Genomic DNA, 54,540 nt, shown 5'->3' with positions numbered 1-54,540 from the left:
ACGGCGATCAATCGCTGTTGTCCATCGGATGCTTGGCCTTGTACTCGGGGGCGCTGCCGCCGCTGCCCATGCCTGAGAACAGCCCTTCCTCTTGCTCCTTGGGTACGACGCGCGGTGTGTAATCGCCGGCGAGGTGGCGTCCGAGATCGGCCTTGATGGTTTTCGTCTTCGTTTCGCTGCAGTACTCGCCTTCGCCCGCGACTGCCTTGGCGACGCCGTTGAACGAGACATCGTAAATGCGCTCGATCTTGGCCGTGTCCTGGCCGCTGGGCTGCTGCTTTTCGTAAGCGAGGTAGTTGGTCTTCAGCTTGGCGGGATCGAAATTGAAGCCGCATTTAACGGCGCGCGCGGAGGCGGTTCCGACCTGGAAGGCGCGAGCGGGGGCGTCATTGACGGGGGCGGCGGGCTTGTCATCGCCCAGGAGCGCACCGGTTGTCAGACCCGAGCCGGCAGAGCAGCCGGCAAGCAGCAATGCAAGCAGCGCGAGCGAGCCTGCGGGCTTCATGGCGTGCCCCTCATCCCCATCCATCCGGCGCGTCCAGTTCGGCGGACCTTAGCGCCAATTGCGGTAGCGTCAATCGCCGTGCGGCCGGCAACGAACGCCTTCAAGCAAGCGGTCTAGACAACTCGGCCTCAGCCGAGGCTAGCGCATCAGCTCCCCCATCGCCCCGTCGAGGCCCTCGAGCGTCAGGGGGTACATGCGCCCCTCCATTATGTCGCGGATCATGGCAATTGATGGTGTGTAGCCCCAGTGGCGCTCCGCGGTCGGATTGAGCCAGACGCAATGGCGCCAAGTTTCGGCCACCCGCCGCAGCCAAAGGGCGCCGGGCTCGGGGTTCATGTGCTCGACGGCTCCCCCTACATGGGTGACCTCGTAGGGGCTCATCGCCGCGTCACCGATGAAGATGACCTTGTAGTCGGCCGGGTAGGTATGGAGCAGGTCCCAGGTGGAGATGAGCTCGGTTCGCCGCCGCGCATTGCTCTTCCAGACGTTCTCATAGAGGCAGTTGTGAAAGTAGAAGTACTCGAGGTGCTTGAACTCGGTGCGCGCTGCAGAGAACAGCTCCTCCGCGCCCTTGATGTGCCAGTCCATCGAGCCGCCCACGTCGAAGAACATCAGGACCTTCACCGCGTTGTGGCGCTCGGGGACCATGCGGATGTCGAGGTAGCCTTTCTCGGCCGTGCCGCGGATCGTCCCGGAGAGATCCAGCTCCTCGGCGGCGCCTGAGCGCGCGAATGAGCGCAACCGGCGCAGCGCGACCTTGATATTGCGGGTGCCGATTTCGACTGTCTGATCGAGGTCCTTGAACTCGCGCTTGTCCCACACCTTGATCGCGCGACGGTGGCGGCTTTCCTTCTGTCCGATGCGCACGCCGGCAGGATTGTAGCCGTAGGCGCCGAACGGCGAGGTGCCGCCGGTGCCGATCCACTTGTTGCCGCCGGCATGGCGGCCCTTCTGTTCCTCGAGACGCTTCTTCAGCGTCTCCATGATCTTCTCCCAGCCGCCGAGCTCCTCGATGCGCCGTTTGTCCTCCTCGGAGAGATGCAGCGCCGAGACCAGCCGCAGCCATTCCTCCGGGATCTCGGCCTCGATCGCATCGGGCAGCGCGGCGATGCCCTTGAACACCTCGCCGAAGACGCGGTCGAAGCGATCGAGGTTGCGCTCGTCTTTGACGAGGCAGGCGCGCGACAAGAAATAGAAGTCCTCGACCTGGCGACCGGTGACGCCGGCCTCAAGGCCTTCGAGCAGCGTGAGGTACTCTTTCAGAGTGACCGGCAAGCCGGCCCGCTTCAGGGCATGGAAGAACGTGACGAACATCTGACTTCTGAATCCACCGGGCCCGCGGAAGCGCGACGGGACAGCATAGGGAATTGCGCATGTCGCTGCCAATCGGCGTGCGGAGGCGTCAATTTCCCGCAGTGGCCGTGGGCTTCATGGAGGCCACCGGGGCGCCCTTGGCGCCGAACAGGAGATCGCTGTCGTCGATATACCAGCGCTCGACCTCGACGATCTCCGGCGGCTTGCCGCTGGCCAAGAGCCAGCCGTCGACGGCGAACTTCTGCTTCGACTTGTTGTCGATCAGGATGCCGGCGTAGTGCGTCCAGCCATCCCAGCCTCGCCGTATGTCCTCTTTGACATAGATCGATCCGACGGTGTGATGGCGGAGCAGCTTGTTGCGCTCCATGACCAACATGTAGCTCGTCAGGTTCGTGGCGACGTCCACGCAGTCCATCTGTCCCGGGTCGCCGTTGCCGGCGAGGTCGTCGCCCGGCCGGTCGTTAGACGTGCCGACCGCCTTGTCGGCGCGGCTCCCCATCCAGCCGACCGCCACTTTCGCGGCGTCGCGCTCGGCCGCGGGCGTGGCGGCGCCCTTGGCCATGATCTTCTTGACCTCGGCGATATCCGCGGCCGTAAACCTGAACGGGGTCTGGGTGCGGCAGCCGTAGGAGCTGCACACGAAAACGCGATCGCCTTCGGGCATCCGCGCCTTGTATTTCTGGTAATGGACTTCGACCAGACCGCTGCCCTGATAAGCGCAGCCAACGAGCGCGCACGTCAGCGCGAGCGCCGACAGGACGCGACAGAATCTTCCCGCAATCGGCGCACGCCGTCGCGCATCATCGCTAAGTCCGTTGGTCACGATGCCCGCTGATCCCATCCCGGCAGAGATTCGTCGCTATCACGCGCGTTGAGTCGGGTCATCGCGCCGGTAGGCGCCAAGCGCAATCCCTGTGCAGAGCAGAAAACTGATGCGCGGGAGCATCGAGCACCGATGCGTGTCAAAAAAAAACCGCCCCGGGGGTACCGGGGCGGTTCAGTCTTTGAGAGAGATAGAAGAGCGGCGATCAGAAGTTGATCAGAGCGCCGGCCTTCACGTACTGGAAGTCATCGGTAGCGCAGCCAACGTCGAGGCCGACGGCACCGGTCTGGACAGCGCTGGCGCAACCCACGCCGCTGAAGTCAGCAGAGATATGGCGGTAGGAAACCCACAGCGACATGGCAGCCGCGTCGATCTCCTGCACCACACCAAGACCCCAGAGCGTGCTGCTGGCCGAGATCAAAGCGTTGGCCAGGAAGTCGGAGTTGGCGCCGTCAAACTTCTCGTACTCGCCGTAGAGAACCGTGTGACCCAGGGGATGCCAGCGCTCGCGCAGACCGCCCTTGATGTAGTACGTGTCGCCACCAGCCCGGTCGAGACCACCTGCCGCGACGGCACCGTTGATGCCGAGCGACGGAGCAGTTACACCGTCCGGATCGACGTGACCGTAGGCGCCGTACAGCCAGAGGCCAGTCGGGACGTGCTCGACGTAGGCACCAACCTGGAAGTAGTCGATCCAGCGGCCGTCGCCAGCCTGGATGAAGCCTGGTCCAGTGTTACCAAACACACCGGGAGGAACTGCAGTCGACCCAGTGAAGAAGTCCTGGCTCCACTGCGAGTAGGCAGCAGCGGCGGCAAGCTTGAAGCCGTTGTACTCACCCGAGTAGCGAGCCGCGACGTCCCAGAAGTCGTCCTCACCCCAAGAGGCCGAGACCGAGAAGCCACCGAAGGTCGGCGAGTCGTAGCGGATAGAGTCGCGCGGAGCGCCGAAGCAGTCGCCGCCGGCGCCGCCACCACCGAAGCAGAAGCCGCCGACCTGCTGCCAGTTGAGCGCAGAGATCGTCTGGCTACCAGAGTTGCGGAGCAGGAAGCCGTTGTAGTCGAACATCACCCAGTTCGCCGGAACGAGCGAGCCAGAGCCGTCAACCAGGATCGCCGCGTTATCCGAAGCGGACGACTGGAGGCCGACGCCGAGCTTGCCAAGGTGGTCGCTCTTGATGAACCAGTAGGACTGCAAGAGCTGCACGGCATAAGCGCCGTTGGCGCCCAGGGCCGAAGCATTGTGCTGCGAGAACTGGTTGATCGTGAGCGAGTCGGAGTCCATCGCTTCCACGTGGATCACGTAGCCCGCCGACCAGCCCGGAGAGATCGTGGCCTGACCGGTGAACTTGAAGTGCGAGGCGAGCGTCGAACCGAGGCCCGTCACGTAGGTGTTCGTCTCGACGCCGTCGTCCCAGTACATGACCTGCTCACCGACCCAACCGGATACGGTCAGCGAAACCTTGCGGTTGCCCTTGCGGGCGGTCGTCGCTTCGAGTTCAGCGATACGCTCTTCGAGATCAGCGCAGCAATTCCCCCCAAGGTCGGCTGCGGAGGCGCTACCGGCGGAGAGACCGCCCGCTAGCAGGCCCGCTGCCACCAGGGCGCTAAGGCTGGATTTCTTCATATTTAGTCTCCCGTCTTCGTCTCAGCTGATGGCGGACGCTGAACAAAACGAACGCGAGACAAGAAAACCGCCCTAGCAATGCGCAATGCGTATCCCTCAAGGATCGCTGCGTGCCAGGCCGGACACTGCTGTGATTCGTGGGAGTGCAACAATTAGGCAGTGCCGAATTCGTGGTGACGAGTCCACGAGTGTGGCGGTGGGGCCACGAGCGCCTTGCCGGTAACACCATTCAAGACGGCGAATTTTCCGGCCATCTGCGAGGCGGGGCACTGCTCCAGCGGTAGGGGTAAAGAGCGGAGCGGTCAACGACTTGCGCGATAATGGCGGTTGGTCGCGGCTGCACGTTGGGGAGCGTGCGCCAGGTGTGGCCGCTCATGTCGCCTATCGCCAGCCAATCGCGCGGCGTCGCCCGTCATATTCGGCTGGGGATGGGATGTGGATATCCCGGTGCGTGGGAACATTCCTGCCTGTGATCGGGAGCGACGGGCGGTGCCCCGCGGCGCGCCGGTCGATACAACCCGATCCTGGGTGCGCATGGCGCACTACACTATAGAGGTCGTCGCGGCGCCCGAACGCAAGAAGCCGCCCTTGGGGGGCGGCTTCCGCGCATTCGTAGGAGGCTAGTGCGATCAGAAGTTGATACGGCCGCCGGCTGTTGCAGCCCACCAGTCGTCGATCGCGAGCGGCGCGACAACGCCACCGGAGGTCGCCGTGATATCGGCCTCATAGTGATTGAAGACGGCATAGATGTCCATCTCGGCCGCCTTGAGGTTCTGCGTGGCGCCGAATCCCCAACGCGTCACCTCGCTGGAGACAATGGTGTGGGTGCTGCCAGCAGGATTGACGCCCGCAGCGATGTTGGCCGCCTGTCCAATATCAAAGCCCGTTCCGGCGCCCCAATCGTCATACCGGCCGTAGTCGACGTGGAAGTTGGTGCTGCCGAGGTCGATGAGCTTCCGGTTGATGCCGACCTGACCGTAGTAATAAGTGGCCTCGTCGGTGAATGCTACTGGCTGGTCGTCGAACTCGCGGCGGCCGGCGGCACCGTAGAAGTAGAGTCCGGTCTCCGCCTCGGAGATGCCGAACGAGCCCACGAGATCGTTTGGCTCGTCGCGCGGCGGGTTCCCGAGGCCGGCCTGGTTGTCGTCCGTGTAGGAGATGCCGGCTTTGACGTGGATATTTTCGGTCGAACCGAACTTATGGTCAAAGCGGACGCCTACGTCCCAGATGTCGTCCTCGCCCCAGGAGGCCGTGGCGACGAGGACCTTGAAGATCTTGGGGGTGTCGTAGCGCACGGCGTTAACGCGCTGATTGTCGAGGTTGTTGGCGACGTTGTCCCAGATGAGGTTGGTGTAGTTGTTGACGCCACCCTGCTTCAGGAAGAACCTGCCGTTGTAATGCAGCTCGGCGTCCGAGTAGGCCTTGCCGACGTTGCCCCACTTGTACATGTCGTCTTGCGCGCCGGACAAGAGACCGACGGACACCTTGCCGTAATCCTCGCTCTCGATGAACCAGTGCGACTGGCGAAGCTCGAAGAAGCTCGGGGCACCGCCGGTACCGGCAAACACGCCGAGAGCGGCACCGTTGTGTTGGAACTGGCTGACGCTGTCGGACGAGGCGTTATCAAGACCGATCTCGATCCTGTAGCCTGCCGTCCAACCCGTGGCGATCGTTGCCTTGCCGGTGAACCAGAAGCGCGTCTGGGCGAAATCGTTGTCGACGACGTAGGCGTTGCTCTCCCCGCCATCGTCCCAGTACATCACGGCCTTGTCGACGTAGCCGCTGATCGTGAGGCTCACCTTGCGGTTGCCCTTGCGAGCAGTGGTGGCCTCGAGCTCGGCGATCCGCTCCTCAAGATCCGCGCAGCAATCGCCGCCCAGATCAGCTGCCTGGGCGGAGACGCTGGTTCCCAGCATCAGGCCGCCCGCCACGAGGATGGTTGCCCACCCCGCCTTACCTACTCCCCCGAACATATACTCAACTCCCACGAAGGTACGCCTCAACTCGGCCTTCGATCGACGCAACTGCACCTACGCAACACGCACGCAACGCACACTCACGCGACCACGCCGCTCAGCCACGCCGCCGCTACATCGCTGGCGGGCCTCGCTGGGACCAAGGATTACGGGAGGGCTTCGTCACAATAAACCCGAAAGGACATTGTGACAGTTCATGACAAAACCGCTGTGGCACCGCGGTTAACACGGTGCTGCAAGGGGGCCACGCCTCCGGCTGAATGGTCCCGGGCAGATATCTGCAGAGCGGTAAGGTCGATTTCGACTCTGCTTCCTGTGGCGCGGCGGATACGCGGAAACCACAAAGCGGGGTTGGCGATGGCTAATCCACAGCCGCGCGGCTAACGTCGCTTCCGTAACTGCGTAGCAGGACCGGCGTTGTGGCGCGTAACCCCCGCCTGATCGGACTTGGGTTTGTGGCTGTTCTGGCCCTGCCGGGCTGTGCGTATCAGCCGAAGGGCCTGATCGACGAGCACTACGCGACGTACAAAGCCCGCCTGCCAGAGAAGGACAAGGTGTTCGTCTGCAGCTCGTACGGCTGCCGGACCCAAACGGCCTTCAAGTTTACCGCGGCCGACCTGGCGGAGGTGCGCAAGTTCATGACGCCAAAGCGCACCGTGACGGCTGCCGGCGAGCGCGAAGCGACCCGCGAGGCGCTCGCCTGGATGGGCCGGCGTGCGGACAAGGCAGTGGGGACGCACAATGACCGGCCGGGCGACGATGCGCTCGGCAACGGCGATCCCGGGCAGATGGATTGCGTCGACGTGGCGACGAACCTGTCGAGCTACCTTCTGGTGATGGAGCGCCACAAACTATTCAAGCATCATCAGGTCGGCTCGGTGATGATCAAAGAGGACCTCCGGCGCGGCTTCTCCGGCTGGACCCACTACGCGGCAATCCTCAAGGAGACGTCGTCGGGCCAGCAGTTCGCCGTCGACGGGTGGTTGCTCGCCAGCGGCCAGCCGCCGGAGATCGTCGAGACCGAGCGCTGGTACATCGACGACAAGGATCTGCTGTTCGGCACCAAGTCGGCGGTTGGCGCCAACGGCACCTGAGCCGACTGTCATCCTCGCATTTCGGCCGAGGACCCAGCTCGACGCTGGCTCCGGACCCGAAGTCGTTGCGCGCCGCGAGATCAGGGGTAGAGATCGACCCACCGCAGGCGGTCATTCCAGCGCGGGCGGGAACCCAGTCACGGTTGATCCAGCCTTAGTGCTTGCCGCTCAAGGCATGGCCCATGTCGATGTCGAACGGACTCGATCACGAACCGCCCGCGCTCGCCGTGCTCTGGGTCCCGCCGTCCCTGCGGAGCATGGCTTCGCCATGACGCGGGGATGATAAGGCAAGAGCGCGAGCGATTCGCCCGGCATCGAACGAAAGGAACATCGCATGCCTTCGGCATGGCCCGAGAATGACACTTGGGGGGAGCGTCGGAGTTAGCTCCCATTGTCATCCCGGCACGTGTTGCCGGGATCCAGGCACCGGCTGGTGTTGGCCAAGCGGAGGAATGGATCCCGGGGGTCATGCTGAAAGCGTGCTTCGCCCCGCCCCCCGGGACGACACCCAGGTCGAACGTCGCGCGCGGTTCTTGCGGGCCCGAAAAAGGAAGAAGCCGCCCCTTGCGAGGGCGGCTTCCATTTACTGTTAGCTGAGGTGCCGGGCTCAGAAGTTGATGAGCGCGCCAGCCTTGATGTACTGGAAGTCCTCGTAGTTGACGGCCGTGCTGTCATCATATTCCAGATGACGGTAGGACACCCACACGGACATGGCAGCCGCATCGATCTCCTGCACGATACCTACGCCCCAGAGGTCGAAGTCGCTGGCGGTGGTGACTGCACCGAAGGCGCTCTGCACGAAGGCACCAGTGGCCGAGCTACCGGTAGACTGGTTGTTCTCGTACTCACCGTAGAGAACCGTGTGGCCCAGCGGCGTCCACCGCTCACGCAGACCAGTCTTGACGTAGTACGTCTCGGACTCACCTGCACGGACGTCGTATTCGGCATTGCCGTAGGCGCCGTAGAGGAACAGGCCGGTCGGAACGTGCTCGATGTAGGCACCAACCTGGAAGTACTTGAAGGTGTCGCCGAGCGGCACGCCGAAGGCTTCGTCGCTCAGCTCGTTATAAGCCGCAGCAGCAGCAACCTTGATGCCGTTCCACTCACCCGCGTAGCGAGCGGCGACGTCCCACATGTCGTCTTCGCCCCACGAGGACGAAACCGAGAAGCCGCCGAAGGTCGGCGAGTCGTAACGGATGACGTTCTGCGTGAGGCCGTTGCAGTCGCCGATGGCGCCGCCGCCGTGGCAGCCGCCGATGCCACCCCAAGAGGCAACAGCCGAAAGCGCGCCGGTCGACGAGCGAAGGAAGAAGGAGTTGTAGTCGAAGGCCACCCAGTTGGCGGGAACGAGCGAGCCCGAGCCGTCAACGAGGATCGCGGTGTTGTCCGAAGCCTGCGACTGCAGACCAACGCTCAACTTGCCGAGGTGGTCGCTCTTGATGAACCAGAACGACTGCAGCAGGCCGAGGGCGTTAAGGCCAGGTCCAGCCTGGGTGATGCCCAAGGAGTTTTCGTTGCGGGCTTCGACGTGGATCACGTAGCCAGCATACCAACCGGGCGAGATGGTCGCCTGACCGGTGAACTTGAAGTGGCTCGACAGCGTGGCGCCGATGTCACCGACGTACACGTTCGATTCAAAGCCGTCATCCCAGCCGACAACCTGCTGAGCGACCCAGCCGGAAACCGTGAGCGAGACTTTGCGGTTGCCCTTGCGAGCGGTAGTCGCTTCGAGCTCTGCGATGCGCTCCTCGAGATCGGCGCAGCAGTTGCCCCCCAAATCGGCGGCCGAGGCGCTGCCAGCGGATAGACCGCCAGCCAGCAGGCCTGCTGCCACCAGGGCACCTAGACTAGACTTTCTCATTGACCTACTCCCGTCTGCTTACTTTTGATGGCGACGCCACGCACAAGTGCCGCCTACTCCCTACAAAACCCAACGCAACGTTCGTTCACTTGCACCGCGGCGGTCGCGAGACCGAATCACCGCTCGGGGTGAAAGATTAAGCAGAGATTGACGCACCGGGAAACGGTAGACGCGTCCAAAGCGGCCGAATCCCCCTCCGTTGTGTCCATTGAGCAACGTCGCACTTTTCGGCCACAACGCTCGGCATTCGCACGATTTTCCTTCAACCGGCCCGCTGCCTCGATGTGGGGTTATCCCCAAAACGGAGCGCACTATGTGAGTTGAGACACGCTTTCCACAGATCGACTCGAGCACCGATCAGCCGGGAGCGCCCTGCCGCCGATTGCGGCGCGACTGGATGAACTCCCGCGACACCAGCGCGAGAAGGATGACGACGAAAGCCATGCTGTGGGTCACCAGAACCATCGCGGGCCGGTCGGCGAAGCTCTGATTGACGAAGTGCTCGAAAAACGCCGGCTGGAAGCGGCTCGCCTCTCCATAGAGGGCCCGGTACTGGTCGATCGTCGCGTCGAGCAGGAGATAAGTCTTGGCCAGAGCGTTGCCATTGATCCACTCGAACAAGGCAATGCCGCAAAGGGCCAGGAAACGGGCGATGATGTTCAGGTTCTCGACCGCGTCGTCGTAGATGAAGAGCAGCGCGAAGATCGCGATGTGGGCGGTGACGAAGAACTGCCAGAGGAAGTCGACCTGCGACCGAATGGACAGGATCGCCTCGATAAGCGTCGCTTCCTGGATCATTTCGGCTTTCCCCCACGACGCCGGGCCAAGCCGGGCATCGTCACGCAAATGGTTACCGTCACTCGCTCGGCGCCCCGTCGATTCCCACGGCGTTTCCCCTCGCCGGGGTGGGTCGCAGCGCCAACATTAGCGGCCGGAATATGCAGGGATTGTGACCGACCCCCGAATGCGCTGTGGCGTCGCATGGGTATTGCTGCGGCCGTCGCCGTTAGTCATCCGCTTGCCCAAATCATGAGGCTAACGTACTCTGCTGCAGCGCAACAAGCCGCGCCAATCGATCGCGTAGCGTTGCTCCGGGGGACACGGCATCGTCGGCCGTGCGGAGCGGCACAGCGGTTGAAAGACCGTCGGAAGGAAACGCCGTACCGGGCTGTTAAGCCGCTGCAAAGCAGGCTCGCACCAAGGAGTTTTTTCTTGGCGGGAGGTGTGGCAGAGGCGAACGCCGGGGGTGTGGTGTGCGTTGATGCCGACGAGGGGCGCCCACGGGCACGGAAAGCAGAAGAAATAGATGGAAGCGACGCGGTTGGACCGGCGCTCGGTCCTCATGACGGCCGGTGCCTTCGCGATGCTTGGTATGAGCGCGCGGCTGGGAGATCTTTCGCGCGCGCTGGCCGAGCCCGTGGCCGACGCGACCACCGCTTTCAATCCGACGCTGGTCCAGAGCATCGCCCAGCAATTGTCGACCAGCGAATTCGCCAGCCCGTCTCTGTCGCTGCCCGACAGCTTCAAGCATCTTGGCTACGACCAATTCCGCGACGTGCGCTTCCGCACCGACCAGGCGATCTGGCGCGGCGACAAGATCGACTTCGAGCTGCAGCTGCTGCCCATGGGCTGGCTTTACAATACGCCGGTTGAGCTCTGGCTCGTCGACGGTGGCCAGGCGCAGCGGCTCAAGGCCGACAGCAACCTGTTCTCGATCGGTCCGCTCATCAAGGATGCGGAACCGGGGGCGCCATATGGCTTCTCCGGCTTTCGTGTGCACGGGCCAATCAATCGACCCGAGTACTTCGACGAATACATCGTCTATCAAGGCGCGAGCTATTTCCGCGCCGTCGGCCGCGACCAGCTCTATGGCCTCTCGGCGCGCGGCCTCGCCATCAACACGGCGCGCCCCGGCGGCGAGGAGTTTCCGCTGTTCCGCGCCTTCTGGATCGAGAAGCCGAAGCAGGGCGACCGGTCGATCGTCATCCACGCCCTGCTCGATTCCGAATCGACCACCGGCGCATATCGCTTCCAAGTCGAGCCCGGAGAGGCGACGACCGTCGACGTCGACGCCACGCTCTATCCGCGCCGGCCGCTCACTCACGTCGGCTTCGGGCCGCTCACCAGCATGTACCTGCACGGGCCTGGGCATCACCGCATCGACGACGACTTTCGCCCGGCGGTGCACGACAGCGACGGGCTCGCCATCTTCAATGGCAACAGCGAGTGCATCTGGCGGCCGCTCACCAACCCGCGAACGCTGCAGACCAGCGCTTTCCTCGACAAGAACGTCAAAGGCTTCGGCCTGTGCCAGCGCGCCCGCTCGTTCCAAGCCTTCGAGGACCTCGAAGCCCGCTACGAGAAGCGCCCGACCTTGTGGATCGAGCCCAAGGCGACGTGGGGCTCGGGCTACGTCGAGCTGATCGAGATCCCGACCGGCGAGGAGATCCACGACAACGTCGTCGCCTACTGGAAGCCCGCCAAGGGCCCGGAGGCCGGGACGGCGTTCCCCTTCGGCTACAAGATGTACTGGACTAAGGAGCTGCCGATCGCCTGGAGCGGCGCCTCGACCTTGGCGACGCGCGTCGGCCGCGGCAAGCTGGAGACGACGACCAAATTCGTCGTCGATTTCGCTGGCCCGGCCCTGGCGGGTCAGCGGCAGATGCCGGTTGCGGTGGTTACCGCTAATCCGGGAACGGTTACCGACATCTCCGTCCACGACAATCCGGAAACCGGGGGTGTCAGGGTGAGCTTCGAGCTCGACCCTGGTGGAACCGAACTTTGCGAACTTCGTTTGGCGTTGAGGCTCGGCGATCAGCAGATCTCCGAGACCTGGCTCTATCGATGGACCAAATCATGAGCGACCTCCCCGCGGCTGGGCAGAAAATCGGCCGCATCGCCGATGCGAGCAGCCCCGACCTGCTGCCGTCTGAGGTTCCCCTCGAAATGCCCGATCAGGACTTCAAGGCGCGCGGAGCGAAACCGCGGCGCCGGCGGGGCTATTGGGTGCCGCGCGCTGCCGTGTTCACCGGCGCGGGCCTGCTGACGGCAGCGTTCTGCTACGAGCTCTACGGCGTGCTGGCGGTCGAGCAGGCGACGCCGCTGCAGTTCCTCTTCCTCATCTTGTCGACCATCGCCTTCGGTTGGATTGCGCTCGGCTCGCTCAACGCGGCGCTGGGCTTCATCCCGCTGTTCGGCGGCGAGAAGGCCGACACCATCGACCTACCGCAGCCGGGCGCACCGCTGACTGCGCGCACGGCGCTGCTGTTCCCGGTCTACCACGAGGACCCCGCGCGCATCGCCGGCACGGTGCAGGCGATTGCGCTCGAGCTCGAGTCGATGGGCAACGCCGCCTCGTTCGATGTCTTCATTCTCTCCGACACGCGCGATGGCGCCGACGTCGCCACCGAGGAGAGCGCCTATCGCGCCCTGCGCCAGCGGCTGCACGGTATCGTTCCCGTCTTCTACCGCCGCCGCCGCGAGAACCGCGGGCGCAAGGCCGGCAACATCAAGGATTGGGTGCGCCGCTTCGGCGGTGCCTACGAGAACTTCGTCATCCTCGACGGCGACAGCGTCATGTCGGGAACGACGCTCGTGCGCCTCGCGCTCGCCATGGAGCGCGATCAGACGGCCGGTCTCATCCAGACCGTCCCCCGCCTCACCGGCGCGACGACGCTGCTGCAGTACCTCACCCAGTTCGCCTCCAACGTTTATGGGCCCCTCGTTGCCGCCGGTCTCGCCTTCTGGCACCGCGACCAGGGCAACTACTGGGGCCACAACGCGATCATCCGCACCCTGGCGTTCGCCTCCGCGGCCGGCTTGCCGACGCTGCCGGGCCGTGCGCCGTTCGGCGGCGACATCCAGAGCCACGACTTCGTCGAGGCGGTGCTGCTCGCCCGCGCCGACTGGGGCGTGCACATGGTGCCGACGGTTGAAGGATCTTACGAGGGCCAGCCGCCGACGCTGCCTGATGTCGTGGCGCGCGACCGACGCTGGGCGCAGGGCAACCTGCAGCACCTCGGCATCGTGTTCACGTCCAACATCACCACGATGGGCCGTCTGCATCTGTTGATGGGCGCCACATCATACCTGATGTCGCTGGTGTGGGCGTCGTCGCTCATCGTCGGCATCGTGCTCGCCCTGCAGGGCCAGCAGATGATCCCGAGCTACTTCATCGACGAGAAGACGCTGTTCCCCGTGTGGCCGGTGACCGATCCGGGCGCCGCCCTGCGGCTGTTCTTCGCCACCATGCTGATCGTGCTGATGCCGAAGTTCTTAGGCCTCGCGCTGGAGATCAAGCGCGTGCGCCATGCGCGCGAAACTCTCGGTACGGCCCGCGCCGTCCTCGGCGTGCTCACCGAGACGTTCTTCTCGATCCTGCTGTCGCCGATCCTCATGGTGACGCAGACGGCGGCCGTGTTCCAGGTGATTTTCGGGCTCGACTCGGGCTGGCGCTCGCAGAGCCGCAACGCCGCCGGCATCTCCTTCACCGAGGCCGTGCGCTACCACCGCTGGCACATGCTGATCGGCGTGGTGACGGCGGTGGCCTGCTATGAGGCGTCCGCCCTGGTGCTGGCGTGGATGTCGCCGGTCATCGTCGGCCTGGTACTATCGGCGCCGCTGAGCTGGCTGACGTCGCGCCGGGCGGCGGTTCCCTTCCAGACGTTGTTGTCGACGCGCGACGGGCGCAGCCCGCCGGCGATCGTCGAGAGCGCACGGCGCGCCACCGGCGAGTGGGCCGACCATATCGCTATGCGCTCGCTCGAGGCGGGCGCCGTCGTCGAGATCACCCGCGCCGCTTAGGCGTTTCCTCGCCCATCGCGATGGTGGCGTTGCGCCGGAAGGCTTCCGCCAGCATGTCGCGTGCGCGCACGGGTGGCGCCGTAATGAACGGCAGGGGCCGGCAGACGTCCACGGCCGCAGCGCCGACACGGGCGGTCAGCGCACCGTTGAAGGCGCCTTCGCCGAGCCGCCGCGAGAGCCGCCGCAGCAGGTCTTGCCCGAGGAACTGTCCCAGCAGATCGTCGGTGAGCGCCACGCCGCCGGTGGCGATGATGTGGCCGATGACGAGCTTGCCGAGGCGCAGTGCCCCGAGCGGCCCGGGGCGGCCGCCATACAACCCGGCAATGGCGCGCAGCATGCGCAGATTCTCGACCAGCACGTAGAGCATGGCGATCCACGCCAGCGGACTGATGGCGGTGACCATGCCGATGCGTTTCGCCGACGCCAGCACGGTGCGGCGCACTTCCTGATCGAGAGGCATGATCAGCTCGCGGTCGGCGAGCGCCAGGAGATCGCCCGGGTTCATCACCGCGCGCTCGTGCTCGGCGAAACGGGCGAGCGGCCACTGCATATCGGCGCGGCCCCCGAGCACGCGCTTCAATTGGCGAACGGCGCGGCGTTCGGCGGGGCCGTCGTTGGTATCGAGCGCCTGGGTAACATCTTTGCGCAGCGTGCCGAGGCGAGCGAGCCGGAACAGGCCGTAGATCTCGCGCAGGATGAGCACGAACGCCGAGAAGCCGACCAGGCACAGCAGCCCGAAGGCGATCCAGCCCACCCAATCCTGGCGGGCCAGCGCGACATCGACGTAGCGCGCGAACCACATGGTCGTGGCGAGCACGATGAGACCGAGCATGCCCGACAGCAGCAGCGCGCCCCAGCGGATGCCGTGGCGGATGTCGGCAACCGTCGGGCGCACGGTTGGGCGCGCCGCCTGCCGCTGACGCCGCGCCGCGAGCGGATCGAGATCGGCGGGCGGCTCGACCGCCTCGGCGGCAGCGCGCAGCGCCGGATCGTCGGGGGCGAAGGCGCGGGGGCGCCGGATGTCGCCATCACTGGTCATGCGAGCCAATCCGCTAGGAGAAAATCGAGGGCGCGGTCGAGCCGGATGTGCGGCAACGGCGGCGACTCTCCGTCGATGCCCGGCGGCAGCACGCGCGGCGGCCGGAAGCGGACGAATTGCAGGCCGGCCGGCGCCGCGTTGGGACGCAACGCGTCGCGCGGATTGGCTGGCAGATCGCCGGGGAACACGGCGGCTTCGGTCTTGCCGTCGAACACCTTGCCACCGACACGCTGGCCGGGCATCGGCACGCCGACGATACACGGCAGCAGCTCGTTGCCGACCTTCGCCTCGGCCTCGCGCGTCGCTCGCAAAGCGGCGAGCGCCTGCACGCCGACCTCGGCGCCGGTGTCGGACGCACGCCCCATGGCGCGATCGGTGATGACCCGCAAGATCGCCTCCAGCCGGTCGTGGCTCGACGAATGTATATGGTCGGCCTTGGTGGCCGCGAACAGCAGCTTGTCGATGCGGCGGGTGAAAAGCGCGGTGAGCCAGTTGCCGGCGCCGATGCGGAACACGCGCAGGACGGCGTCGAGCGCCTTTTGCAGATCGACGACCGCGTCGCCGCCTTCGTTGAGGGGGCCGAGCACGTCGACAAGCACGATCTGCCGGTCGAGGCGGCTGAAGTGATCGCGGAAGAACGGGCGCACGACGTGCGTCTTATAGCTCTCGAAGCGGCGCGCCATCATCGCGGCGAGGGAGTTGCGGCCATAGCTTTGCTTGGCGTCGCGGGCGAGCGGGCAGAACGTCAGCAGCGGCGAGCCTTCGAGGTCGCCCGGCAACAGGAAGCGGCCGGGGCCCGTCGTATGCAGCACGTGGTCGTCGGCGCGTGCCGCTTTCAGGTAGGCGGCGAACAGGTTGGCGCCGCGCAGCGCGGTTTGCTCGTCCTTGGGTGCGGACGGATCGGTTGCGGACAGAAATTCGAGCCATCCCTTGGCGTGCGCCTGGCGGCGAGGCGAGCGGGCCTGCGCCAATGCCTCCGCGCACCATTGCTCGTACGTCATTTCCAGCAACGGCAGATCGATCAGCCACTCGCCGGGATAGTCGACGACGTCGAGGTTGAGACGCGAGATGCCGAACGCGCGACGCAGGGCGCTCCCCGACTTGAACTCGATCGTGACGCGCAACTGGCTCAGGCGCCGCGTGCTCTCCGGCCACTCGGGCGGGTTGCGCGACAGCATCTCGAGGTGCCCTTCGTAGTCGAAGCGGGGCACCTCGTCGTCCGGCTGCGGCTCGAGGTAGGCGCGCTCGATGCGGCCCTCGGCCTCCGGCATGAAGAACGGCAGGCGGCCGCCGGACACGAGGTTGCGGATGAGGGCGGTGATGAAGATCGTCTTGCCCGAGCGCGACAGGCCGGTGACGCCCAAGCGGAGCGTCGGCGTCATCATGTCGGTCAACGCCGCGCCGGCGCGATTCCACGCCTGGCGCGCTGGGTCATCCGGTTCGGGTTGGGGCTCGGAGGTGGACAAGGAAGGGGACCTCGTAAAGGTCCCCTTAGCTAGTGCCTAGCGGGCGCCGCGGCAAGTTGCGGGCGGCGCATGTGTGGCGTCAGCCGTAGAAGATGACCAGGACGCCGGCAGCCATGACCGTCATTCCCATGAGGACGATCAAGCCGCTGCGAATGAACTCTGCCATGAAAACTCTCCACCTGGCTTTGATACTGGCAGCTTAGTCGCAAGCCATTGAACGATCGCTGAAGCGAGCCGTCAGGCTACGTTCATCTCGTCGAGCAAGCGGTCCCGCCTTTTGGCGCGGACCCGTACTCAATTTGGAGCAGCCGGTGCTCCCACTTCTGCCGCCGGCACGGCCGTCCATCCCTTCTCGGGCATGGAGATCGTGATGCGGCGCGAGCCGAGCTGCTGGTCGGAGACCCACGGCAGCGTGCGCTCGAAGACGACGGGTGCAGGCTTCGTGCCGAGCAGGCTGTCGATGACGTCGGGTCGCGCCGGCGCCGCGGTGACGAGGCTCAGCGTGAACCGGTAGTCGCCGGCCTCCTCCGCCAGCTTGGGGAGGGGATTGCCGACCGGATAGAAGCGCACGGTGTCGCTGAACGTGCCTTTGCCGGGAATCGACAATGGCGCGAACGAGCGGTTGGGCGCATCGGGGTCAACCTGATGCTCGCCGAGGAAGGCGCTGTAGTAGCGCTTCGTCCGCTTGCTCTTCAGGTCTTGGACTTCGAGTTCCATCGACAGAACCGTCCCCGTGCGGGCGCCCGAGTTCGTGACGGTAATCGGCACGACGAACACTTCCGTATCGCCGCCCCCGTCGCGAGCGTACTGAATGACCGGCGGCACGTAGATCTCGATGTCCGCCGTCTTGAAGCTGGCCTCGTAGAGCGAGAATGCGGACAAAACGAGTGCGACTGCGGACAAGATCGTGGCGTGTAACCCGCCGTAACCACTGTTGACGATGACGCTGGAGAGCGCTGGGTCGCGGACGCCGGGCATGCCTGGCGGCGGCGGATTGATCGATGGCATTTGAAATCCCCGTACGAAGTATCGCGGGGACACTACGCGCCCTTGTGGCGCGCCATGAAGGCAATCCACTCGGAAAGGTCAAAATCGCGAGGTGCTAGCGCGGCGCCGGGGCCGATGACGCGTTGGTGTTTTATGCCGGCGGGTACGCCGATGGCCTCGCCGTTACTTTTTGGCGCGGGCGGGGCGCGCGGCCGCCGGCTTCGACGTGTTGAGCGCCACGGCGGCGCGGATGAGCGCCTTGAACGCCGTCGCGTCGATCTTGTCACCCGCGTGGAGGTCGATGCAGCCCGTACGGCCATTTGCGGCTTGGTCAGTCGGCGCAAGACGCTTCGCTATTACACGCTACGGGCTCACCGGTTCTCGACGACCGGAAATGTTCTGGCCGATGCGCCACAAGACGCCGGTGGGATCAACGAGCACGAAGTCGCGCATACTCCCATGGTCTTCAGGTGGCTGGGGCTTCGCACCATATTTGGTCGCAATACCTTGAGCCTGGACGTGATGCCACCATGCATCAACATCATTCACCAGCAGATGCATCATGAAGTTGCCAGCATGCTCCTCGTTATAGAAATTCTGAAGCAGAAATGACGAATCTCCGTGCCGCAGCTCCGCCAGATGATCATCTGACCACGCGAGGTCGAAGCCGAGGTCCTGATAGAACTGCTTGGACAAAGCGAAATCTTGTGCTGGCACGAAAGCCTTGACCTCTACGGTCGTCAAGCTGCTCACGGTCGAGCTCCACGGTTAGGTCTCTCTTCATTCTCGCCACTCCACCTGCGCTAATAGCGCAGCGTAATTCGCCAAATCAGTGACGACGAAACAGATGGCGCTGCACTACCATGTCAAAGTCGATCGCGGACATGATGCCGTCGCCGCATTCTTGGCGACCGGTCGCGCCACGCAAGCGGCTCGCGAGCGAGTTCACATGCGTTCGCCGGGGAGCTTGCTCGCTTGCTTGATCCAGCGAGCGAGCTGCGCTTCGTCGAACCGATCGTCCTCGTGGATGTCGAGGTAGCGCACGTCCTTCTGCTTGGACGGGCCGGGCGGCTCGGGACGCAGCGCCGCGCCGCGGAAGAAAGCCACCTTGATGTACTTCGCGAAGACGTGGACGCCGAGGAACCAGACGTTGTCCTCGACGCCATACAACGGCGAGTTCCACTTGACTGCCTTGCGCACGCCGGGGACGGTGCGGACGATGAGCGCGTCGAGGCGGCGTCCGACGTCGCTCTTCCAGCCCGGCATGGCGGCGATATAGGCCTGCACGGGCGCGTCGCCGTAGCCCTTGGCGATCTGCGGGTTGCCGCCTGAAAGGAGACGCGGCTTCGCCACCTTCGTTGCCGACTTGCGCGGCTTCGCCTTCGCCACCGTCTTGCGCGGCTTCGCCGCGACCTTCGCCGGCTTCCTGGGCTTCTTGACGGCCATTGTCGTCGCTCCGTCGGATGAACCTACTCGCCGCGGCGGCGCGCCATGAAGGCGATGCGCTCGAACAGGTGCAGGTCCTGCTCGTTCTTGAGCAGCGCGCCGGCGAGCGGCGGGATGAGCTTGCGGCTGTCGGTCTCGCGCAGCGTCTCCGGCTGTACGTCCTCGTTCAACAAGAGCTTCAGCCAGTCGAGCAGCTCCGACGTCGACGGCTTCTTCTTGAGGCCGGGCACGTCGCGGATCTCGTAGAAGATGCGCATGGCCTCCGAAACCAGCCGCCCCTTGAGGCCGGGGAAATGCACCTCGACGATCTGGCGCATCGTCTCGTCGTCGGGGAACTTGATGTAGTGGAAGAAGCAGCGGCGCAGGAAGGCGTCGGGCAGCTCCTTCTCGTTGTTCGAGGTGATGATGACGATGGGGCGGTTCACCGCCTTTACCGTCTCGCCGGTCTCGTAGACGAAGAACTCCATGCGATCGAGCTCCTGCAACAGGTCGTTGGGGAACTCGATGTCGGCCTTGTCGATCTCGTCGATCAGCAGCACCGGGCGCACGTCCATGACGAACCCTTCCCAGAGCTTGCCGCGCTTGATGTAGTTCTTGATGTCGTGGACCTTGGCGTCGCCGAGCTGGCTGTCGCGCAGGCGGGAGACCGCGTCATATTCGTAGAGGCCCTGGTGGGCCTTGGTCGTCGATTTTATATGCCACTCGATGATCGGCACCTTGAGCGCGTCGGCTACCTCGAGCGCCAGGGCGGTCTTGCCGGTGCCGGGCTCGCCCTTGATGAGCAGCGGGCGGGACAGGGTGATGGCTGCATTCACAGCCACCTTGAGGTCGTCCGTCGCCACGTAGCGGCGCGTTCCATCGAACTTCATGCGGGGGGAGAGGTCCTCTAGTCTGTGACGGGCTAATCGACTGTAGAGGCGGGCGGCTTACGAAGAAAGCCGCGCCTGGACGGAGCGGTTGCCGCAAGGGCGGATGACCCCCGGGTAGGCCAATACTTCCCGAATGACCGATTCGGTCCCTAGGCCTTTTTCTTTTCCCTGGCGCAACTTAACTCCGTGCAGGGAACGCCTTGACAGCCGCCCGCCGGGTCGTCATTAGGAGGCGCCTAAATTAGCTTGTTACCGCCGGTTGAGGGACCGGCCGTCTCTTCAAGCCTTCCGAAGGCCAGGATGAGCAAGCGAAACGTCAAGCAGCCCGCCAAGGCGAAGGCCTCCTCATCGGCCCGCGCTGCACCCTCACGCGCGGCAAAGAGCAACGGTGGTGCCGTGCTCAAATCGAAACCGGTCGCAAACAAGAAGGCTGTCGAGAAGAAGCCTGCCGACAAGCAGGCAGTTGTGAAGCAGAAGGTTGCGGGGAAAAAGATGACGGCGCGAGCCAAGTCTTCGTCGATTGTACTGCCGCCCGACTATCGTCCGAGTGAGGACGAGCCGTTCATGAACGAGCGCCAGCGGATGTATTTCCGCAACAAGCTGCTTGCCTGGAAAGACGAAATCATCCGCCAGACCCGCGAGACGCTGGTCGGGCTGCACGAGGAATCGACGCAGCACGCCGACCTAGCCGACCGCGCCACCTCCGAGACCGACCGGGCGCTGGAGCTGCGCGCGCGCGACCGCCAGCGCAAGCTCGTCGGCAAGATTGACGCGGCTCTGGCCCGCATCGATGACGGCTCGTACGGGTTCTGCGAGGAGACGGGCGAGCCGATCGGCTTGAAGCGCCTCGATGCGCGCCCGATCGCGACCTTGTCGGTCGAGGCGCAGGAGCGCCACGAGCGCCGCGAGCGCGTCTACCGCGAGGACTGATCGCAGCGCTGGGGCCGCGATCCTTCCATCCATCCATCGCCGTTGGGTACCGCGCGGAATTTTATTCGGCCGCCTGGCCGAGCGCGTGCGGCGGCAGCGTGTGCGGTGACGCGGCTTTTCGCGTGTCGCCGGAAGTTGATTGCGCGCCGATGCCGCTTTCGATCACGATGTCTACCGGTCCACCCGTCATCACCAAATGCTCGACGTCGTCGCGGCGCACGAGGATGAGCTTGCGCTTGGCGTCGATCGAAACCTGCTCGACGATGTGGATGCGCTTCGCCGGCTTTGGCGCGAACATCTTGGCGAGACCCGGACCTCGGCGCGCATTTCGCACGATAACGGCGACCGCCACGATGACTGCGGCAACGAACGCAACGACGAGCACGCGCAGCAGAACTTCCGTCATTTCTCACCCGTCGTGCGTAAGTCGCACAGATCGCTCGCGGTTTCCGATTCGCCATCGGGACGTCTCGCGCCCGCCTCCGGGTATAGCGAGCAATTCATGCGATTTTAACTCTAATGATCGAACTCTTGACGGGTAAAGCGACGCAACCCGACACGCCGCAACGCCCGAAAAATCAGGGCTCCTTGAGATCCGCGGCCAACATCCAGTGCGAAGCTTTTTTGTGTGTAATGCGTAAGAGTATAGCGGCCATGCCGGCGTTCCACGCCCCCCCCTCCCAGAATCAGATAGCCTCTTTGCGTATGCGCGAGCACGACGCAATCGAGCTGCCGTCCGCTCCCTTCGATGCCATTTCACCGATGCAGGGGCTGGGCAGCTACCTGCCGACCGTCGGCGCCATCGTCGCCGGCGCGATCATCGCGCTGGGCGTGGTGGCGAGCGGCGCGGGAACGCCCGTGCTCATCGCCGCGCTGGTGGCGCTGGCGACGGCCGGTGTGTTCTTCCTGCTCGCCTACTCCGCCGGCTACATCCGCTTCGGACAGCGCCTGCCGCTCGCCGAAGTGGTGAAGGCCGCCACCGACGGTCTCGATGTCGGCGTGATGATCGCGCGGCGCGAGGGCGAGCCGGTCTACGCCAACACGGCGTTCGAGGGCTTCATCGGGCGCGGCGAGCGCGATGCCGTCGTCGGCCTGCAGCAGTTTCTTGCCAGCGACGCGGCAGGGAGCGCCGCGCTGTTCCGCCTGACGCGCGCCGCCGAGCACGGCGAGGCGCTGTCTGAAGAATTTTCCATCGGCCGCATGGTCGTGGGCGGGCGCCCCCGCCGCACGCTGCAGCTCGCGGTCAATCCGCTTGCCGGCGATGGCGCGCAGGAACTCGTTCTCTGGCGCCTCACCGACGTCACCGCCGACCGCCAGCGCGAAGCGAACCGCGTCGCCGGCGTCGAGGTCCAGCTCGCGCAATTCGACAACGCTCCGATCGGCCTGGCGTCGGTTGCGGCCGACGGAACGCTGCTGCACGTCAACGGCACGCTCGGCCGCTGGATCGGTCGCACGCCGCGCGCCGTACTCGACGAGAGGCTGACGCTTGCCGATATCGCCTCGGGCGACGGCGCGGCGCTCGTCTCGCGCCTTACCGGCTCGGAGAGCCAGGAAGCGGCGACGCTCGACTTCGATCTCGCGCGTGAGGACGGCCGCGTCATGCCGGCTCGCCTCTTGGCGCGGGCGGTGCCGAGCGGCAAGGGCCTGACGGTGGCGATCGTCGATCTTGCCGGCGACGGCGCGGCGGAATTCGAAGAGGACGCGTCGGGCGCCCGCTTTGCCCGCTTTTTCCAGTCGGCGCCGTTTGGCATCGCGATGCTCGGCTCCGACGGGCGCATCGTGTCGGCGAACTCGTCGTTCTGCCGCATGCTGCTCGACGGTGCGGCCGGCACCGGCATCGCCGCTGCCGATGCGCTGGGCCGCGCCGCCGACGCCGAGACGCGCAAAGCGGTCGACGAGGCCCTGCAGCGGGTCATTTCGGGCCGCGTGCATACCGTGCCGATCGAGATCGCCGCCGGCGCCAAGCGCGATCACGTCACGCGCGTCTACATGAGCCCGTTCGCGGCGGGCGGTGCGCGCGAGGCGGCGATCCTCTATGTCGTCGACGCGACCGAGCAGAAGGCGCTGGAAGCGCGGTTTGCGCAGAGCCAGAAGATGGAAGTGGTCGGCAAGCTCGCGGGCGGCATCGCCCACGACTTCAACAACATGCTGACCGCGATCCTCGGCTTCTCCGACATGCTGCTCGCCCAGCATCGGCCGAAGGATGTTGCCTACAAGGACCTTACTAACATCAAGGCCAGCGCCAACCGCGCCGCCGAGCTGGTGCGCAAGTTGCTGGCCCTGGCCCGTCAGCAGACGCTGCAGAACGAGGTGATAAATCTCGGTGAGGTTCTCACCGATCAGTTCAACATGTTGAAGGGCTTCGTCAGCGAGAAGAGCGAGCTGAAGATCTCCACCTCGCCTGACCTGTGGACGGTGATGGTCGACAAGCACGAGTTCGAGCAGGCGCTGTACAACCTCGTCACCAACGCCAAGGACGCGATGCCGGATGGCGGCACGGTTGCCATCCGTGCCCGCAATGTTCCCGAGCGCGAGACACAGAAGTTCGAGAACCGCGAGTTCGTGCCGGGCGAGTACGTGCTGATCGAGGTCGGCGATACCGGCCACGGCATGAGCCGCGAGGTGATGGACAAGATCTTCGAGCCGTTCTTCACCACCAAGGCGATCGGCAAGGGCACAGGTCTCGGCCTCGCCTCGGTCTACGGCATGGTCAAGCAGTCGGGCGGCTACATCTACCCGGAGAGCGAGGTCGGCAAGGGCACGACCTTCCGCATCTACCTGCCGCGCTACCAGGCCGACAAGGACGAGGAAGTCGTCGCCCCGAAGGAGAAGAAGAGGGAGCAGCGCGCCGCCGATCTCACCGGCACCGGCCGCGTGCTCCTCGTCGAGGATGAGGAGGTCGTACGCAACTTCGCCGCCCGCGCCTTGAAGCGCCAGGGCTACAAGGTTCTCGAGGCCTCGACCGGCGTCGAGGCGCTCGAGGTCATGGAGAAGCACAAGGGCAAGATCGACATCGTCGTCTCCGACGTGGTCATGCCGGAGATGGACGGCCCGACGCTTCTCAAGGAGCTGCGCAAGACCAATCCCAACCTGAAGATCATCTTCGTCTCAGGTTATCCGAACGACGCCTTCAAGTCGGCGCTGGGTGACGAGGACTTCGCGTTCCTGCCCAAGCCCTTCTCGCTGCCGCAGCTCGCCGCCAAGGTGAAAGAGGAGCTTAGCCGCGAGTAATCGGCTAAGCTCGGGGCATGACCCACCTCCGCCTCCTCGTGCTCGCCGTCGCCTTTCTCGGCACTCCTGCCGCGATGGCGCAGTCGCTCCTGCCGAATTCGGGAGCGGCCTTCGCGCCGCTGCCGACCGACGAGCCGGTGCGGAATGGGATGCTGGCGATCCGGGACCTCGTGCGCACCAACCATTCGCTCGTCACGCATCGGCGCATGCCGCCCGACCACGCGCAGCGGTTCGCCAGTCAGGTGAAGGCGGAATCAGAAAAAATTCTCTCCACCACCAAGCTGTCGGGTGACGGACGCGAGAAGCTTCGCGGGCTGCTGGATGAGATCGTTGCGGGGATCGAAGCCGTGGCGAAGCCGGCGGCGGGCGCCGATCCGTTGGACGGTCTGGTGCGGGCCGACGAGGCCCTGGCGCGCTACGGCAAGGAGTTCGACCACCCGGATTGGGCGCCGCTGCAGGCGCTCGATTGAGAGATCAGAACTCGCCGGTGATGCCGACGACGGGACCGTGCTGGATCACGTCGAACTCGTAGCGGCCCGTGCCGACGCCCTGATCGTAGTCGACGGACAGCGCCTTGTAGCCGAGGTAGCCGTCGAAATCGATGCCGCCACGGCTGCCGAGGTAGGACGAGTAAGTGCCGATGAGCTGCCAGGTGAACTGGCTGCCGGCGCCAAAGCCGCCGAAGTCGCCGCGCAACATCAGCTCCTCGCCCGGATGCAGCGTGTGCGTGAGCCGCGCGCCGATGAACGGATCGACCCAGTCGACGCCGCCCGAGCGCGCCAGGGCGGTGGCTCCCGATACGATCAGGCCGTCGACGTTGAGCGTGCCGGCCAGCGCGACGTTGACGTCGAGCTCCTGGTGCCAATAGCGCAGGCCCGCGAGCAGATCGAGCGTGGTGTCGGTCTCGGCCGCCGAGTGCCCCCACTTGAAGCGGTTGGTCTCGTACATGAAGCCGGCTTCGACGATCCAAAAGCGGTAGTCGGCCGACAGGGCGGTACCGAGCGTGCCGGCAACGTGCGGCGAGAAGGTTTTCGAGGTGACGAGGTCGGTGGAGTCCGCGACGTCGGCATAAATGACGTCGGAGAACAGCGTGATCGCCCCGCGCCGCATCTGCTGATAGCTCATCCAGGCGAAGTTGAGGTCGGACAAGACCTGCGCCGGATTTTGGCTCATCGAGAACTCGCGGCCCTTAATGACCGCGTCGCCCTCGACCCAGGTGAGCCAAGCATAAGGGGTGAACTGGTAGTGCCAACCGGTGGGACCCGGCTTGATCGGCGTCACCGTGGTTTGAAATCCATCGGCGAGCGCCGCCGATGAGAGCACGAGCAACGCGGCGGTCGCAACGATCAGCACGCGCATAGTCCACCCTTCCTCGGCGGGATTTCCACAGGTTTCGCACACTGGCTGATTCGTTGGCTGGAGGTTGTGGCGATGTAGCCACGTCGGGCGCGCTTGCAGGTCTCTTGCGGCTAGGGGGCCGCTCAGCCGAAGACGTAGTCGATGATGTAGGTGCGCGCCTCGGCCGAAAGGCCTTCCGGTGGCTTCGCGAACTTGGCGCGATGGATGGCGTTGACGGCCGCGTCGTCCATCGCCTTGTTGCCGCTCGAGTGCAGCACGCGGACGTACAACAGGTCGCCCTGCTGGGTGATCTGGAAGGTGACGAGTACTCGGCCCCACAGTGCCAGGGGGCCGGGGCGCGTCTTTATCAGGGCGTCGATGACGCTCTTGTTGAAGGCATCGGACTTCCCGCCGGCGCCTGTGCCGCGCACCTGCATGCCGCCACCGGAGAACATCGCCTGCTGCTGGCGCTGCGGGCGGCGCTGCTGCATCTGCTTGCGGTCGTAATGCGCCTTGACCTGGTCCTGCAGGTCGCTGGCGGCGGCATCGACGAGGGCTTCGAGGGAGGGCATCGAGGATTGCTCCTTCTCTTGCTCCTTCTCGCTCTCCTGCTCCTTCTCCGCGCTCTCCTGCTGCTCCTGCGGCTCATCCTTCGCCGGCTCCTCGCTCGGCTTCTCCGTCGGTTGTGGTTGCTCGACCGGCGGCTGCGGCAGCGCCGCCTGCTGCTGCGGTTGCGGCGGCGCGGGGTTGGGCGGCTGGTTGGCGCCGTCGCGCCACTTCTCCGTCTTGGCTTTGAAGTCGGGCTCGGGGACGAGCTCGACGCTGACCGAGTCCCCGCCTTGCCCCATGCGCTCTTTGCGCTGGCGCTCCAGCTCCCGCTCGATGCCGCTGAAGCCGCCGAGGTTCATCAGCTGCGCGGCGATGACCGCTACATAGAGCAGCGTGACGAACACCGCGCTCGCCCACAGCGTCCGCTCGTTCTGCTCGGCGTTGGCGCGAATGCGCTGGTCGGCGTCGAGCACGCCGATGAGGGTCGCCGCCTCGGCGGAGGCGGCGGCATCGGAGGGCGCAGATGTGGGCGCGATGGCTGCGGCTTTCTCAGCCGCCAGCTCCTGCGCCACGGTTGCGATATCGGCCATCACGGCTCGCGAATCGGCTCTCGATTGATCAATGACTTTAGCGCGTTAACGGCGATCCGCTTGCGGCCAATTGGCAACGCTGCCCACGCGAATGCCTCTCACCTTTCACCACCGGAAATCCCCGGTGTTCATCTAAGCCGGAAAATCGCTTTGACAACCTCGGGTGGAATGCCGCTATCTCTTGCCCTTCGGCGGGGTTCACAAAAAATGACAAGCAAGCCTGCGTATATCGCGGTCTACGGACCGCCTAAATCCGATTTGCCTCACATCGCTGTCGTCATCTATCCGGACGGAGAGGTGACAGGGCTTGCCGCAGTATCGGCTACGGCGGCCGAAACGCTCGTCACTGAGCTGGCCCTCCAGATGGGCGCGCACATGGGCGACAACGACGGCTAGTAGCGAATTTCCTGCAAGCGCCGCAATGCCAGCCGTCATCGTCCTGGCCAGGCAACGCCAGAAACCCAATGCTTACGGGTAAACGCCGGTGCGAGACGGCACCCGACTAGCACTCGTCGCAGTCGGGTTCGACGAGTTCGAGCAGCGTGTCGATCAGAACGAGAGCCGTGCCGATGACTGCGGCGTTCGCGCGGTAGGCGAGCTCGACCTCTGCCAGGGTGGTGATGTTCTCGATGGCATCGCCAAGAGGGAGGGCGCCGATGCGGACGGGCGTGCCCGGAGCGCCCGGCGCGGGACCAACGGTTGGCCGTGTGGAGGCGATGGCTTGGGCAACCGCCTCAAGTCTCTGGCTTTGCACCGCCATGGCGTTGGCGGCAGTGGAGATGATGTTGTTCAACATGGGACGCACGCTACGCAACAAACAGAATGCGCTCAGCGTTGCCGGGGAAGTATTTCGGTGCCCTTAACGCGGTCTGGACCAACAAGAACAAAAAGGGTACAGTTGAGTCGAAATTGAGAACGTAGGGCGCTTGCCATATAGGTGAACGACATGACGAACCGGCCGGAATTAAAGGTCGTCGAGGGGGGTGCGATGGACAAGATGAAGGCGCTGGAGGCGGCGCTCTCCCAGATCGAGAAGATGCACGGCAAGGGCTCGGTCATGCGGCTGGGCGCCAGCGACCAGAGCATGGACGTGGAGGCGATCTCCACGGGCTCGCTGGGCCTCGACATCGCGCTCGGTATCGGCGGCCTGCCGCGCGGCCGCGTCGTCGAGATCTACGGGCCTGAATCCTCTGGCAAAACGACTCTATCGCTGCAGGTGGTGGCGGAAGCCCAGAAGACCGGCGGCATCTGCGCCTTCGTCGACGCCGAGCACGCGCTCGATCCGGTTTACGCGAGGAAGCTCGGCGTCAAGGTCGAGGACCTCTTGATCTCGCAACCCGACAGTGGCGAGCAAGCGCTGGAGATTGCCGACACGCTGGTGCGCTCCGGCGCCGTCGATGTGCTGGTGGTGGACTCCGTTGCCGCATTGACGCCCAAGGCCGAGCTCGAGGGCGAGATGGGCGACATGCAACCCGGCATGCAGGCGCGCCTGATGAGCAAGGCGCTGCGCAAGCTTACCGCCTCCATCTCCAAGTCGGGGACAATGGTGATCTTCATCAATCAGATCCGCATGAAGATCGGCATCATGTTCGGCAACCCGGAGACGACGACCGGCGGCAACGCCCTGAAGTTCTATGCCTCTGTGCGCCTCGACATCCGCCGCATCGGCCAGATCAAGGACCGCGAGGAGGTCGTCGGCAACCAGACGCGCGTCAAGGTCGTCAAGAACAAGGTGGCGCCGCCGTTCAAACAGGTCGAGTTCGACATCATGTACGGCGAGGGCATCTCCAAGAACGGCGAGCTGATCGACCTCGGCTCGAAGGTGGGCGTGGTCGAGAAGTCCGGCGCCTGGTTCTCCTACGACGGCAACCGCATCGGCCAGGGGCGCGAGAACGCCAAGGCGTTCCTGAAGGAGAACCCGAAGGTGGCTACGGCCATCGAGAAGGCGATCCGCCAGAATGCCGGCCTCATCGTCGACAAGCTCCTCATCGAGGAGCAGACAGGCGAGGAGGGCGAGGAGCCGGACGAGGATGGCGTGCTGCCTGACGAGGACGACAGCGGCAAGAAACCCGCCCGCGCCAAGCGGTAGTCCTGCCTTTGTATCCCATGTCATCCTCGGCTTTAGGCCGAGGATCCAGGTCGCAGCATATTCCCATTGTCGGGCGTACGCGGTGGCGTGGTCCTCGGGACAAGCCCGAGGATGACACTCATACCGGCGTAGGCGGTAGAAAGCGCCGCAGGCGCTTGACACAAAGGCTTCTGATCCGCGACGGATAGGCCCGAACACGCGGGCGCCGGACCCCGATGGTCCCGGCGCTCCTGGCGCCTATTCCCGAAAGCGATCCATGGCCTCCGTCAACGACATCCGCCGCACGTTTCTCGACTTCTTCAAGAAGAACGGCCACGCGGTCGTGCCGTCGTCGCCGCTGGTGCCGCGCAACGACCCGACGTTGATGTTCACCAACGCCGGCATGGTGCAGTTCAAGAACGTGTTCACGGGCCAGGAGACCCGCCCCTACGTGCGGGCGGCGTCCTCGCAGAAGTGCGTGCGCGCCGGCGGCAAGCACAACGACCTCGACAACGTCGGCTACACCTCCCGCCACCACACTTTCTTCGAGATGCTCGGCAACTTCTCCTTCGGCGACTACTTCAAGGAGCAAGCGATCCCGCTCGCCTGGGATCTGCTGACCAAGGAGTACGGCCTCGACAGGAAGCGGCTGACGATCACCGTCTATCATACCGACGACGAGGCCTATCGGATCTGGAAGAAGCTGACCGGCTTCGGCGACGACAAGATCATCCGCATCGCCTCGAGCGACAACTTTTGGCAGATGGGCGACACCGGCCCCTGCGGCCCATGCTCGGAAGTCTTCTTCGACCATGGCGACAAGATCTTCGGCGGCCCGCCCGGCTCCAAGGACGCCGACGGCGACCGCTTCGTCGAGATCTGGAATCTCGTGTTCATGCAGTTCGAGCAGCTGCCGGGTGGCGAGCGCGTCGACCTGCCGAAGCATTCGGTCGACACCGGCATGGGGCTGGAGCGCGTCGCCGCCGTGCTGCAGGGCGTGCACGACAACTACGACATCGATCTGTTCAAGGCGCTGATCGCCGCTTCCGTGCAGGCGACAGGTATCGCCGCGACGGGCGAGCACAAGGCCTCGCACCGTGTCATCGCCGATCACCTGCGCGCGACGAGCTTCTTGATTGCCGACGGCGTGCTGCCGTCGAACGAAGGGCGCGGCTACGTGCTCCGCCGTATCATGCGCCGCGCCATGCGCCACGCGCACCTGCTCGGCGCCGAGGAGCCGCTGATGTATCGCCTGGTGCCGTCGCTCGTGCACGAGATGGGCGACACCTACCACGAGCTGCAGCGCGCCCAGCCGCTCATCACCGAGACGCTGCACCTGGAAGAGACGCGCTTCCGCAAGACGCTCGCCAAGGGCCTCGGCCTGCTCGGCGACGCGACGGCAAAACTGAAGAAGGGCGACGTGCTGCCCGGCGAGACCGCGTTCAAGCTCTACGACACCTACGGCTTCCCGCTCGACCTCACCGAGGATGCGCTGCGCGCCCGGGGCGTCGCCGTCGACACCAAGGGTTTCGATGCCGCGATGGAGCGGCAGAAGGCGGAAGCGCGCAAAGCCTGGAAGGGCTCGGGCGAGGCGGCGACGGAATCGGTCTGGTTCGAGGTGAAGGAAAAGACCGGCGCCACCGAGTTCATCGGCTACGACACCGAGACGCTGAGCGCCGAGATCGTCACGCTCGTGAAGGACGGCAAGGAGACGAAGGCGCTCAAAGCCGGTGACGAGGCGGCGATCGTCGTCAACCAGACGCCGTTCTACGGCGAATCCGGCGGCCAGGTTGGCGACACGGGCGTTATCCGCGGCGCCAAGGGCGAGCTGTTCCGCGTCGCCGACACGCAGAAGAAGGCGGGCGGCCTCTTCGTGCACTTCGGCAAGGTGGAGAAGGGCGGCTTCAAGCCGGGCGACGCGGTCGATCTGGAGGTTGATCACGCGGCGCGCTCGTCGATCCGCGCCAACCACTCGGCGACCCACTTGCTGCACGAGGCGCTGCGCCAGGTCCTGGGCGACCACGTCGCGCAGCGCGGCTCGCTCGTCGCGCCCGATCGCTTGCGCTTCGACTTCGTGCACACCAAGCCGATGACGCCGGAAGAGATCGCCAAGGTCGAAGACATCGCCAACGCGGTGATCGTCGAGAACGCGCCGGTCGAGACGCGGCTGATGGGCGTCGAGGAAGCGAAGCAATCCGGCGCCCGCGCGCTGTTCGGCGAGAAGTACGGTGACGAGGTGCGCGTCGTGTCGATGGGTGCTGCTCCGGGTGCGAATACGCTCGGCTGGTCGGTCGAATTGTGCGGCGGCACGCACGTGAAGCGCACCGGCGACATCGGCCTCGTCAAGGTTCTGGCCGAAGGGGCGAGCGCGTCCGGCGTGCGCCGCATTGAGGCGCTGACCGGCGATGCCGCACGCGCCTACCTCTCCGAGCAGGAGACGCGCCTCAAGGAGATCGCCTCGGCGCTGCACGTGCGGCCCGAGGATGCGGCCGAGCGCGTCAAGGCGCTGATCGAGGAGCGCAAGCAGCTCGAGCGTCAGCTCGCGGAGGCCAAGAAGCAGATCGCCATGGGCGGCGGCGGCAAGGACGCAGGTCCCGCCATCGTCGAGGTCGGCGGACGCAAGTTCCTCAAGCTGTCCGTCACCGGCGTCGAGATGAAGGACCTGAAGGCGATGGCCGACGACGGCCGCGCCAAGATCGGCTCCGGTATCGTCGCCATCGCCAACAACTCCGTCGACGGCAAGCTCGGCATCGTCGTCGCCGTCACCACCGATCTCACCGGCGAGGTGAGCGCCGTCGATCTCGTGCGCGCCGGCTCGGAGGCGGTCGGCGGCAAGGGCGGCGGCGGGCGGCCGGACATGGCGCAGGCGGGGGGCCCCGACGGCTCGCGCGCCGATGCGGCGCTGCAAGCGATCGAAGACCGTCTCAACGCCGCCTGAACTTCTCAACGATCAGCAAATCTACCCCGCCTCAATTGCGGGACGATTCTGCTATTGATCGACGAGATGACCTCGCATGTGATGCGTGGCGGGGCATCGCGCGGGGAACGAGATGACGGCGGAAGGCACCGATTTCACCATCTATCGCGAGGCGATGATCGTCCTCGCCACCGCGGCTGTGCTCGTGCCGCTCGGTCAACGCTTCCGCCTCAGCCCCATCCTCGGCTTTTTGATCGCTGGTGCCGTGCTCGGTCCGCATGGGCTGGGTGCGCTCCAGGGCGTGCTCCCCCCGCTGCAATGGATAACGGTCTCCGAGGAGCGCGGCCTCGGCGCTATGGCCGAGCTCGGCGTCGTCTTCCTGCTGTTCATCATCGGCCTCGAACTATCACTGACGCGCCTCATTACCATGCGGCGGCTGGTGTTCGGGCTCGGCACGCTGCAGGTGTCGATCTCGGCGGTCATCATCGGCTCAATAGCGGCGCTTTATGGAGCCGGCGCCGGAGCGGCGACGCTCATCGGTTTCTCGCTGGCGCTATCGTCGACGGCGGTCGTCATCGAGGTGCTGTCGCGCGGTGGACGGCTGAGCAGCAGCACCGGCAGAACCTCTTTCGCGATCCTGCTTCTGCAGGATCTCGCAGTCGTTCCGCTGCTGTTCCTCGTCAACATTCTGGGTCCCGAAAGTGAAGGCAACCTGCTTGCCGGCCTGGCGCAGGCATTCGGGCAGGCGGTGCTTGTCATCGGGCTGATTGCGCTGGTCGGCAAAGCGTTGCTTCGCCCGCTGTTCCGCTCCGTCGCCGCGGCGGGCTCCACCGAGCTGTTCGTCGCCGCAGCGCTGTTCGTCGCCGTCGGCAGCGGCCTCGTCACCGCGGCGGCCGGGCTGTCGATGGCTTTGGGCGCGTTCGTCGCCGGCCTACTGCTCGCGGAAACCGAGTATCACCGCGCCATCGAGGCAACCATCGACCCCTTCAAGGGGCTGCTGCTTGGCGTGTTCTTCTTCTCCGTCGGCATGAGCCTCGACATCGCCTACCTGTGGAACAACCCGCTGCCGATCATGCTCGGCCTTCTCTGCCTCATCGCCATAAAGTCCGGCGTCCTCGTCGTACTGCTGCGCTGGTTCCGGGTGTCTTGGCCGGCGACGATCGAAACCTCGGCGCTCTTGGGTCCGGGCGGCGAGTTCGCGTTCATCGTCATCGGGCTCGCGATGGCAAAGAAGATCGTCGAGCCGGGTATGGGTGAGCTGGTGCTGGCGCTCACGTCGTTCTCGATGGCGCTGGTGCCGGCGCTCGATTACGTAGCCCGCCGCTGGTCGCGCTCTCTCACCACCAAGAGGGAGGCTGCCGACCCGGCGCTGAGTGTGCCGCCACCGAAGGAGCACTTCGACGCCATCGTCATCGGATGCGGGCGCGTGGGCGCGCTGGTTTCGGAGATGCTCAAGCGACATGGCGTAAAGCACATCATCGTCGAGCGCGACCCCGCCGTGGTGTCTCGCTGCCGTGAGGAGGGCTACCCCGTATATTTCGGCGATGCCAAGAACCCGCAGTTCCTGAAGCGCTGCGGCCTCGACGAAGCCAGGGGCGTGGTTATCACCATCAACAAGCCATCGGCCGTCAGTGAAATCGTTACGGCGCTGCGCGAGCTGCGCGACGACATCATCATCGTTGCCCGCGCCCGCGACGCGGAGCACGCCCGCCAGCTCTACAAGCAGAAGGTTTCCGATGCGGTTCCCGAGACGATCGAGGCGAGCCTTCAGCTCTCCGAGGCGACGCTCGTAGGTCTCGGCGTCCCGACCGGCCCGGTCATCGCTTCGATCCACGAGAAGCGCGACGAGTTCCGCGAGCAGCTGCAGGGCGCCGCCGGCCGGCCGACGCGCGGGCTGCGCGCCAGCCAAAAGAAGCGGTCGCCGTAGGGTCTCGCTATTGCGGCGCAGTTGTCGTCGGCGTCGGGGCGACCGGGGCATTGTCCGGGGCCCGGATATTTCCGCCAAAGAATACATATGCGCAGGTTGCAGCAAAGGCGATCAAGATGATGATTGCCAGCGGTGATGTGCGCGTGTGCTGGGGGATGACCTTTCGCTCGACCACCACACCGTCGTGATCGAGGTCGTCGTTGATGACCTGGGCCATGGCATTTTACTCCCGACATTTCGCCGTTGGTTAACTGTCGCGAAAAACCGGTGAGCCGACTGCTTCGTTCCATATCGGCGGCATGGAACGAGCAGCCCGCGACCGCGTTTGGGGCGCATGGAAATGCCGATGCGCGATGTCTTGGCAGGATTGCCCTTCAAAATAAAGCTCATGCTCCTGCATGTGCAAAGGGCGGAGCGAGAACGCCGGGCCGCGCCCGCCGCCGTGACGGTTCCGCCGGAGGCGCAGGCTCCGATCGTCATCGAGCCGATCGCCCACCGCCGCGTCTCGTAGCGAACCTCAGTTCGCGGCGCCGCGGACCTTGGGTCCGATGCGGTCGATGCGATTTGTCCAGATTCCGCCGGCGTATCCGTTCGGTAGAGCCGCCAGCTGTCCCAAATCGTCGACGCCGCTCGTGCCGAAGCTCCCGTCGTAAGGGCCGAGCACGAACACATCGACGCCCGCGCTTTGCATGCGCTGCTGGAATTTGTGCGGCCATCCCCACAGCCACGGCGCGAAGTTGAGTGGCACCAGCATCATGCCCTTGCGGCACGCGGCCGGCACATAGCCCGACCAGCCGAGCGCGGCGTAACCTAACAGGCAGCACTGCAGCGACTTCTTTGAGCCGATGGCGACGTCGGCCAGCTTCTCGTGCACAAGCTCGGTCGGCAGCGTGCCGCCGTACGCCATCAGACGGGCGCGCGCATCGGGTGCGAGCTTGGCGAGATACGCAGCGAGCTTCTCGCCTTCGCTGAGGTCGTTGCTCTTGATGTTGATGAGGAAGCGCTTGTCGGGAAACCTGGCGAGCACCTCATCGAGCGTCGGCATCAAGCCGACGCCCTTGCCGCGCAACGGAAACGTCTTGCCGCCGTCCGCGGTGTAGCCATAGCCGACATCAAGCCGCTTCAAGTCCGACATGGCGTGGTCGCGCGTCCTGCCCTTGCCCTCGGTGCGGCAGTCGAGCGTCCAGTCATGGAAGACGGCGAACTGGCCGTCGGTCGTCGGGTGAATGTCGAACTCGACCACGTCCGCGCCGGCGGCAAACGCCGCCTCCACAGAGGGCAGCGTGTTCTCGATGAACTCGTGCTCGGGTGGATTGATGCGCGTCGCCGTGCAGGTGTCGCGCTCGAGGTCTTCGCGCGAGTACGTCTGGGCTAGACCGCGATGGGCGAGCAGCACCGGCTTACCGCTCGGCGGGGCGGAGAGGAGCGAGGTGTTGTTGTGCCAGGCAAAGGCGGCGAACACAGTGATGGCGAGGAGCAGGTAACGCAGGAACTTCTTCATTTGGTCCGATGTCTCTGGTGCGTTGCGGCGGGCACCAGAGGAGGCCAAGACGGCGCTGCAAGGGCGGCCGTGCGGCACGGCGGTGTTTACCTTGTCGGTGTGGCGACGGCGCAGCGCGGCCAGCTCTGATTGCCCCCCGCCGCCGCCGTGCTATGGAATTGCAGCCATCAACGTCCAGCCACGGGGAACCATCCAATGCGTCTGGCTCAATTTGCGCGACTGTCTGGCATCGGCCTCTGCTCCGCCGCGTTCGCCTTGGCGATGCCGGCGCGTGCCGCGCACATCGAAATCGGGTTCCTGAACTGCAAGGTCTCAGGCGGGATCGGTTTCGTCTTCGGCTCCAGCAAGGAGCTCGAGTGCGTGTTCAAGGGACCGCACGGCAGCGAGGACTATCACGGGTCGATCGACCGCTTCGGCATCGACCTCGGGTTTACCGATGGCGGCAAGATCGTATGGACCGTCTTCGCGCCGTCCAAGGATGTGCCCGCCGGCGCCCTCGCCGGCGGCTATGCGGGTGTTTCCGCTGAGGCGACCGCGGGTCTCGGCATCGGCGCCAATGCGTTGCTTGGCGGCTCCAACAAATCGATCGCGCTGCAGCCGCTGAGCGTGCAGGGCCAGGAAGGCCTCAACGTTGCCGTCGGCGTCGCGGAGCTGCGCCTGCGCCCCGGGGCCTAGGAACTCCGAGTGAGCCGCCTTGAGCGTAGCGGAACCCGACGTCTTCCTGCAGACGCATCATACCGATACGACTCTGGGCCGGGAGCGATGCTCGTATGGCAAAGAAATTTTGGTACTTTCCGCTTATCGCGTGTTTGGCCTTGCCAATCTACAGCGTGCTTGGTGCTGACACCTCATTCGAGAGGCACTTCTGCGATCGAATTAAGAGCGAACCGGAATTCAGTCTTGGGGATATGCTGCCCAGCGATATGTATTGCGTGCTGCCAGGCGGGGAATTTCCGCATCCGTTTGTGCGCGCAAGGTTTGATGGCTACGCGTACCAACAAGCGCGAGCTGGAGACAGCCAAGATAACTGGTTCGTTTTGCTAGTCTCTGAGTACAATAAAACTGTCGAGGTTCTGCCTATCGCCTATCGGCAGGCAAACTTGAAAAACACTACGTCAATCTGTTCAGCAAGACTTAGAATCTATGCCTCGCCTGACAAATCCGTGCTCGCTGTCGAGCGGTAAGGACGCGGCGCCCGGCGGACGGCTCCCGAGAGAGGAGTCGCCACGCAAACTCATCAGGCCGCCTTGGTCATCTCGGCTTTGAGGTTCTGGTCGACCTTGTCGAGGAAGCCGGTAGTCGACAGCCACTTCTGCTTGTCGCCGACCAGCAGCGCCAGATCCTTGGTCATGAACCCCGACTCGACCGTGCGGATGCACACGCGCTCAATCGAAGCGGCGAACTGCGCCAGGGCCTCGTTGCCGTCGAGCTTGGCCCGGTGCGCCAGGGCGCGCGACCAGGCGAAGATCGACGCGATGGCGTTGGTTGACGTCTCCTTGCCCTTCTGGTGCTCGCGGTAGTGGCGTGTGACGGTGCCGTGCGCAGCCTCGGCCTCGACGGTCTTGCCGTCCGGCGTCATCAACACGCTGGTCATCAGGCCGAGTGAGCCGAAGCCCTGCGCGACGGTGTCGGACTGCACGTCGCCGTCGTAGTTCTTTAGCGCCCACACGTAGCCGCCCGACCACTTCAGGGCCGAGGCGACCATGTCGTCGATCAGGCGGTGCTCGTAAGTGAGCTTGCGCTTCTTGAACTCCTCGGCGAATTCGGCGTCGAACACCTCCTGGAACAGATCCTTGAAGCGACCGTCGTAGGCCTTGAGGATGGTGTTCTTGGTCGACAGGTAGGCCGGATAGTTGCGATTGAGCGCGTAATTGAAGGTGGCGCGCGCGAACTCGCGGATGCTGTCGTCGAGATTGTACATGGCGAGCGCGACGCCGCTGGAGGGCGCCTTGAACACCTCGCGCTCGATCGTCTCGCCGTTCTCGCCCACAAACTTGATGGTTAGCGTGCCCTTGCCGGGGAAACGGAAATCGGTGGCGCGGTACTGGTCGCCGTAGGCGTGGCGGCCGATGACGATGGGCTGCGTCCAGCCGGGCACCAGGCGGGGCACGTTGCGGCAGATGATGGGCTCGCGGAAGATGACGCCGCCGAGGATGTTGCGGATCGTCCCGTTGGGGCTCTTCCACATCTCCTTCAAATTGAACTCTTTGACGCGCGCCTCGTCCGGCGTGATGGTCGCGCACTTGACGCCGACGCCGTGCTTCTTGATGGCATTGGCGGCGTCGATGGTGACCTGATCGTTGGTGGCGTCGCGGTTCTCGATCGACAGGTCGTAGTATTCGAGCGGCACGTCGAGATAGGGGAGGATCAGCTTGTCCTTGATCAGCTTCCAGATGATGCGGGTCATCTCGTCGCCGTCGAGCTCGACGACGGTTCCGGTCACCTTGATCTTCTGCATGAGCGCGCCTTCGCGGGTCGATATGACGTTGGGAACAGGACCGGCGATGGCCCCGGCTTAATCTCGGACGTTTGATTCAATCGCGAGTGAAATCATGTTCGAGAACAGAGCCGATATCCAACCATTTCTTGCCGAGACGGAACTTGGGCTTTTTGCCGCGGAGATCGCGGGGCTGTGCAAACCGAGCCTCTGCTTTGAGCCGAGCGCAGCGCAGGTTGGCGGCACGCGCTTCGGCGGCGAGCCGGACGTGCCACCCGACTTCTCGTGGCCGGCGCGCGAGGCGTACGTCCACGGTGCGGCGCTGGCGGCGCGGCTGGCCGGTCGCGGCGAACGCTTCGCCAGCCGCTTCACGATGCCAGCACCGCTCGATTTCGTCTGCCAGATCGATTTGACGGATCACGCAGTGAAACGGGCACTTGGCTCTTGGCTTCCCAGCGAGGGACGGCTTCTGTTCTTCTGGGATGCCGGTTGCGGTCCGTGGATCGAGGACACTCGATCGGCGCGGGTGATCTGGGACCCAAGTCCGGCCGCGGGCTTGAAGCGGCAAGCACGGCCGCCTGCACTTCTCGAGTATCTCGGCCGCGACGAGCGTGAAGGCTGCAAGCGGGCGACCGCTGCCGCCGCGCTGCCGGCGTGGTCGCTGCCCGATCGCTTCCTGGTGCAGGAGATTGCCGAATCCGATGGTCTGCGAGAAGCGGCCGTCGCCGACGAAAGCGACGACTTCTGGGGCGACGTGATGGACAGGGGGCTGACGACGCTCACCTCCGGTCGCAAGGTGCTCGCCCATCGCCTCGGCGGGTGGCCGATCCCCGAGCAGGGAGATCCCCGTTTCACCGCCGCCGCCTCGGCCAATGGCTTCTTAAGGCTCTTCGACCGCTCCCCCACCGAGGCCGAGGCCGAAGCGTGCGGCCGCGAGGTGCCGGCATGGACGATGTTGCTGCAAGTCGATATGGCTTCGCTCGGCACGGATTTCGCCGAAGGGACCGTATACTTCGTCATGCGTGCCGATGACCTGGAGCGGCGCGACTTCAGCCGTGTCCATGCCGTCTATCAGCAGACTTGAGAAGAAGGAGCCGAGGTGACGCTGGAGGCGCAAGCAGGATTGCCGGTCGAGGCGATCGGCGGCGTGCCAGTCTTCGGTCCGCGCGCCACGCCCGTTGCCGAGGTCGTGCACGCCTGTCATGAGCGCACCATCGACGTGGCGCTGGCCGAGCTGGCGATCCCCGGACTCGACCGCACGACGCTCGGTTCGGTTCTGGCCTATTGCGCGGAGCTGCGCTGCGAGGCGGATGCCGTCACCTGTCCCGGATGCAAGCGGCGCACGGAGATTGAAGGCATCCGTAGCCTCGACGACTTCATCGCCCGCCACAAGGAGATCGTCGTCGGTGACGGTGCCGTGCGCCTCATGGGCCGGGGCGAGGGCACGCTACACACCCCGGCGCTCGCGGCGCTTGAGAAAACGTGGTCGGGCGAAAACTACTGGTTCTGGGCCCGGCGCGTAATGCGCAAGCTGCGTCACGGCATCCGCCGCGCCAACGTCCAGGGCACCGCATTTGCCGCGCCGGGAGAGTCGCCCTCGGTCATGCTGATGGAGCCGCAGCTCCCCGACAACATAGGCATGGTGGCGCGCGCCATGGCCAATTTTGGTCTCGACGACCTGCGCCTCATTGCGCCGCGTGACGGCTGGCCGAACGAGAAGGCGCGCATCGCGGCATCGGGCGCCAACTATATCATCGACGACGCCGGCGCCTTTCCGACGCTCGAGGCGGCGATCGCAGACTGCAACTGGCTGGCCGCGACGACGGCGCGCCAGCGCGACTTGCGCAAGCCAGTGATGACGCCCATCGAGGCCGTGGCCGAGATGCGCCGGCGTATAGCGGCCGGCGAGCGCTGCGGGGTGCTGTTCGGCCGCGAGCGCTCGGGCCTAGAGACCGATGAGGTCGCCCATGCCGATGCACTCGTCATGATCCCGGTAAATTCTCGTTTCGCTTCTCTCAACCTGGCGCAGGCCGTGCTCATCCTCGGGTACGAGTGGATGCGGGGCAGTGATGCACAAAGTCTCGGGCGGGTAACCACGTACGAGAAGCCGTTGGAGGCGGGTCTCTACATGGGGGACGACCGGCCGGCGACGAAGGAGGAACTCCTCGGATTTCTTAAGCATCTCGAAGACGAGCTGGATCGGCTGGGGTTCTTCAACCCGGGGCACAAGCGCGCCACCGTGATTAGAAATCTGCGGACGATGTATGCCCGGATGGGGGCCACCGAGCAGGAAGTCCGCACCCTGCGTGGTATTGTTGCAACGCTCGCAAAGGGCAAGGGACATGCCCGCAAGCCGCCTACTTAGCCGCCATGATCTGGCCAAGTTTTCAGCCGAGCGATGCCGCTCCCACGGGCAGCAATTTGTGCTCTTCATCGCGCGGCACATGCGCCGAGAAGCAACAGTAACAATATAACGCAGGGACAGTTTCAGGAGATGCGGATCATGAAATGGGCGGGGAGGGGTTGGGCGTGCGCCATGGCGGCTGTCGCCGTGGTGGCGGCAACGCCGGTCGGCGCGCAAGAGCTCAGCGAGAAGGCGACGCGCACCTTCATGGAATATGCGTGGACCTTGACACCGGAGCGCTTCACCAAGCCCAACGGTGAGACGATCCTTATCGATAAGACGAACCGCGACGCAGTGCTCGTGCCCCTCGACGTTGCGCGCGAGGTCATTCGCGCCGGCCGGCTGTCGGCCCACGCCCAGGTGTGCGGCCTTGCGCAGGAGCAGGGCGAAAATCACGAGTCGCTGATGCGCCGCCAGGTGCAGAGCAAGAAGTGGTCGCCGCAGCAGATGGTTTACATCAACCAGCTCCACTTGACGGTGGTGATGCTCCTCACGGGCCGCATCAAGCTGGTCGAGAGGCCCGACAATCCCGAAGCCGCCAAGGCCGCCGGCGCCGATGCGGCAAAGGAGGTCGTGGTCGCCGAGGAGGCCCAGAAGGCAGCGCAGACCTGCTCGGCCGAGCAGAAGACCAAGGTCAAGGAGATGATCGCCGCATACGTGAAGACCGGTCCGGCGCTCGCCTCCAACGGAGCCGCAGCGGCCGCCCCGGCAGCCGCTCCTGCGGCGGCGCCAGCGGCGACCAAGTAGGCCAGGCAGGCCGCATTTTAGGGCGCCCGGACCCGCGGCGGTTGACGGCGCCCCTGCCAATCGGTATCTAGCCATCCACGCGGGCCATCGTTTTGGCCCGCGTTTTAATTGCGCACCTGCGGCAGCGTCCATTCGTGGCGCGGCCTGTCGGCTCCCGAGGGTCAACCCCGGCGGGCAGAGGAGGGGGCGCTCCAAACCGATGCAACCATTGGAGTGCTGTTGCCATGACCAAGCGCATTCGCGCCAAGCACAAGATCGATCGCCGCCTCGGCGAGAACATTTGGGGCCGTCCGAAGAGCCCGCTCAACCGCCGCGAGTCGCGGCCGGGCCAGCACGGCGAGCGCCGCGTGCAGAAGCTGTCCGACTACGGCCAGCAGCTCAAGGCGAAGCAGAAGCTCAAGGGCTACTACGCCAACCTCAACGAGCGGCAGTTCCACCGCATCTACGTCGAGGCCTCGCGTCTCAAGGGCTCGACCTCCGAGCACGTGATCGGCCTGCTCGAGCGCCGTCTCGACGCCATCGTCTACCGCGCCAAGTTCGTGCCGACCGTGTTCGCCGCGCGCCAGTTCGTCAGCCACGGCCACGTGACGGTCAACGGCCGCCGCGTCACCGTGCCGAGCTATCGCTGCAAGGTCGGCGACGTGGTCGAGGTGAAGGAGAAGTCGCGCCAGCTGCCGCTCGTGCTCGAGGCGATCAAGAGCGCCGAGCGCGACGTGCCCGACTACGTCGAGGCGGATCACAATCGCATGGCGGCGAAGTTCCTGCGCGTGCCGGCGCTGTCGGACGTGCCCTATCCGGTGCACATGGAGCCGAACCTGGTGGTCGAGTTCTACTCGCGCTAACCGGCAATCCGCAGAACCGAATTTGCAAAGGCCTCCGTACCCCGGGGGCCTTTGTCGTATTGTGACGCCTCACAGCGGCCCGGGATCGGCGACGGGGCTCAAGGGGCGGTGGCGGCGCGCCGGGTTGCTGGGCAGCGTCACGAGCTCGGCCCCCGCCGGCGGCGTGGCGACGTCGGCTGTGCCGCGCGCGGCCACGGCCCGGCTCGGGGGCACGGTGTTGGCCCAGCCGTAGGCCAGCATGGTGATGATCGCCGAGGCGGCGAAGAAGTAGACGCCGGGCATCACCGCCGCTTCCGTATAGCCCGACGAGTTCACGTAGAAGATCATCAGCGCCAGCACCATGACGTCGGTCATCGAGTAGCGGCCGAGCCACTCCATGGTCGAGAAGGAGCGGCGGCGGAACTCCGGCGACAGATCCGGCGAGGTGACGAGCGTCAGCAGATAGAACAGCTTCAGGAACGGGAAGAAGATCGAGACGGCGAACACCACCGTGCAGAGGAAGTACTCGTCGCTCTCGTACAGCGCCCAGATGATGGTCGCGATCGAGTGCTCGTTGGTCCACACGTAGACGGTGGTGAAGCGGATCACCGGCAGGATGACGCCGAGCGCGAAGAACACCGTCGCTAGGATGATGAGGAAGCTCAGGAAGAAATTGCGGACGACCGATAGCTGCTTCGGCACCTGCGGCTCGCTTCCCATGCTACCGGCCGCGGCAATGCCGGTCTTGAGCCAGGCGTAGGAGAGGATCATCAGCACCACGGCGGCGGTGAAGAGGTAGACCGCCGGCAGGCTCGCCGCGTCGTACACGCCCTGGCTCTTCAGGAAGAAGATCATCAGCGCCAGCACCAGCACGTCGTGCATCGACCATTTGCCGATCCACTCGATGGCCTTGAGGCGCTTGGCGTGGCGGCGTAGCTCGGCCGCCGGCAGGGTCGAGACGAGCAGCAGGTAGAGCAGCTTCACGATGGGGAAGACGATCGAGAAGACGAGCACGACGAGGCCGAGAAACGTCTGCCCCTGTTTCAGCAGCACTTCCACGGTCGAGATCAGCGAGTACTCGCTCGACCAGAACATGAACTTCGTGAGCTTGAGGATCGGCAGGCTGATGCCGAGCGCCAGGCACACGGCGGCGCCGATGATCGCGAAGCTCAACAGAAAGCGACGGCCGCCGAGCCGCATGGATGCGTATCCCCAAAGTACCGGCGGCTATGATAGTGGCGGGCCGCCCGCCCGTCACTCAAGGCAGGCCGCGCGGCAAAACTAGGGCCGGGGGCGCCGTCCCTGCCCCGCGTCAGACGCTCAGCAGCTGCGTCCCTCTGATGGGCAAGGTGGGGTGAGTATGGGGCTAGTGGAGAGGGCGGGGCTAAGATTCACTTCGACCAATATCAGCCCAATTGGTCCGCTCGCCACTCAATAAGCCGCCGAGACGTCCTTGTCAGCGTTGGGCAGCTGACTTCTTCGCTCGGACAGCGCCGCGACCGCTATGGGCCAATTCCGGACCTAGCATCGTGGGGCGAAGTCGAGCTGAAGCTCTTCACCGACTTGTCCGACACCGGGACTGATGAAGACTACAACTCGACCTCGCAACTCATCGAACTCGATACCCGCGCGTCAGGCGCAACCCTCGTGTCTTACTTCTCCGGGGCGGCCATCGGGGTGAGCTCGGCAGCCGCCTTCGCTGCCTTCTCGATGTCTTCCTTGGGCATAGAGATCATGCCCTTGCCGACGAGGTAGCCGTCCTCACCGATCGTCTTGTCCGAGACGTACTCGGCAAGGAACTCCTTCATACCCGGGATCAAGGCGACATGGGCCTTCTTCACGTAGATGAAGAGCGCACGCGAGCCGGGGTACTTGCCGTTCGCGATGTCCTCGTAGGTGGCTTCAACGCCGCCAACCTGGACGCTCTTGATCTTTGACTTGTTCTCCTCGAGGAACGAGAAGCCAAAGATGCCGACGGCGTCCGGATTGCCCTCAAGCTTCTGCACGATCAGGTTGTCGTTCTCGCCGGCGTCGATGTAGGCGCCGTCCTCGCGGAGGGATTTCCAGACCTTCTCGTAGTCCTTGGTGCCGTTCTTCTCGTCAGCGTCCTTCAGCTCCCTGAGCGCGCCGAACCCCTTGGCGCCCTTTTCCATGATGAGTTCAAGGAACGCGTCGCGCGTGCCGGAGGTCGGCGGGGGACCGAGAACCTCGATCTTGGTCGCGGGGAGCAGCGGATCGATGTCTTGCCAGACCTTGTGAGGGTTCGGGATGAACTTCAAATTCTCGTCGTGAATTTCCTTGGCGAGGGCCAAGAAGAGCTCCTCCTGCTGCAGGCTGAAGTCGGGGCTGCTCTTGGAGTGGGCGATCACAATGCCATCAAGGCCGAACTTGATCTCGACGATGTCCGTGACGCCGTTCTTCTGGCAGTCCTCGAATTCGGCCTTCTTCATCGGACGCGAGGCGTTTGCGATGTCGGGAGTTGCCTCCCCGATACCGGCGCAGAACAGCTTGAGGCCGCCGCCCGTGCCGGTCGATTCCACGACCGGCGTTTTGCCGCTCGCCTTGCCGAAATGCTCGGCGACTGCGGTCGTAAAGGGGTAGACTGTCGACGAGCCAACGGCGCGGATTTGGTCGCGCGCGAACGCCGTGGTCGAGAGAGCCGAAGTGGCCGCGAATGCGATCGCAGCCAAGGTCAGACCATTCTTGAAATTGGGTGTCATGTGGCCTCGAAGACTCCAACAGGTTGTGGCCGGGCAGCGCTTTATTTCCAGCCATTTTGGGCGCTCGGCGTTTCTAGCCAACCCAAACAAAGCTTTTGCGACGGTTTAGCATATTGATCGGGTTGCCGATCCTTGACGCGATCTCGAGATCGCTCTGGAGCCGCGTCGACGGTCGTGCCCGAGAACGCGATCTTCACGGCCTTGACGGCAACCGGAGCACTCGATGTTCGTCATCGGTGCAGCCGCCCGCCGTCGATGCCAACTTGGGTCCAACACCGACCCACGGCCCGTTTCGAAACGAGCGCCCTGGATCGTCAGTATCTAAGTAAGTGAAGCGGCTGCGCGCACATCGAGGAGCTGATGCACCCGGCCCGTGATGACGGCGAGCGAGTAGTCTGCCCAGCCGCGGGCTTGCCAATCCGGCCGGGTGCCAATGCATCAGACTTCGGCGCGCGGGGTCTAGTCCGAACCGTCCGCCCATCGTGTCATATGTTTGTAATGTTAGTTTCGCAGAAGCTTGCGCGTGTTTGCGGGGAGGCAGGCGGAACCAGCGGCTCTCCCGTAGTGGTATGTATAGGGGAAAAATCATGAACAAAACTATTGTGCTCGCACTCGCAGCCTCCTTCGGCCTGTTGCTGGCATCGAACGCATTCGCCCAATGCGTCGTCAACGTCAACCGCACGGCCTGCGCGGGCAAGGAATCGGAGTCCTACAGCAAGTGCGGTGGCTCGAAGTCGTGCGACAAGGACTATTCCGCGAGCACCGAAGCGGCTTGCATCGCAGCCGCAAAGGAAAACTGCCCGAATTCGCGCCTGGACATCACCAAGTCCAAGATCGTCAAGGCGCGGCTCAATGGTAAGGTGCTGAAGGGCCCCTACGGCGGGAACTTCTGCTCACAGAGCCGCCCCGACTTCAACAAGTGCAAGTCATAATTGGCGACGGGTTCTGCAAAGAACTCGAAAAAGCGGAGGCCGGGCTTATCCCGGTCTCCGTTCGCGTTTTCGGTTACGTTGCAGCATTTGCCGGACGGCTATTGATCGTCGAAATGCCCTCGCGCACCGCGACCGCAACCGGGTCGCCGTCCTTCACGCCGCCTGCCTCATGCCGCTGGGATTCACGGCGCGCGAGGCGCAGGCAGATAGCGTAAGCGTAGGAGGAGCGGCAGGTAGCGCTAAGCCAGCAGCTGCGTCTCGTCGTAGACGACGCACTTCCCGTCGAGCATCGCCGTCAGCTCACCCGCTTCCAGCATCTCGCGGCCGATGTCGCCGCCGCCGACGAACTCGTCCTGTCGACGTTCGCCTCATGGGAGCCGTTCCTTGCGGAACAGCGCGCGCGCATTCTTTCGCTAAGTTGGGGCTCCCCTTAGGCGTAATGAGGATCCGAGTAGCCCCAATGATCACGACATCAAAACAGATAACGCTGGCCGCCGCAGGCGGCTTGGTCAGCCTTGTCCTTCTCGCCACCCAGGTGTTCGCCTACAGCGAAGCCGTAATCAATGCCTGCACCGACGACTACCTGGCTCACTGCAGCGCCTATGACGAAAACAGCGCGCAGGGCGAGCGCTGCATGCGCGCCGTCGGCGGCAAACTCTCGCAGGGCTGTGTCAACGCACTTGTTGCCTCCGGCGAGGTCTCCAAGACCGCAGTTGGGCGCCGAACCAAGCGCTAAGAGACTGCCTAACGCGCGCGGGCGCTCGAGGCCGACAGGGCGAGGCGCTAAGCCAGCGTCGGCTCGCCCGCCTGCAGCATCCGGCCCGCACGCCTCTCTGGCATGAAGGCGGGCCGTGAAGCTCGGGCAATGTGCCCGGAACTTCGGGCTAGCGCCGAACGGTACCGGGGCGATACATAATCGCTAGCGAGAGCGACGCAGGAACCGCGCCCAATGCTGAGCATCATCCTTACGGCGTGTCTGATCGCCGATCCCGGGCAGTGCCGGGAGTTCAAGATCCAGACCGACTTCCAGATGCCCACCAAGTACTGCACGATGAAGGCGCAGCCGGTTGTCGCGCAGTGGTCCGGGGAGCATCCGCAGTGGGAGATCAAGGGGTGGAGCTGCCAGCCGTCGACGTTGAACGACACGTGAGACGCGCAATGCGTGATGCCGCGGCCTAAGCCAGCAGCTGCGTCTTGTCGTAGGCGACGCCCTTTTCGTCGAACATGGCCGTCAGCTCGCCCGCTTCCAGCATTTCGCGGACGATGTCGCAGCCGCCGACGAACTCGCCCTTCACGTAGAGCTGCGGGATGGTCGGCCAGTTGGAGAACGCCTTGATCCCCTCGCGCACGCCCATGTCCTGCAGGACGTTGATGTCTTTGTAGTCGATGCCGAGGGCGCGCAGGATGTGGTCCACCTGGGCCGAGAACCCGCACTGCGGCATGTTCTTGTTGCCCTTCATGAACAGGACGACGTCGTTCGACGCGATCGTCTTGCGGATCCAGTCCTGGACGTCCTGTTGCGGGTCGCTCATTTCGGGCCTCTCGAATGCGTGGCTATCGGCGGGCATCATCCCCCGCCTCTAGGCGGCAATGTGTGGATTGGCGCCGCGAAGTCAACTTCTGCCCCTCGCGGCGGAGCCGCGGCAGGGATCGAGGGCGGAGCCGCGGCAGGGATCGAGGGCGGAGCCGCGGCAGGGATCGAGGGCGGAGCCGCGGCAGGGATCAGGGGGCCGCGGTGGTCAGCGCCAGCGCGTGCAGGACCCCGCCCATACGGCCGCCCAACGCCTCGTAGACCATCTGGTGCTGCTGCACCCGCGATTTGCCCTTGAATTCCTGCGCCACGACGTGCGCCGCGTAGTGGTCGCCGTCGCCGGCGAGGTCGCGGATCTCCACCAGTGCGTCGGGGAATTTGGCCTTGATCAGCCGTTCGATTTCGCCGGCGTCCATGGCCATGCTGCGCGTCTCCTCGAGAAGTTCGGTCCAGGGGCTGAGCATAAGCCGATTTGCCAGCAATCCCAACGGGCTCCCGGCCGAATATCTGGAACGAAAAGCGCGCATGCGCGTTGCGCCGGAGCAAGGGAGCGCGGAGATTTATGACCGACCAGACTAACGCGCCGGAAAATCTCACAAAATTGGCCGAAGAGGCGAAGCTGGTGGCGGAGACGACGCAGGATCCGAACCGGCGCCGCATGCTGCGGATGATGGCGCTCAAGTATAAGCGCCTGGCCAGGTTCGCCGGCACCCATCCCGACAACGACGACGAGCAGGGCCACGGCGGTTGACGTCCGGTGGGATGTGCGCCGATCCGCTGGTTGAGCGCGATCAAAACATGCCGTTGGAGTTGGCGGCGGTGGCCGGGATGACTTGCAGGACGTCCCAATGCTCGACGATCTTGCCGTCGTCGGTCAGGCGGAAAATGTCGATGCCGGCGTAGTCCTTGTCGCCGGGCCACTGCTGGAAGCAGTGGAGGATGACGTAGTTTCCCTCGGCGAACACGCGCTTGAACTCGACGCGCTTGCCCGGGTATTCGCGCGCCATGCGCTCGAAGTAGTCGACGAAGCCCTGCTTACCGTCTTGAACGTGTGGATTGTGCTGGATGTATTCGCTACCGGCGTACCGCGCCAACGCTTCGGCGGGCTGGCACTGATTGAACATCAGGTCGTAGAAGGCCGTCACGTTTGACTTGTTGCGCTCTAGATCGGCCATGCGCCCTCGTTCGCGGAACTAGTGGCCGGCGGCCATGTATTGCGGCAGCCAGGCTTCGTGCGCGGCGCGCAGGTCGGCGAGCTTCAGCGTCGGCTCGCCCTTGAGGCCGATGCTGTCGCCGCCGGTGCGGGCGACGATGCGTGACGGCAGCGCCAGCAGCCGGGCGCGCTCCAGGACTTCCTCGGCCAGCATCGGATCGACCGACAGCACGTAGCGGCCCTGGTCCTCGCCGAACCAGATGGCGTGCGCCGGCAGCCGCCCCTCGTAGGCGAAAACCTCGACGCCCATGCCGCCGGCCAGCGCCATCTCGGCGATGGCGACCAGTAGGCCGCCGTCCGACACGTCGTGCACGGCCGAGACCTTGCCCTCGCGGATCAGCGCGCGGACCAGGCGGCCGGCCTTGATCTCGTCGGCGAGGTCGACGGGCGGCGGCGCGCCTTCGAATTTGCCGGTGGCGTGCTCCTGGTAGAGCGACTGGCCCAGATGCCCGGCCTCGCGGCCGACGAGGATCAGGAGGTCGCTGTCTCGCTTCAACTTGATGTCGGCCATGCGCGAGACGTCCGGCACGAGGCCGACGCCGCCGATGGCGGGCGTGGGCGGAATGCCGACGCCGTTGGTCTCGTTGTAGAGCGAGACGTTGCCCGACACGACCGGATAGTCGAGCACGCGGCAGGCCTCCGCCATGCCCTTCACCGAGCCGACGAACTGGCCCATCACCTCGGGCCGCTCGGGGTTGGCGAAGTTCATGTTGTCGGTGATGGCGAGCGGATCGGCGCCGACGGCGGTCAGGTTGCGCCACGTCTCGACGACCGCCTGCTTGGTGCCCATGACCGGGTCGGCGGCGACGTAGCGGGGCGTCACGTCGCAAACGACGGCGAGGCCCTTTTGCGTCCCGTGGACACGGACCACGGCGGCGTCGCCGCCCGGGCGCTGCACCGTATCGCCCATGACCATGTGGTCGTACTGCTCCCAGATCCAGCGGCGCGAGGCGAGCGCCGGGCCGCTCATCATCGCCTTGAGCGTCTCGAGGATGGCGTTGGGCGCCGGCACCCATTCGGGGAGGATCATCTTCGGCGGCGTGATCGGGTACCACGGGCGCTCGTAGACGGGCGCCGAGTTGGCGAGCGTGGTGACGGGAATGTCGGCTTCCACCTGGCCGCGGTGGGTGACGATCATGCGGCCGGTGTCGGTCGTCTCGCCGACGACGGCGAAGTCGAGGCCCCACTTCTTGAAGATCGCCTCGGCCTCGGGCTCGGAGCCGGGCTTCAAGATGATGAGCATGCGCTCCTGGCTTTCCGAGAGCATCATCTCGTAGGCCGTCATGCCGGTTTCGCGCTGGGGCACGTGGTCGAGGTCGAGGTGGATGCCGACGCCACCCTTGTCGGCCATCTCGCACGAGGACGATGTGAGGCCGGCGGCGCCCATGTCCTGGATGGCGATGATGACGTCCTTGGCCATCAGCTCCAGGCACGCCTCGATGAGCAGCTTCTCGGTGAACGGGTCGCCGACCTGCACGGTCGGGCGCTTCTCGTCGGATTTGTCGTCGAACTCGGCCGACGCCATGGTGGCGCCGTGGATGCCGTCGCGGCCGGTCTTCGAGCCGACGTAGATCACCGGCAGGCCGACGCCCTTGGCGGCCGAGTAGAAGATCTTGTCGGTGCGCGCGAGGCCGGCGCACATCGCATTGACGAGGATGTTGTTGTTGTAGCCCTTGTCGAAGTTGGTCTCGCCGCCGACGGTCGGCACGCCGACGCAATTGCCGTAACCGCCGATGCCGGAGACGACGCCGTCGACGAGGTGCCGCGTCTTCGGATGCTCGGGTGCGCCGAAGCGCAAGGCGTTGAGATTGGCGACGGGGCGGGCGCCCATGGTGAACACGTCGCGCATGATGCCCCCGACGCCGGTCGCCGCGCCCTGGTAGGGCTCGATGTAGCTCGGGTGGTTGTGGCTCTCCATCTTGAAGATCACGGCATCGCCGTCGCCGAGGTCGACGACGCCGGCGTTCTCGCCGGGGCCCTGGATCACCTGCTTGCCGGTCGTGGGCAGTGTCCTCAGCCACACGCGCGAGGATTTATAGGAGCAGTGCTCCGACCACATGACCGAGAAGATGCCGAGTTCGGTGAAGCTCGGCTCGCGGCCGAGGATTTTCAGCAACCGCTGGTACTCGGCCGGCGTCAGTCCGTGCTCGGCGACGATCTCCGGCGTGATCTCGAAACGGCTCTCGGCTTTGGCATCCATGCGCGCGCGCTTGGCCTCGGTGCGATTCTCAAGGGTGCAGATGGAGCGCTTATAGCGACCGCTTTCCGGCTTGTCGCCCCACGCACGGGGCCTCGAAAACAGGGCGTGCCACCCGCGGCGCGAACGACACGCCGATGACACTGCGCAAAGCGCGGGCAGGGCGAAGCCTACGCGGCTGTGTACGCCGGGGGATCGTTGACAGAATCGGCGTTCGTGGAAGTGGCGGAGACGATTGGGAATCTTGTTCGTGGTTCGCACGCCTCGCGGCGTTTCGGGCTACCCCGTGGGGTGGGACATTGGCATCACCCGCGACAGTTGCGCGCTGCATGCTGAGCATTACTGCAATGCAACATTCTGTATTTTCCCTGCCGAGTCCGAGGCTTAACTATGTGCCCAGCGGCCGGCGATGTTTCCCCCAGTTTTGTCCGCCGGCTTTTCTCTGCAACAGAAGGAACTGGTGCATGTCCGCGATGAAGAAGGGCGCAGTTGTTGCCGCCATGCTTGCCGGGTTCACCGCACTCGGAGTTCAGAGTGCCACCGCAGACGACACTGCCAAGACGTTCAAGCCACTGCACGGCATCAGCCTGCACGTCGGTTCCAAGCACGCCGTCGGCTACTTCGTGCCGACCAACGGTGTCTGCGAGCTGACGCTCGTGGTGGGCGAGGAGCCGGCCGATGAAGGGATCCTGGTTGTCACGCCGACCCGCTTCCGCGCTTCGGTCAAGGCTGGCCAGCACGCTCGCTTCGACACCGGCGAGGGCAAGGAGCTCGCGTTCCACTGCGCGCAGTCTGCCACTGCCATGACGGTTCAGACCATGCAGCAGACGGCCTATACGCCGGCTGCCAACTAACGCTCCGATCGCCCGAGCGGTTATCGGCGAGGGCGTTAATCGGCAGCGCAAACACGACACGACCCCCTTTTCGGCGAGGTGGTCAAAGACGCGTCGGACCTTCGGGTCCGGCGCGTTTTTCATTTCAGACGGTGGTTTCGATCGCGCTGAGCAGCGCGCTCTCGAACATGCGGCGGCCGTCGGCGCCGCCCAGCGACAGCTCGAACAGGCGCTCGGGATGCGGCATCAGCCCGACAATCCGGCCGCTCGCGTCGCAGATGCCGGCGATGTTGCGCTGGGCGCCGTTGGGATTGGCCTCCGGCGTCGCCTCGCCGGCCGCATCGGCATAGCGAAACACGACGCGGCCTTCACCCTCCAGGCGATCGAGCGTCTCCTTGTCGGCGAAGTAGTTGCCCTCGGCGTGGGCGATCGGCAGGCGCACGACCTCGCCCTTGCGGTAGCACTTGGTGACGATGGTCTCGACGTTGTCGACGCGCAGGGTGACGTCGCGGCAGATGAATTTCAGCGACGCGTTACGCATCAGGACGCCCGGCAGGAGGCCCGACTCGCACAGCACCTGGAAGCCGTTGCAGATGCCGAGTACGGGCGTGCCGGCTTTGGCCTTGGCAATCACGTCGCGCATGATCGGCGAGTGCGCCGCCATGGCGCCGCAGCGCAGGTAGTCGCCGTAGGAGAAGCCGCCCGGCAGGACGATGAGATCGGAGGCCGGCACGCTGGCGTCGCCGTGCCAGACCATCTTCACCGGGAAGCCCGTGATCTTCTCCAGCGCGACCTGCACGTCGCGGTCGCAGTTGGAGCCGGGGAAGACGACGACGGAGGCGCGCAGCATTTAGGGTCCTGTTCGCATTAGTGTGGGGGAGCCAGCGGCGAGCGGCTCTGCTTGCCGCGCTCGACCTCGTCCCGCGAGGCATCGGTCAGCTTCTTATCACCGGATTTCATCTCCGCCATCAGGGCGGAGAGTTGATCCGCGCTTCCATAGCCGCAGACTTTGCTCTGGGCGGTCCACACGCCCGTCACCTGCTTGCGGAAGGTGCGTATGGTTGCCGCCGGATAGGCCGGGTGCCAGCGCGTGGTGAAGCCGTATTCGACGCGCCAGACGTCGGGCTCAGCCAGCTTCACCGTTACAAAGCCCCCGTCCTCACCGCGCTCGGCGCCGGGAAGCGCCTGGACCACCGCCTGCAGCGAGGCAAAATCCACTGTGCAGTCGAGCGTCGGGAGATTGACCGTTTGCGCGACCGCGGCCGCCGGGGCGATGACGCCGGCAAGCCAGACTGCGGTGCGGGATTGCTGCATCGTCAGGCGCGCTGCAACTCGTAGGCGTAGTTCTCGATCACGCTGTTGGCGAGCAGGTCCTTGCACATCCGCTCGACCGTCGCCTTGGCCGCGTCCTCGCTCGTCTCGGCGAGCTCGACCTCGATGTACTTGCCCTGGCGCACGTCGGCGACGCCGGTGATGCCGAGCGCCGAGAGCGCGTTCTGGATGGCCTTGCCCTGCGGGTCGAGCACGCCGTTCTTCAGGGTGATGCGGATGCGGGCTTTCATGTCTGTCCCAGGCAGCGGTCAATCGGCAGGAGGCAGTGGCACAACGAGAGCCAACTGCGGTTCCTGCCTATTGCCGCTTCAATTCGGCTTGCCGTTGGCAGTGGGGTTCGACGCAACCAGGATGGGACCGGTGCCCTTGGCCGGGCGGTTGCCGGTGAACACGCCGAGCCGGCGCGCGACCTCCTGATAGGCTTCGAGCAGACCGCCGAGATCCCGACGGAAGCGATCCTTGTCGAGCTTGTCTGATGTCGCGATGTCCCACAGACGGCAGCAATCGGGGCTGATCTCGTCGGCGAGCACGATGCGCATTACGTCGTTCTCCCACAGGCGGCCGAACTCGACCTTGAAGTCGACGAGGCGGATGCCGATGCCGAGGAAGAGGCCGACGAGGAAGTCGTTGATGCGTAGCGCCATCTGCATGATCTCGTCGATCTCCTGGGGCGTAGCCCAGCCGAACGCGGTGATGTGCTCTTCCGAGACCATCGGATCGTTTAGCGCGTCGTCCTTGTAGTAGAACTCGATGATCGAACGCGGCAGTTGCGCGCCTTCTTCGAGGCCGAGGCGCGTCGCCAGCGAGCCGGCGGCAACGTTGCGCACGACGACCTCGAGCGGGACGATCTCGACCTCGCGGATCAGCTGCTCGCGCATGTTGAGGCGGCGCATGAAGTGCGTCGGAACGCCGATCTCGCCGAGCCGCAAGAAGATGTATTCGGAGATGCGGTTGTTGAGCACGCCCTTGCCCTCGATGAGCGCGTGCTTCTTGGCGTTGAACGCGGTCGCGTCATCCTTGAAATGCTGGATGAGCGTGCCCGGCTCCGGGCCTTCGTACAGCACCTTGGCCTTGCCCTCGTAGATGCGCCGCCGCCTGTTCATGGAGCCTTTGTCCTTTGACTTGAAAATTACGTATTCTGCGAGGGTGAAGCCGACCTGGCAACAAGACCAAGTCGTTGAAACTCCGAATTGTTCTTGTCTTCAGGTGCCGCATTGGGAAGGTCGATTCAAAGGTCGGTCACCCACCCCCGACACTAGCCGAACCCATCCCTAGAAACAATCTTAAGGATCAGAAAGGTTCTTGGGTGTCGCTAACCCGCCGGAGGGGGTCATTGAACCCCGGAAGTGCCCGGGTTATGGCTCCCGCGGCCGCGGTTAAGGCGGTCGTCGATGCAACCTTTCGGCGCCTGCCGCGCGGCCTGCGGCGACACGTTCTGCTGGAGAGACGGAATGACCACTTTTGACGATCGCGAGAAGGGCTTTGAGAAGAAATTCGCTCTGGATCAAGACCTTAAGTTCCGCGCCGAGTCCCGGCGGAACAAGCTCCTGGCGGAGTGGGCGGCAGCCAAGCTCGGAATCACGGGCGATGCGCTGCCGGACTACGTCCGCTCGGTGGTCAAGGCCGACCTTGAGGAGAAGGGCGACGAGGACGTTTTCCGCAAGCTGCACAACGACTTCGCTGCGGCCGGCGTGACGGTATCGGACACCGAGATCCGCGCCGCCATGGGCGATCTCCTGGCCAAGGCGGTGGCCGATATCGAGGCGTCGCGCTGACGCCTAGCCCTTGAGTTCGCCGAGGAACTTGCCGAAGCGCAGGAGCCCGTCGGGCCACGGCCCGTGACCGGATTGGTCGGCTATGTGGCCGGCCTGCCCTACATCCACAAAATTCGCTCCCCAGGCGCGGGCAAACTCCTGCGCCCGCGCCTGGGAGCAATAGGGGTCGTCCGCCGCCGTAAGCACCAGCGCGGGGAAACCCAAGGGGGCGAGTGGCACCGGCGCGAAGCCAAAGCTGTCCTGCGGCCAGGTGTGCCCCTCATTCTCCGGCCAGCTCTGCGCATTGTCCACGTCGGCCGGCGCGACGAGGAAGGCTCCGGCAACGCGGCCCGCGGCCAGCTTCGACGTGGCGTAGGCGACGGCGATCACACCCAGACTGTGCGCGACGAGCACCGCCGGTCGGGTGGCGGCGTCCACCGCAGCGACGATGTTGGCGACCCACGCATCCTTTTGCGGCGCGTGCCAATCCTCCTGCACGACCCGCGCCGCGGATTTCAGATTGCGCTCCCAGCGGGACTGCCAGTGATCGGGACCGGAGTCGAGCCAGCCGGGGACGATGAGAATGTCGGCGTCTGCAGCTTTCATCGGGCCTCATGTAGGATCGGCAACTGTGCTTGGCATGCAGTATGTGGGATTCGCGACTCACCGTAGAAGTGCATAGGGCACTGAGCAAACGGTGGGGAACCTATGGACAACCCGCGCGCATCGCGCCGCCTGGCGCTGCTGATCGCCGCTGTCGT

Annotated in this window: 54 protein-coding genes and 2 pseudogenes (1 of these 56 running past the window's edge); 24 read left to right on the top strand and 32 right to left on the bottom strand. The window is 64.9% G+C overall.

Annotated elements, in window-relative coordinates; all coding sequences use genetic code 11:
- Nucleotides 1–7 precede the first annotated feature (7 nt).
- The 5 genes from GIW81_RS03230 to GIW81_RS03210 form a co-directional block, all read right to left on the bottom strand.
- A complete protein-coding gene (locus GIW81_RS03230; protein ID WP_154737894.1) occupies nucleotides 8–505 on the bottom strand; it encodes a hypothetical protein in 498 nt (165 codons plus the stop codon).
- 138 nt (nucleotides 506–643) lie between these two features.
- Nucleotides 644–1,819 (bottom strand): vWA domain-containing protein, encoded by a 1,176-nt coding sequence (locus tag GIW81_RS03225; RefSeq protein WP_154737893.1) that lies wholly within the window; start codon nucleotides 1,817–1,819, stop codon nucleotides 644–646.
- Between the two features lie 88 nt (nucleotides 1,820–1,907).
- On the bottom strand, nucleotides 1,908–2,642 hold the full coding sequence (locus GIW81_RS03220) for a hypothetical protein (protein ID WP_154737892.1): 735 nt from the start codon (nucleotides 2,640–2,642) through the stop codon (nucleotides 1,908–1,910).
- Nucleotides 2,643–2,847: 205 nt separating this feature from the next.
- A complete protein-coding gene (locus tag GIW81_RS03215) occupies nucleotides 2,848–4,266 on the bottom strand; it encodes a porin family protein (protein WP_154737891.1) in 1,419 nt (472 codons plus the stop codon).
- A 629-nt stretch (nucleotides 4,267–4,895) separates the two neighbouring features.
- Complete coding sequence (locus GIW81_RS03210) at nucleotides 4,896–6,239, bottom strand: porin family protein (protein WP_154737890.1); 1,344 nt, start codon at nucleotides 6,237–6,239, stop codon at nucleotides 4,896–4,898.
- A gap of 458 nt (nucleotides 6,240–6,697) precedes the next feature.
- Between GIW81_RS03210 and GIW81_RS03205 the strand changes: the two genes are divergently transcribed.
- Entirely contained in the window at nucleotides 6,698–7,336 is a 639-nt protein-coding gene (locus GIW81_RS03205; protein WP_154737889.1) for a hypothetical protein, read from the top strand.
- A 607-nt stretch (nucleotides 7,337–7,943) separates the two neighbouring features.
- Here GIW81_RS03205 and GIW81_RS03200 read toward each other — a convergent pair.
- Complete coding sequence (locus GIW81_RS03200; RefSeq protein ID WP_154737888.1) at nucleotides 7,944–9,197, bottom strand: porin; 1,254 nt, start codon at nucleotides 9,195–9,197, stop codon at nucleotides 7,944–7,946.
- Nucleotides 9,198–9,554: 357 nt separating this feature from the next.
- Complete coding sequence (locus GIW81_RS03195; RefSeq protein WP_154737887.1) at nucleotides 9,555–9,995, bottom strand: hypothetical protein; 441 nt, start codon at nucleotides 9,993–9,995, stop codon at nucleotides 9,555–9,557.
- 508 nt (nucleotides 9,996–10,503) lie between these two features.
- Here GIW81_RS03195 and GIW81_RS03190 point away from each other — a divergent pair.
- Both GIW81_RS03190 and mdoH read left to right on the top strand, forming a co-directional pair.
- Nucleotides 10,504–12,057, top strand: coding sequence for a glucan biosynthesis protein (locus tag GIW81_RS03190; protein WP_229309068.1), 1,554 nt, complete (start codon nucleotides 10,504–10,506; stop codon nucleotides 12,055–12,057).
- Nucleotides 12,054–14,000, top strand: a complete 1,947-nt coding sequence (gene mdoH, locus GIW81_RS03185; protein WP_229309067.1) for a glucans biosynthesis glucosyltransferase MdoH — start codon at nucleotides 12,054–12,056, stop codon at nucleotides 13,998–14,000. The genes GIW81_RS03190 and mdoH overlap by 4 nt, the downstream gene beginning before the upstream one ends.
- Here mdoH and GIW81_RS03180 read toward each other — a convergent pair.
- The 7 genes and pseudogenes from GIW81_RS03180 to GIW81_RS03155 all read right to left on the bottom strand — a co-directional run bounded on the left by GIW81_RS03180 (nucleotide 13,984) and on the right by GIW81_RS03155 (nucleotide 19,807).
- Nucleotides 13,984–15,039: a YcjF family protein gene (locus tag GIW81_RS03180; protein WP_154737885.1), complete on the bottom strand. Its 1,056-nt coding sequence runs from the start codon at nucleotides 15,037–15,039 to the stop codon at nucleotides 13,984–13,986. The two genes, mdoH and GIW81_RS03180, sit on opposite strands and share 17 nt — an antisense overlap.
- Nucleotides 15,036–16,424, bottom strand: coding sequence for a YcjX family GTP-binding protein (locus GIW81_RS03175; RefSeq protein WP_154739478.1), 1,389 nt, complete (start codon nucleotides 16,422–16,424; stop codon nucleotides 15,036–15,038). Before GIW81_RS03175 ends, GIW81_RS03180 begins: the two co-directional genes overlap by 4 nt.
- 375 nt (nucleotides 16,425–16,799) lie before the next feature.
- Complete coding sequence (locus GIW81_RS03170) at nucleotides 16,800–17,513, bottom strand: hypothetical protein (RefSeq protein WP_154737884.1); 714 nt, start codon at nucleotides 17,511–17,513, stop codon at nucleotides 16,800–16,802.
- A 162-nt stretch (nucleotides 17,514–17,675) separates the two neighbouring features.
- A pseudogene (locus GIW81_RS18960) lies at nucleotides 17,676–17,795 on the bottom strand (DUF1801 domain-containing protein); the annotation flags it as partial.
- A gap of 60 nt (nucleotides 17,796–17,855) precedes the next feature.
- Nucleotides 17,856–18,245, bottom strand: a complete 390-nt coding sequence (locus GIW81_RS03165) for a VOC family protein (RefSeq protein WP_324614875.1) — start codon at nucleotides 18,243–18,245, stop codon at nucleotides 17,856–17,858.
- A 192-nt stretch (nucleotides 18,246–18,437) separates the two neighbouring features.
- Entirely contained in the window at nucleotides 18,438–18,938 is a 501-nt protein-coding gene (locus GIW81_RS03160; RefSeq protein ID WP_154737883.1) for a DUF1801 domain-containing protein, read from the bottom strand.
- A gap of 23 nt (nucleotides 18,939–18,961) precedes the next feature.
- The gene (locus GIW81_RS03155; protein WP_154737882.1) at nucleotides 18,962–19,807 is read right to left on the bottom strand and encodes an AAA family ATPase; all 846 of its coding nucleotides are present in this window, start codon (nucleotides 19,805–19,807) and stop codon (nucleotides 18,962–18,964) included.
- A 492-nt stretch (nucleotides 19,808–20,299) separates the two neighbouring features.
- Between GIW81_RS03155 and dksA the strand changes: the two genes are divergently transcribed.
- Nucleotides 20,300–20,737, top strand: coding sequence for an RNA polymerase-binding protein DksA (dksA, locus tag GIW81_RS03150; RefSeq protein WP_154739476.1), 438 nt, complete (start codon nucleotides 20,300–20,302; stop codon nucleotides 20,735–20,737).
- Nucleotides 20,738–20,879: 142 nt separating this feature from the next.
- On the opposite strand, the pseudogene GIW81_RS19450 reads toward dksA, so the two are convergent.
- A pseudogene (locus GIW81_RS19450) lies at nucleotides 20,880–20,981 on the bottom strand (flagellar biosynthetic protein FliO); the annotation flags it as partial.
- 461 nt (nucleotides 20,982–21,442) lie between these two features.
- On the opposite strand from GIW81_RS19450, the gene GIW81_RS03140 reads away from it, so the two are divergent.
- Nucleotides 21,443–23,968: a response regulator gene (locus tag GIW81_RS03140; RefSeq protein ID WP_229309065.1), complete on the top strand. Its 2,526-nt coding sequence runs from the start codon at nucleotides 21,443–21,445 to the stop codon at nucleotides 23,966–23,968.
- 17 nt (nucleotides 23,969–23,985) lie between these two features.
- Nucleotides 23,986–24,438 carry a hypothetical protein gene (locus GIW81_RS03135; RefSeq protein ID WP_154737879.1) on the top strand — a complete coding sequence of 151 codons (453 nt, stop codon included), beginning with the start codon at nucleotides 23,986–23,988 and terminating at the stop codon, nucleotides 24,436–24,438.
- Nucleotides 24,439–24,442: 4 nt separating this feature from the next.
- On the opposite strand, the gene GIW81_RS03130 is transcribed toward GIW81_RS03135, so the two are convergent.
- Nucleotides 24,443–25,327, bottom strand: coding sequence for a hypothetical protein (locus GIW81_RS03130; RefSeq protein ID WP_154737878.1), 885 nt, complete (start codon nucleotides 25,325–25,327; stop codon nucleotides 24,443–24,445).
- Nucleotides 25,328–25,449: 122 nt separating this feature from the next.
- Entirely contained in the window at nucleotides 25,450–26,445 is a 996-nt protein-coding gene (locus GIW81_RS03125) for an energy transducer TonB (RefSeq protein ID WP_154737877.1), read from the bottom strand.
- Nucleotides 26,446–26,652: 207 nt separating this feature from the next.
- Between GIW81_RS03125 and GIW81_RS03120 the strand changes: the two genes are divergently transcribed.
- A complete protein-coding gene (locus GIW81_RS03120) occupies nucleotides 26,653–26,841 on the top strand; it encodes a hypothetical protein (RefSeq protein ID WP_154737876.1) in 189 nt (62 codons plus the stop codon).
- 106 nt (nucleotides 26,842–26,947) lie between these two features.
- Here GIW81_RS03120 and GIW81_RS03115 read toward each other — a convergent pair whose 3' ends face one another.
- On the bottom strand, nucleotides 26,948–27,241 hold the full coding sequence (locus GIW81_RS03115) for a hypothetical protein (protein ID WP_154737875.1): 294 nt from the start codon (nucleotides 27,239–27,241) through the stop codon (nucleotides 26,948–26,950).
- Nucleotides 27,242–27,391: 150 nt separating this feature from the next.
- Here GIW81_RS03115 and recA point away from each other — a divergent pair, with 150 nt between their 5' ends.
- The 3 genes from recA to GIW81_RS03100 all read left to right on the top strand — a co-directional run bounded on the left by recA (nucleotide 27,392) and on the right by GIW81_RS03100 (nucleotide 33,357).
- Nucleotides 27,392–28,534, top strand: a complete 1,143-nt coding sequence (recA, locus tag GIW81_RS03110; protein ID WP_154737874.1) for a recombinase RecA — start codon at nucleotides 27,392–27,394, stop codon at nucleotides 28,532–28,534.
- 256 nt (nucleotides 28,535–28,790) lie between these two features.
- Nucleotides 28,791–31,451 (top strand): alanine--tRNA ligase, encoded by a 2,661-nt coding sequence (gene alaS, locus GIW81_RS03105; RefSeq protein ID WP_154737873.1) that lies wholly within the window; start codon nucleotides 28,791–28,793, stop codon nucleotides 31,449–31,451.
- A gap of 112 nt (nucleotides 31,452–31,563) precedes the next feature.
- On the top strand, nucleotides 31,564–33,357 hold the full coding sequence (locus GIW81_RS03100) for a cation:proton antiporter domain-containing protein (protein WP_154737872.1): 1,794 nt from the start codon (nucleotides 31,564–31,566) through the stop codon (nucleotides 33,355–33,357).
- Between the two features lie 7 nt (nucleotides 33,358–33,364).
- On the opposite strand, the gene GIW81_RS03095 is transcribed toward GIW81_RS03100, so the two are convergent.
- Nucleotides 33,365–33,574, bottom strand: a complete 210-nt coding sequence (locus tag GIW81_RS03095) for a hypothetical protein (protein ID WP_154737871.1) — start codon at nucleotides 33,572–33,574, stop codon at nucleotides 33,365–33,367.
- Between the two features lie 129 nt (nucleotides 33,575–33,703).
- On the opposite strand from GIW81_RS03095, the gene GIW81_RS03090 reads away from it, so the two are divergent.
- Complete coding sequence (locus tag GIW81_RS03090; RefSeq protein WP_154737870.1) at nucleotides 33,704–33,868, top strand: hypothetical protein; 165 nt, start codon at nucleotides 33,704–33,706, stop codon at nucleotides 33,866–33,868.
- A gap of 6 nt (nucleotides 33,869–33,874) precedes the next feature.
- Here the strand turns inward: GIW81_RS03090 and GIW81_RS03085 are convergent, their stop codons facing one another.
- The gene (locus GIW81_RS03085; protein ID WP_154737869.1) at nucleotides 33,875–34,858 is read right to left on the bottom strand and encodes a glycerophosphodiester phosphodiesterase family protein; all 984 of its coding nucleotides are present in this window, start codon (nucleotides 34,856–34,858) and stop codon (nucleotides 33,875–33,877) included.
- A 195-nt stretch (nucleotides 34,859–35,053) separates the two neighbouring features.
- Here GIW81_RS03085 and GIW81_RS03080 point away from each other — a divergent pair, with 195 nt between their 5' ends.
- Both GIW81_RS03080 and GIW81_RS03075 read left to right on the top strand, forming a co-directional pair.
- A complete protein-coding gene (locus GIW81_RS03080) occupies nucleotides 35,054–35,533 on the top strand; it encodes a DUF992 domain-containing protein (protein WP_154737868.1) in 480 nt (159 codons plus the stop codon).
- Nucleotides 35,534–35,628: 95 nt separating this feature from the next.
- Nucleotides 35,629–36,042 (top strand): hypothetical protein, encoded by a 414-nt coding sequence (locus GIW81_RS03075; RefSeq protein WP_154737867.1) that lies wholly within the window; start codon nucleotides 35,629–35,631, stop codon nucleotides 36,040–36,042.
- A 53-nt stretch (nucleotides 36,043–36,095) separates the two neighbouring features.
- On the opposite strand, the gene GIW81_RS03070 is transcribed toward GIW81_RS03075, so the two are convergent.
- Nucleotides 36,096–37,316 carry an NADP-dependent isocitrate dehydrogenase gene (locus GIW81_RS03070; RefSeq protein ID WP_154737866.1) on the bottom strand — a complete coding sequence of 407 codons (1,221 nt, stop codon included), beginning with the start codon at nucleotides 37,314–37,316 and terminating at the stop codon, nucleotides 36,096–36,098.
- Between the two features lie 94 nt (nucleotides 37,317–37,410).
- Here GIW81_RS03070 and GIW81_RS03065 point away from each other — a divergent pair, with 94 nt between their 5' ends.
- From GIW81_RS03065 to rpsD, 4 genes are all read left to right on the top strand, one after another.
- Nucleotides 37,411–38,379, top strand: a complete 969-nt coding sequence (locus GIW81_RS03065) for a DUF1963 domain-containing protein (protein WP_154737865.1) — start codon at nucleotides 37,411–37,413, stop codon at nucleotides 38,377–38,379.
- Nucleotides 38,380–38,394: 15 nt separating this feature from the next.
- Complete coding sequence (locus GIW81_RS03060) at nucleotides 38,395–39,660, top strand: RNA methyltransferase (protein WP_324614874.1); 1,266 nt, start codon at nucleotides 38,395–38,397, stop codon at nucleotides 39,658–39,660.
- 171 nt (nucleotides 39,661–39,831) lie between these two features.
- Complete coding sequence (locus GIW81_RS03055; protein ID WP_229309064.1) at nucleotides 39,832–40,446, top strand: hypothetical protein; 615 nt, start codon at nucleotides 39,832–39,834, stop codon at nucleotides 40,444–40,446.
- Between the two features lie 224 nt (nucleotides 40,447–40,670).
- Nucleotides 40,671–41,288 carry a 30S ribosomal protein S4 gene (gene rpsD, locus GIW81_RS03050; protein WP_154737863.1) on the top strand — a complete coding sequence of 206 codons (618 nt, stop codon included), beginning with the start codon at nucleotides 40,671–40,673 and terminating at the stop codon, nucleotides 41,286–41,288.
- Between the two features lie 69 nt (nucleotides 41,289–41,357).
- Here rpsD and GIW81_RS03045 read toward each other — a convergent pair whose 3' ends face one another.
- Nucleotides 41,358–42,467: a paraquat-inducible protein A gene (locus tag GIW81_RS03045; RefSeq protein WP_154737862.1), complete on the bottom strand. Its 1,110-nt coding sequence runs from the start codon at nucleotides 42,465–42,467 to the stop codon at nucleotides 41,358–41,360.
- 452 nt (nucleotides 42,468–42,919) lie between these two features.
- Entirely contained in the window at nucleotides 42,920–43,987 is a 1,068-nt protein-coding gene (locus GIW81_RS03040; RefSeq protein WP_154737861.1) for a PstS family phosphate ABC transporter substrate-binding protein, read from the bottom strand.
- Between the two features lie 587 nt (nucleotides 43,988–44,574).
- Between GIW81_RS03040 and GIW81_RS03035 the strand changes: the two genes are divergently transcribed.
- The 3 genes from GIW81_RS03035 (at nucleotide 44,575) to GIW81_RS03025 (ending at nucleotide 46,069) form a co-directional block, all read left to right on the top strand.
- Nucleotides 44,575–44,919, top strand: coding sequence for a hypothetical protein (locus tag GIW81_RS03035; RefSeq protein WP_154737860.1), 345 nt, complete (start codon nucleotides 44,575–44,577; stop codon nucleotides 44,917–44,919).
- Nucleotides 44,920–45,379: 460 nt separating this feature from the next.
- Nucleotides 45,380–45,655 carry a hypothetical protein gene (locus GIW81_RS03030; RefSeq protein ID WP_154737859.1) on the top strand — a complete coding sequence of 92 codons (276 nt, stop codon included), beginning with the start codon at nucleotides 45,380–45,382 and terminating at the stop codon, nucleotides 45,653–45,655.
- A 213-nt stretch (nucleotides 45,656–45,868) separates the two neighbouring features.
- The gene (locus GIW81_RS03025) at nucleotides 45,869–46,069 is read left to right on the top strand and encodes a hypothetical protein (RefSeq protein ID WP_154737858.1); all 201 of its coding nucleotides are present in this window, start codon (nucleotides 45,869–45,871) and stop codon (nucleotides 46,067–46,069) included.
- Between the two features lie 25 nt (nucleotides 46,070–46,094).
- On the opposite strand, the gene grxD is transcribed toward GIW81_RS03025, so the two are convergent.
- Together grxD and GIW81_RS03015 are read right to left on the bottom strand one after the other, a co-directional pair.
- On the bottom strand, nucleotides 46,095–46,451 hold the full coding sequence (gene grxD / locus GIW81_RS03020; protein ID WP_154737857.1) for a Grx4 family monothiol glutaredoxin: 357 nt from the start codon (nucleotides 46,449–46,451) through the stop codon (nucleotides 46,095–46,097).
- Between the two features lie 190 nt (nucleotides 46,452–46,641).
- Nucleotides 46,642–46,872, bottom strand: a complete 231-nt coding sequence (locus GIW81_RS03015; protein ID WP_154739474.1) for a BolA/IbaG family iron-sulfur metabolism protein — start codon at nucleotides 46,870–46,872, stop codon at nucleotides 46,642–46,644.
- A gap of 140 nt (nucleotides 46,873–47,012) precedes the next feature.
- Between GIW81_RS03015 and GIW81_RS03010 the strand changes: the two genes are divergently transcribed.
- Nucleotides 47,013–47,201: a hypothetical protein gene (locus GIW81_RS03010; RefSeq protein ID WP_154737856.1), complete on the top strand. Its 189-nt coding sequence runs from the start codon at nucleotides 47,013–47,015 to the stop codon at nucleotides 47,199–47,201.
- 40 nt (nucleotides 47,202–47,241) lie between these two features.
- Here GIW81_RS03010 and GIW81_RS03005 read toward each other — a convergent pair whose 3' ends face one another.
- Together GIW81_RS03005 and purL are read right to left on the bottom strand one after the other, a co-directional pair.
- A complete protein-coding gene (locus GIW81_RS03005) occupies nucleotides 47,242–47,625 on the bottom strand; it encodes a nuclear transport factor 2 family protein (protein WP_154737855.1) in 384 nt (127 codons plus the stop codon).
- Nucleotides 47,626–47,643: 18 nt separating this feature from the next.
- Complete coding sequence (gene purL / locus GIW81_RS03000; RefSeq protein ID WP_154737854.1) at nucleotides 47,644–49,863, bottom strand: phosphoribosylformylglycinamidine synthase subunit PurL; 2,220 nt, start codon at nucleotides 49,861–49,863, stop codon at nucleotides 47,644–47,646.
- 461 nt (nucleotides 49,864–50,324) lie between these two features.
- Here purL and GIW81_RS02995 point away from each other — a divergent pair, with 461 nt between their 5' ends.
- Nucleotides 50,325–50,714, top strand: coding sequence for a hypothetical protein (locus GIW81_RS02995; RefSeq protein ID WP_154737853.1), 390 nt, complete (start codon nucleotides 50,325–50,327; stop codon nucleotides 50,712–50,714).
- A gap of 124 nt (nucleotides 50,715–50,838) precedes the next feature.
- Here the strand turns inward: GIW81_RS02995 and purQ are convergent, their stop codons facing one another.
- The 4 genes from purQ to purC all read right to left on the bottom strand — a co-directional run bounded on the left by purQ (nucleotide 50,839) and on the right by purC (nucleotide 53,128).
- Nucleotides 50,839–51,543 carry a phosphoribosylformylglycinamidine synthase subunit PurQ gene (gene purQ, locus GIW81_RS02990; RefSeq protein WP_154737852.1) on the bottom strand — a complete coding sequence of 235 codons (705 nt, stop codon included), beginning with the start codon at nucleotides 51,541–51,543 and terminating at the stop codon, nucleotides 50,839–50,841.
- Nucleotides 51,544–51,560: 17 nt separating this feature from the next.
- The gene (locus GIW81_RS02985) at nucleotides 51,561–52,007 is read right to left on the bottom strand and encodes a hypothetical protein (RefSeq protein ID WP_154737851.1); all 447 of its coding nucleotides are present in this window, start codon (nucleotides 52,005–52,007) and stop codon (nucleotides 51,561–51,563) included.
- Between the two features lie 2 nt (nucleotides 52,008–52,009).
- Nucleotides 52,010–52,255, bottom strand: coding sequence for a phosphoribosylformylglycinamidine synthase subunit PurS (purS, locus tag GIW81_RS02980; protein WP_154737850.1), 246 nt, complete (start codon nucleotides 52,253–52,255; stop codon nucleotides 52,010–52,012).
- 78 nt (nucleotides 52,256–52,333) lie between these two features.
- Complete coding sequence (gene purC / locus GIW81_RS02975) at nucleotides 52,334–53,128, bottom strand: phosphoribosylaminoimidazolesuccinocarboxamide synthase (RefSeq protein ID WP_154737849.1); 795 nt, start codon at nucleotides 53,126–53,128, stop codon at nucleotides 52,334–52,336.
- A gap of 348 nt (nucleotides 53,129–53,476) precedes the next feature.
- On the opposite strand from purC, the gene GIW81_RS02970 reads away from it, so the two are divergent.
- Nucleotides 53,477–53,800, top strand: coding sequence for a DUF1476 domain-containing protein (locus GIW81_RS02970; RefSeq protein ID WP_154737848.1), 324 nt, complete (start codon nucleotides 53,477–53,479; stop codon nucleotides 53,798–53,800).
- A gap of 3 nt (nucleotides 53,801–53,803) precedes the next feature.
- On the opposite strand, the gene GIW81_RS02965 is transcribed toward GIW81_RS02970, so the two are convergent.
- Complete coding sequence (locus GIW81_RS02965) at nucleotides 53,804–54,385, bottom strand: RBBP9/YdeN family alpha/beta hydrolase (protein ID WP_154737847.1); 582 nt, start codon at nucleotides 54,383–54,385, stop codon at nucleotides 53,804–53,806.
- Between the two features lie 102 nt (nucleotides 54,386–54,487).
- Here GIW81_RS02965 and GIW81_RS02960 point away from each other — a divergent pair, with 102 nt between their 5' ends.
- Nucleotides 54,488–54,540, top strand: the 5' end (the start) of a protein-coding gene (locus GIW81_RS02960; RefSeq protein ID WP_154737846.1) for an outer membrane protein. Its footprint extends 754 nt past the window's final position; 53 of the gene's 807 nt are visible here — the first part of the coding sequence; its start codon is at nucleotides 54,488–54,490; its stop codon lies beyond the right edge, outside the window.

Origin of the sequence: Hyphomicrobium album, assembly GCF_009708035.1 — a bacterium.
In the GTDB taxonomy this organism is placed as follows: Bacteria; Pseudomonadota; Alphaproteobacteria; order Rhizobiales; family Hyphomicrobiaceae; genus Hyphomicrobium_A; species Hyphomicrobium_A album.
The sequence above is the reverse complement of the archived record's forward strand: the minus strand, read 5'-3'. Positions and strand labels throughout refer to the sequence as shown.

Excerpts from the sequence above, each read along its gene's own strand:
- GIW81_RS03210 (WP_154737890.1), bottom strand. The coding sequence starts at position 6,239 with ATGTTCGGGGGAGTAGGTAAGGCGGGGTGGGCAACCATCCTCGTGGCG.
- purL (WP_154737854.1), bottom strand. The coding sequence starts at position 49,863 with ATGGATGCCAAAGCCGAGAGCCGTTTCGAGATCACGCCGGAGATCGTC.
- GIW81_RS03035 (WP_154737860.1), top strand. The coding sequence starts at position 44,575 with ATGAACAAAACTATTGTGCTCGCACTCGCAGCCTCCTTCGGCCTGTTG.
- GIW81_RS03090 (WP_154737870.1), top strand. The coding sequence starts at position 33,704 with ATGCGCGATGTCTTGGCAGGATTGCCCTTCAAAATAAAGCTCATGCTC.
- GIW81_RS03200 (WP_154737888.1), bottom strand. The coding sequence starts at position 9,197 with ATGAGAAAGTCTAGTCTAGGTGCCCTGGTGGCAGCAGGCCTGCTGGCT.
- GIW81_RS03065 (WP_154737865.1), top strand. The coding sequence starts at position 37,411 with ATGTTCGAGAACAGAGCCGATATCCAACCATTTCTTGCCGAGACGGAA.
- GIW81_RS03225 (WP_154737893.1), bottom strand. The coding sequence starts at position 1,819 with ATGTTCGTCACGTTCTTCCATGCCCTGAAGCGGGCCGGCTTGCCGGTC.
- GIW81_RS03040 (WP_154737861.1), bottom strand. The coding sequence starts at position 43,987 with ATGACACCCAATTTCAAGAATGGTCTGACCTTGGCTGCGATCGCATTC.
- GIW81_RS03120 (WP_154737876.1), top strand. The coding sequence starts at position 26,653 with ATGACAAGCAAGCCTGCGTATATCGCGGTCTACGGACCGCCTAAATCC.
- GIW81_RS03170 (WP_154737884.1), bottom strand. The coding sequence starts at position 17,513 with ATGCCATCGATCAATCCGCCGCCGCCAGGCATGCCCGGCGTCCGCGAC.
- GIW81_RS03100 (WP_154737872.1), top strand. The coding sequence starts at position 31,564 with ATGACGGCGGAAGGCACCGATTTCACCATCTATCGCGAGGCGATGATC.
- GIW81_RS03190 (WP_229309068.1), top strand. The coding sequence starts at position 10,504 with ATGGAAGCGACGCGGTTGGACCGGCGCTCGGTCCTCATGACGGCCGGT.
- GIW81_RS03010 (WP_154737856.1), top strand. The coding sequence starts at position 47,013 with ATGACCGACCAGACTAACGCGCCGGAAAATCTCACAAAATTGGCCGAA.
- GIW81_RS03135 (WP_154737879.1), top strand. The coding sequence starts at position 23,986 with ATGACCCACCTCCGCCTCCTCGTGCTCGCCGTCGCCTTTCTCGGCACT.
- GIW81_RS03085 (WP_154737869.1), bottom strand. The coding sequence starts at position 34,858 with ATGAAGAAGTTCCTGCGTTACCTGCTCCTCGCCATCACTGTGTTCGCC.
- GIW81_RS02995 (WP_154737853.1), top strand. The coding sequence starts at position 50,325 with ATGTCCGCGATGAAGAAGGGCGCAGTTGTTGCCGCCATGCTTGCCGGG.
- GIW81_RS03175 (WP_154739478.1), bottom strand. The coding sequence starts at position 16,424 with ATGATGACGCCGACGCTCCGCTTGGGCGTCACCGGCCTGTCGCGCTCG.
- GIW81_RS03155 (WP_154737882.1), bottom strand. The coding sequence starts at position 19,807 with ATGAAGTTCGATGGAACGCGCCGCTACGTGGCGACGGACGACCTCAAG.
- purS (WP_154737850.1), bottom strand. The coding sequence starts at position 52,255 with ATGAAAGCCCGCATCCGCATCACCCTGAAGAACGGCGTGCTCGACCCG.
- alaS (WP_154737873.1), top strand. The coding sequence starts at position 28,791 with ATGGCCTCCGTCAACGACATCCGCCGCACGTTTCTCGACTTCTTCAAG.
- GIW81_RS02985 (WP_154737851.1), bottom strand. The coding sequence starts at position 52,007 with ATGCAGCAATCCCGCACCGCAGTCTGGCTTGCCGGCGTCATCGCCCCG.
- GIW81_RS03160 (WP_154737883.1), bottom strand. The coding sequence starts at position 18,938 with ATGGCCGTCAAGAAGCCCAGGAAGCCGGCGAAGGTCGCGGCGAAGCCG.
- GIW81_RS03125 (WP_154737877.1), bottom strand. The coding sequence starts at position 26,445 with ATGGCCGATATCGCAACCGTGGCGCAGGAGCTGGCGGCTGAGAAAGCC.
- mdoH (WP_229309067.1), top strand. The coding sequence starts at position 12,054 with ATGAGCGACCTCCCCGCGGCTGGGCAGAAAATCGGCCGCATCGCCGAT.
- GIW81_RS03180 (WP_154737885.1), bottom strand. The coding sequence starts at position 15,039 with ATGACCAGTGATGGCGACATCCGGCGCCCCCGCGCCTTCGCCCCCGAC.
- GIW81_RS02965 (WP_154737847.1), bottom strand. The coding sequence starts at position 54,385 with ATGAAAGCTGCAGACGCCGACATTCTCATCGTCCCCGGCTGGCTCGAC.
- GIW81_RS03140 (WP_229309065.1), top strand. The coding sequence starts at position 21,443 with ATGCGCGAGCACGACGCAATCGAGCTGCCGTCCGCTCCCTTCGATGCC.
- rpsD (WP_154737863.1), top strand. The coding sequence starts at position 40,671 with ATGACCAAGCGCATTCGCGCCAAGCACAAGATCGATCGCCGCCTCGGC.
- GIW81_RS03005 (WP_154737855.1), bottom strand. The coding sequence starts at position 47,625 with ATGGCCGATCTAGAGCGCAACAAGTCAAACGTGACGGCCTTCTACGAC.
- dksA (WP_154739476.1), top strand. The coding sequence starts at position 20,300 with ATGACGGCGCGAGCCAAGTCTTCGTCGATTGTACTGCCGCCCGACTAT.
- GIW81_RS03030 (WP_154737859.1), top strand. The coding sequence starts at position 45,380 with ATGATCACGACATCAAAACAGATAACGCTGGCCGCCGCAGGCGGCTTG.
- GIW81_RS03025 (WP_154737858.1), top strand. The coding sequence starts at position 45,869 with ATGCTGAGCATCATCCTTACGGCGTGTCTGATCGCCGATCCCGGGCAG.
- GIW81_RS03195 (WP_154737887.1), bottom strand. The coding sequence starts at position 9,995 with ATGATCCAGGAAGCGACGCTTATCGAGGCGATCCTGTCCATTCGGTCG.
- purC (WP_154737849.1), bottom strand. The coding sequence starts at position 53,128 with ATGAACAGGCGGCGGCGCATCTACGAGGGCAAGGCCAAGGTGCTGTAC.
- GIW81_RS02970 (WP_154737848.1), top strand. The coding sequence starts at position 53,477 with ATGACCACTTTTGACGATCGCGAGAAGGGCTTTGAGAAGAAATTCGCT.
- recA (WP_154737874.1), top strand. The coding sequence starts at position 27,392 with ATGACGAACCGGCCGGAATTAAAGGTCGTCGAGGGGGGTGCGATGGAC.
- GIW81_RS03075 (WP_154737867.1), top strand. The coding sequence starts at position 35,629 with ATGGCAAAGAAATTTTGGTACTTTCCGCTTATCGCGTGTTTGGCCTTG.
- grxD (WP_154737857.1), bottom strand. The coding sequence starts at position 46,451 with ATGAGCGACCCGCAACAGGACGTCCAGGACTGGATCCGCAAGACGATC.
- purQ (WP_154737852.1), bottom strand. The coding sequence starts at position 51,543 with ATGCTGCGCGCCTCCGTCGTCGTCTTCCCCGGCTCCAACTGCGACCGC.
- GIW81_RS03215 (WP_154737891.1), bottom strand. The coding sequence starts at position 4,266 with ATGAAGAAATCCAGCCTTAGCGCCCTGGTGGCAGCGGGCCTGCTAGCG.
- GIW81_RS03130 (WP_154737878.1), bottom strand. The coding sequence starts at position 25,327 with ATGCGCGTGCTGATCGTTGCGACCGCCGCGTTGCTCGTGCTCTCATCG.
- GIW81_RS03045 (WP_154737862.1), bottom strand. The coding sequence starts at position 42,467 with ATGCGGCTCGGCGGCCGTCGCTTTCTGTTGAGCTTCGCGATCATCGGC.
- GIW81_RS03055 (WP_229309064.1), top strand. The coding sequence starts at position 39,832 with ATGGCGGCTGTCGCCGTGGTGGCGGCAACGCCGGTCGGCGCGCAAGAG.
- GIW81_RS03080 (WP_154737868.1), top strand. The coding sequence starts at position 35,054 with ATGCGTCTGGCTCAATTTGCGCGACTGTCTGGCATCGGCCTCTGCTCC.
- GIW81_RS03015 (WP_154739474.1), bottom strand. The coding sequence starts at position 46,872 with ATGGCCATGGACGCCGGCGAAATCGAACGGCTGATCAAGGCCAAATTC.
- GIW81_RS03095 (WP_154737871.1), bottom strand. The coding sequence starts at position 33,574 with ATGGCCCAGGTCATCAACGACGACCTCGATCACGACGGTGTGGTGGTC.
- GIW81_RS03230 (WP_154737894.1), bottom strand. The coding sequence starts at position 505 with ATGAAGCCCGCAGGCTCGCTCGCGCTGCTTGCATTGCTGCTTGCCGGC.
- GIW81_RS03070 (WP_154737866.1), bottom strand. The coding sequence starts at position 37,316 with ATGCAGAAGATCAAGGTGACCGGAACCGTCGTCGAGCTCGACGGCGAC.
- GIW81_RS03115 (WP_154737875.1), bottom strand. The coding sequence starts at position 27,241 with ATGTTGAACAACATCATCTCCACTGCCGCCAACGCCATGGCGGTGCAA.